The sequence below is a fragment of the Aquiflexum gelatinilyticum genome (assembly GCF_024741135.1).
Taxonomy (GTDB): domain Bacteria; phylum Bacteroidota; class Bacteroidia; order Cytophagales; family Cyclobacteriaceae; genus Cognataquiflexum; species Cognataquiflexum gelatinilyticum.
Genome location: NZ_JANSUY010000013.1, coordinates 173,014 through 230,684 on the forward strand (window position 1 = coordinate 173,014; position 57,671 = coordinate 230,684).

General features: G+C 40.0%; 52 protein-coding genes (2 of these 52 only partly in view). 25 read left to right on the top strand and 27 right to left on the bottom strand.

Going from position 1 to position 57,671, the window contains the following annotated elements; genetic code table 11:
- Positions 1–1,576 carry the 5' portion of an asparagine synthase (glutamine-hydrolyzing) gene (gene asnB / locus NU887_RS14515; RefSeq protein ID WP_258424105.1) on the bottom strand. It extends 212 nt beyond the left edge of the window, so 1,576 of the gene's 1,788 nt are visible here — the first part of the coding sequence; its start codon is at positions 1,574–1,576; its stop codon lies beyond the left edge, outside the window.
- On the bottom strand, positions 1,577–2,263 hold the full coding sequence (nth, locus tag NU887_RS14520; RefSeq protein WP_258424106.1) for an endonuclease III: 687 nt from the start codon (positions 2,261–2,263) through the stop codon (positions 1,577–1,579).
- Positions 2,264–2,541: 278 nt separating this feature from the next.
- Here nth and NU887_RS14525 point away from each other — a divergent pair, with 278 nt between their 5' ends.
- Positions 2,542–3,420: an alpha/beta hydrolase gene (locus tag NU887_RS14525; protein ID WP_258424107.1), complete on the top strand. Its 879-nt coding sequence runs from the start codon at positions 2,542–2,544 to the stop codon at positions 3,418–3,420.
- A 51-nt stretch (positions 3,421–3,471) separates the two neighbouring features.
- A complete protein-coding gene (locus tag NU887_RS14530) occupies positions 3,472–3,789 on the top strand; it encodes a TfoX/Sxy family protein (protein ID WP_258424108.1) in 318 nt (105 codons plus the stop codon).
- A gap of 89 nt (positions 3,790–3,878) precedes the next feature.
- Here NU887_RS14530 and NU887_RS14535 read toward each other — a convergent pair whose 3' ends face one another.
- Both NU887_RS14535 and NU887_RS14540 read right to left on the bottom strand, forming a co-directional pair.
- Positions 3,879–4,112 (bottom strand): hypothetical protein, encoded by a 234-nt coding sequence (locus NU887_RS14535; protein ID WP_113926050.1) that lies wholly within the window; start codon positions 4,110–4,112, stop codon positions 3,879–3,881.
- Complete coding sequence (locus NU887_RS14540) at positions 4,087–4,689, bottom strand: RNA polymerase sigma factor (RefSeq protein WP_113926049.1); 603 nt, start codon at positions 4,687–4,689, stop codon at positions 4,087–4,089. Before NU887_RS14540 ends, NU887_RS14535 begins: the two co-directional genes overlap by 26 nt.
- Before the next feature lie 410 nt (positions 4,690–5,099).
- On the opposite strand from NU887_RS14540, the gene NU887_RS14545 reads away from it, so the two are divergent.
- Both NU887_RS14545 and NU887_RS14550 read left to right on the top strand, forming a co-directional pair.
- Positions 5,100–5,456 (top strand): DUF3127 domain-containing protein, encoded by a 357-nt coding sequence (locus NU887_RS14545; RefSeq protein WP_258424109.1) that lies wholly within the window; start codon positions 5,100–5,102, stop codon positions 5,454–5,456.
- 87 nt (positions 5,457–5,543) lie between these two features.
- Entirely contained in the window at positions 5,544–6,014 is a 471-nt protein-coding gene (locus tag NU887_RS14550) for a hypothetical protein (RefSeq protein ID WP_338081008.1), read from the top strand.
- Here the strand turns inward: NU887_RS14550 and NU887_RS14555 are convergent.
- The 5 genes from NU887_RS14555 to NU887_RS14575 all read right to left on the bottom strand — a co-directional run bounded on the left by NU887_RS14555 (position 6,011) and on the right by NU887_RS14575 (position 10,026).
- The gene (locus tag NU887_RS14555; protein WP_258424110.1) at positions 6,011–6,160 is read right to left on the bottom strand and encodes a hypothetical protein; all 150 of its coding nucleotides are present in this window, start codon (positions 6,158–6,160) and stop codon (positions 6,011–6,013) included. The two genes, NU887_RS14550 and NU887_RS14555, sit on opposite strands and share 4 nt — an antisense overlap.
- A gap of 117 nt (positions 6,161–6,277) precedes the next feature.
- Complete coding sequence (gene purE, locus NU887_RS14560; protein ID WP_258424111.1) at positions 6,278–6,784, bottom strand: 5-(carboxyamino)imidazole ribonucleotide mutase; 507 nt, start codon at positions 6,782–6,784, stop codon at positions 6,278–6,280.
- Between the two features lie 3 nt (positions 6,785–6,787).
- Positions 6,788–7,927 carry a 5-(carboxyamino)imidazole ribonucleotide synthase gene (locus NU887_RS14565; RefSeq protein WP_258424112.1) on the bottom strand — a complete coding sequence of 380 codons (1,140 nt, stop codon included), beginning with the start codon at positions 7,925–7,927 and terminating at the stop codon, positions 6,788–6,790.
- Positions 7,928–8,044: 117 nt separating this feature from the next.
- Complete coding sequence (locus tag NU887_RS14570; RefSeq protein WP_258424113.1) at positions 8,045–8,197, bottom strand: lmo0937 family membrane protein; 153 nt, start codon at positions 8,195–8,197, stop codon at positions 8,045–8,047.
- 71 nt (positions 8,198–8,268) lie between these two features.
- Positions 8,269–10,026, bottom strand: coding sequence for a MutS-related protein (locus NU887_RS14575; protein WP_258424114.1), 1,758 nt, complete (start codon positions 10,024–10,026; stop codon positions 8,269–8,271).
- Positions 10,027–10,214: 188 nt separating this feature from the next.
- Between NU887_RS14575 and NU887_RS14580 the strand changes: the two genes are divergently transcribed.
- From NU887_RS14580 to NU887_RS14590, 3 genes are read left to right on the top strand one after another with little or no spacing between them, the layout of a single operon-like run.
- On the top strand, positions 10,215–10,661 hold the full coding sequence (locus NU887_RS14580; RefSeq protein WP_258424115.1) for a hypothetical protein: 447 nt from the start codon (positions 10,215–10,217) through the stop codon (positions 10,659–10,661).
- 13 nt (positions 10,662–10,674) lie between these two features.
- Complete coding sequence (locus tag NU887_RS14585) at positions 10,675–10,860, top strand: hypothetical protein (RefSeq protein ID WP_258424116.1); 186 nt, start codon at positions 10,675–10,677, stop codon at positions 10,858–10,860.
- Positions 10,861–10,906: 46 nt separating this feature from the next.
- Positions 10,907–11,746: a hypothetical protein gene (locus NU887_RS14590; protein ID WP_258424117.1), complete on the top strand. Its 840-nt coding sequence runs from the start codon at positions 10,907–10,909 to the stop codon at positions 11,744–11,746.
- A 70-nt stretch (positions 11,747–11,816) separates the two neighbouring features.
- On the opposite strand, the gene NU887_RS14595 is transcribed toward NU887_RS14590, so the two are convergent.
- From NU887_RS14595 to NU887_RS14605, 3 genes are read right to left on the bottom strand one after another with little or no spacing between them, the layout of a single operon-like run.
- The gene (locus NU887_RS14595) at positions 11,817–12,665 is read right to left on the bottom strand and encodes a mechanosensitive ion channel family protein (protein ID WP_258424118.1); all 849 of its coding nucleotides are present in this window, start codon (positions 12,663–12,665) and stop codon (positions 11,817–11,819) included.
- A gap of 42 nt (positions 12,666–12,707) precedes the next feature.
- Entirely contained in the window at positions 12,708–13,415 is a 708-nt protein-coding gene (locus NU887_RS14600; protein WP_258424119.1) for a methyltransferase domain-containing protein, read from the bottom strand.
- The gene (locus NU887_RS14605) at positions 13,415–14,491 is read right to left on the bottom strand and encodes a type III polyketide synthase (RefSeq protein WP_258424120.1); all 1,077 of its coding nucleotides are present in this window, start codon (positions 14,489–14,491) and stop codon (positions 13,415–13,417) included. The genes NU887_RS14600 and NU887_RS14605 overlap by 1 nt, the downstream gene beginning before the upstream one ends.
- A gap of 89 nt (positions 14,492–14,580) precedes the next feature.
- Here NU887_RS14605 and NU887_RS14610 point away from each other — a divergent pair, with 89 nt between their 5' ends.
- Complete coding sequence (locus NU887_RS14610) at positions 14,581–15,474, top strand: UbiA family prenyltransferase (protein WP_258424121.1); 894 nt, start codon at positions 14,581–14,583, stop codon at positions 15,472–15,474.
- A gap of 127 nt (positions 15,475–15,601) precedes the next feature.
- Here NU887_RS14610 and NU887_RS14615 read toward each other — a convergent pair whose 3' ends face one another.
- Positions 15,602–16,714, bottom strand: coding sequence for an NAD(P)/FAD-dependent oxidoreductase (locus tag NU887_RS14615; protein ID WP_258424122.1), 1,113 nt, complete (start codon positions 16,712–16,714; stop codon positions 15,602–15,604).
- A 124-nt stretch (positions 16,715–16,838) separates the two neighbouring features.
- On the opposite strand from NU887_RS14615, the gene NU887_RS14620 reads away from it, so the two are divergent.
- Together NU887_RS14620 and NU887_RS14625 are read left to right on the top strand one after the other, a co-directional pair.
- Positions 16,839–19,367, top strand: a complete 2,529-nt coding sequence (locus NU887_RS14620; protein WP_258424123.1) for a zinc-dependent metalloprotease — start codon at positions 16,839–16,841, stop codon at positions 19,365–19,367.
- Positions 19,368–19,562: 195 nt separating this feature from the next.
- The gene (locus tag NU887_RS14625) at positions 19,563–19,982 is read left to right on the top strand and encodes a Fur family transcriptional regulator (RefSeq protein WP_258424124.1); all 420 of its coding nucleotides are present in this window, start codon (positions 19,563–19,565) and stop codon (positions 19,980–19,982) included.
- Here the strand turns inward: NU887_RS14625 and NU887_RS14630 are convergent, their stop codons facing one another.
- Positions 19,983–20,213 (bottom strand): hypothetical protein, encoded by a 231-nt coding sequence (locus tag NU887_RS14630; RefSeq protein WP_258424125.1) that lies wholly within the window; start codon positions 20,211–20,213, stop codon positions 19,983–19,985.
- 168 nt (positions 20,214–20,381) lie between these two features.
- Here NU887_RS14630 and NU887_RS14635 point away from each other — a divergent pair, with 168 nt between their 5' ends.
- The gene (locus NU887_RS14635; protein ID WP_258424126.1) at positions 20,382–20,897 is read left to right on the top strand and encodes a YcxB family protein; all 516 of its coding nucleotides are present in this window, start codon (positions 20,382–20,384) and stop codon (positions 20,895–20,897) included.
- A 231-nt stretch (positions 20,898–21,128) separates the two neighbouring features.
- On the opposite strand, the gene NU887_RS14640 is transcribed toward NU887_RS14635, so the two are convergent.
- Complete coding sequence (locus NU887_RS14640) at positions 21,129–21,629, bottom strand: fasciclin domain-containing protein (protein ID WP_258424127.1); 501 nt, start codon at positions 21,627–21,629, stop codon at positions 21,129–21,131.
- Between the two features lie 373 nt (positions 21,630–22,002).
- On the opposite strand from NU887_RS14640, the gene rlmH reads away from it, so the two are divergent.
- Positions 22,003–22,476 (top strand): 23S rRNA (pseudouridine(1915)-N(3))-methyltransferase RlmH, encoded by a 474-nt coding sequence (gene rlmH, locus NU887_RS14645; protein ID WP_258424128.1) that lies wholly within the window; start codon positions 22,003–22,005, stop codon positions 22,474–22,476.
- 238 nt (positions 22,477–22,714) lie between these two features.
- Here rlmH and NU887_RS14650 read toward each other — a convergent pair whose 3' ends face one another.
- Genes NU887_RS14650 through NU887_RS14660 form a run of 3 tightly spaced genes read right to left on the bottom strand, consistent with a single transcriptional unit; the run spans position 22,715 to position 26,351 of the window.
- A complete protein-coding gene (locus tag NU887_RS14650; protein WP_258424129.1) occupies positions 22,715–23,950 on the bottom strand; it encodes an exo-alpha-sialidase in 1,236 nt (411 codons plus the stop codon).
- Between the two features lie 2 nt (positions 23,951–23,952).
- Complete coding sequence (locus NU887_RS14655; RefSeq protein WP_258424130.1) at positions 23,953–24,645, bottom strand: response regulator transcription factor; 693 nt, start codon at positions 24,643–24,645, stop codon at positions 23,953–23,955.
- On the bottom strand, positions 24,642–26,351 hold the full coding sequence (locus NU887_RS14660) for a sensor histidine kinase (RefSeq protein ID WP_258424131.1): 1,710 nt from the start codon (positions 26,349–26,351) through the stop codon (positions 24,642–24,644). The genes NU887_RS14655 and NU887_RS14660 overlap by 4 nt, the downstream gene beginning before the upstream one ends.
- A 160-nt stretch (positions 26,352–26,511) precedes the next feature.
- On the opposite strand from NU887_RS14660, the gene lysA reads away from it, so the two are divergent.
- From lysA to NU887_RS14680, 4 genes are all read left to right on the top strand, one after another.
- Positions 26,512–27,744 carry a diaminopimelate decarboxylase gene (gene lysA, locus NU887_RS14665; protein ID WP_258424132.1) on the top strand — a complete coding sequence of 411 codons (1,233 nt, stop codon included), beginning with the start codon at positions 26,512–26,514 and terminating at the stop codon, positions 27,742–27,744.
- A gap of 385 nt (positions 27,745–28,129) precedes the next feature.
- A complete protein-coding gene (locus NU887_RS14670; protein ID WP_258424133.1) occupies positions 28,130–30,040 on the top strand; it encodes a T9SS type B sorting domain-containing protein in 1,911 nt (636 codons plus the stop codon).
- An 18-nt stretch (positions 30,041–30,058) separates the two neighbouring features.
- The gene (locus tag NU887_RS14675; protein WP_258424134.1) at positions 30,059–31,588 is read left to right on the top strand and encodes a cryptochrome/photolyase family protein; all 1,530 of its coding nucleotides are present in this window, start codon (positions 30,059–30,061) and stop codon (positions 31,586–31,588) included.
- Between the two features lie 89 nt (positions 31,589–31,677).
- Positions 31,678–32,190, top strand: a complete 513-nt coding sequence (locus tag NU887_RS14680) for a hypothetical protein (RefSeq protein ID WP_258424135.1) — start codon at positions 31,678–31,680, stop codon at positions 32,188–32,190.
- A gap of 29 nt (positions 32,191–32,219) precedes the next feature.
- On the opposite strand, the gene NU887_RS14685 is transcribed toward NU887_RS14680, so the two are convergent.
- On the bottom strand, positions 32,220–33,317 hold the full coding sequence (locus NU887_RS14685; protein ID WP_258424161.1) for a P1 family peptidase: 1,098 nt from the start codon (positions 33,315–33,317) through the stop codon (positions 32,220–32,222).
- Positions 33,318–33,387: 70 nt separating this feature from the next.
- Complete coding sequence (locus tag NU887_RS14690; protein ID WP_258424136.1) at positions 33,388–34,824, bottom strand: aldehyde dehydrogenase family protein; 1,437 nt, start codon at positions 34,822–34,824, stop codon at positions 33,388–33,390.
- 465 nt (positions 34,825–35,289) lie between these two features.
- On the opposite strand from NU887_RS14690, the gene NU887_RS14695 reads away from it, so the two are divergent.
- The 4 genes from NU887_RS14695 to NU887_RS14710 are packed head-to-tail and all read left to right on the top strand — an operon-like array spanning position 35,290 to position 43,466.
- Positions 35,290–35,799 carry a hypothetical protein gene (locus NU887_RS14695; protein WP_258424137.1) on the top strand — a complete coding sequence of 170 codons (510 nt, stop codon included), beginning with the start codon at positions 35,290–35,292 and terminating at the stop codon, positions 35,797–35,799.
- 18 nt (positions 35,800–35,817) lie between these two features.
- A complete protein-coding gene (locus NU887_RS14700; protein WP_258424138.1) occupies positions 35,818–40,116 on the top strand; it encodes a DUF7507 domain-containing protein in 4,299 nt (1,432 codons plus the stop codon).
- 12 nt (positions 40,117–40,128) lie between these two features.
- Positions 40,129–41,103 (top strand): PorP/SprF family type IX secretion system membrane protein, encoded by a 975-nt coding sequence (locus NU887_RS14705; RefSeq protein WP_258424139.1) that lies wholly within the window; start codon positions 40,129–40,131, stop codon positions 41,101–41,103.
- A 2-nt stretch (positions 41,104–41,105) separates the two neighbouring features.
- Positions 41,106–43,466: an OmpA family protein gene (locus NU887_RS14710; RefSeq protein ID WP_258424140.1), complete on the top strand. Its 2,361-nt coding sequence runs from the start codon at positions 41,106–41,108 to the stop codon at positions 43,464–43,466.
- Positions 43,467–43,837: 371 nt separating this feature from the next.
- Here the strand turns inward: NU887_RS14710 and NU887_RS14715 are convergent, their stop codons facing one another.
- Entirely contained in the window at positions 43,838–45,112 is a 1,275-nt protein-coding gene (locus tag NU887_RS14715) for a peptidoglycan DD-metalloendopeptidase family protein (RefSeq protein ID WP_258424141.1), read from the bottom strand.
- 301 nt (positions 45,113–45,413) lie between these two features.
- On the opposite strand from NU887_RS14715, the gene aspS reads away from it, so the two are divergent.
- On the top strand, positions 45,414–47,174 hold the full coding sequence (aspS, locus tag NU887_RS14720) for an aspartate--tRNA ligase (protein WP_258424142.1): 1,761 nt from the start codon (positions 45,414–45,416) through the stop codon (positions 47,172–47,174).
- A gap of 215 nt (positions 47,175–47,389) precedes the next feature.
- Here the strand turns inward: aspS and NU887_RS14725 are convergent, their stop codons facing one another.
- A complete protein-coding gene (locus NU887_RS14725) occupies positions 47,390–48,328 on the bottom strand; it encodes a hypothetical protein (RefSeq protein ID WP_258424143.1) in 939 nt (312 codons plus the stop codon).
- Positions 48,329–49,002: 674 nt separating this feature from the next.
- On the opposite strand from NU887_RS14725, the gene NU887_RS14730 reads away from it, so the two are divergent.
- Together NU887_RS14730 and NU887_RS14735 are read left to right on the top strand one after the other, a co-directional pair.
- The gene (locus tag NU887_RS14730) at positions 49,003–50,016 is read left to right on the top strand and encodes a Kelch repeat-containing protein (protein WP_258424144.1); all 1,014 of its coding nucleotides are present in this window, start codon (positions 49,003–49,005) and stop codon (positions 50,014–50,016) included.
- A gap of 256 nt (positions 50,017–50,272) precedes the next feature.
- A complete protein-coding gene (locus NU887_RS14735; protein WP_258424145.1) occupies positions 50,273–53,146 on the top strand; it encodes an outer membrane beta-barrel protein in 2,874 nt (957 codons plus the stop codon).
- 78 nt (positions 53,147–53,224) lie between these two features.
- Here the strand turns inward: NU887_RS14735 and NU887_RS14740 are convergent, their stop codons facing one another.
- Complete coding sequence (locus tag NU887_RS14740) at positions 53,225–53,791, bottom strand: fasciclin domain-containing protein (RefSeq protein ID WP_258424146.1); 567 nt, start codon at positions 53,789–53,791, stop codon at positions 53,225–53,227.
- A 130-nt stretch (positions 53,792–53,921) separates the two neighbouring features.
- Here NU887_RS14740 and NU887_RS14745 point away from each other — a divergent pair, with 130 nt between their 5' ends.
- The gene (locus NU887_RS14745; RefSeq protein WP_258424147.1) at positions 53,922–54,950 is read left to right on the top strand and encodes a phenylalanine--tRNA ligase subunit alpha; all 1,029 of its coding nucleotides are present in this window, start codon (positions 53,922–53,924) and stop codon (positions 54,948–54,950) included.
- Between the two features lie 34 nt (positions 54,951–54,984).
- Here NU887_RS14745 and NU887_RS14750 read toward each other — a convergent pair whose 3' ends face one another.
- The 4 genes from NU887_RS14750 to NU887_RS14765 form a co-directional block, all read right to left on the bottom strand.
- Positions 54,985–55,749 carry a geranylgeranylglyceryl/heptaprenylglyceryl phosphate synthase gene (locus tag NU887_RS14750; RefSeq protein ID WP_258424148.1) on the bottom strand — a complete coding sequence of 255 codons (765 nt, stop codon included), beginning with the start codon at positions 55,747–55,749 and terminating at the stop codon, positions 54,985–54,987.
- On the bottom strand, positions 55,739–56,113 hold the full coding sequence (locus NU887_RS14755; RefSeq protein WP_258424149.1) for a hypothetical protein: 375 nt from the start codon (positions 56,111–56,113) through the stop codon (positions 55,739–55,741). The genes NU887_RS14750 and NU887_RS14755 overlap by 11 nt, the downstream gene beginning before the upstream one ends.
- On the bottom strand, positions 56,103–56,462 hold the full coding sequence (locus tag NU887_RS14760) for a phage holin family protein (protein ID WP_258424150.1): 360 nt from the start codon (positions 56,460–56,462) through the stop codon (positions 56,103–56,105). The genes NU887_RS14755 and NU887_RS14760 overlap by 11 nt, the downstream gene beginning before the upstream one ends.
- 65 nt (positions 56,463–56,527) lie before the next feature.
- Complete coding sequence (locus NU887_RS14765) at positions 56,528–57,139, bottom strand: YkgJ family cysteine cluster protein (protein ID WP_258424151.1); 612 nt, start codon at positions 57,137–57,139, stop codon at positions 56,528–56,530.
- Between the two features lie 189 nt (positions 57,140–57,328).
- On the opposite strand from NU887_RS14765, the gene NU887_RS14770 reads away from it, so the two are divergent.
- Positions 57,329–57,671 carry the 5' end (the start) of an LOG family protein gene (locus NU887_RS14770; RefSeq protein WP_258424152.1) on the top strand. 392 nt of this gene lie beyond the right edge of the window, so the window shows 343 of its 735 coding nt (coding positions 1–343); it begins with the start codon at positions 57,329–57,331; its stop codon lies beyond the right edge, outside the window.

The following is a 57,671-nucleotide window of genomic DNA, read 5'->3' on the forward strand; positions in this document are numbered from 1 at the left end:
ATCCAAGTTTCTTCCGGTCTGCAATCTGCCCCAGGCCACGTTTCCTCAAGGCTTCCTTGATGAAGACTTTTCCTTTGCTTTGCAATAATTCTTCCACTGTTTGAGAAAGAGCAAATTCCAGTAACTCAGAATTTAAATAAGGTGCACGTCCTTCAATGCCATGTGCCATGCAGGCGTTGTCGTGGATTTTTAGAATGTCATTGACGAGATAGAAAGTCCTGTCCCAATCCAAAGCATTCTTGAAATCAAATTCGCTTTTGGGATACCAAGGTCTGAAAATGCCTAGATATGCCTCAGGGATTTTCTCCACTGCGGCCATTTGGATAAATGTGTCCTCAGGATTTTTGGAAATGCTTTGTAGCAATTTTTTCAGATACCCGGGAAATGGGAGATCTGAAAAGGTGGCAATCTGCCTCAACAATGCGGGATGATTCAGGTAATGCCGAAAAGCCCGATGCCTGTTGTATCCGGCAAAAAGTTCATCCGCACCCGCACCTGAGATCAGAACTTTGACTTCTTCTTTGGCCTCCTTGGCTACCAACCAGGTCAAAAACCCTGCGCTGTCTCCGATAGGTTGGTCGATGGATTGGATGTAGGCATCCCAATTTTCCATTACCGTTGCTTTATTCACCCGGATTTCTCTGTTTTCGGAAGAATATTGTTGGTTGAAAATCCTGACAAAATGAGGGTCATTGTATTTGGTTTGCAACTTACTTTCCAAAGCCACTGTGTAGGTTGGGGATTTTTGCCCGGTGAGTTCATATGCAACTGCATACAGAAGACTGCTGTCTGCACCTCCGCTGAGTACCATTCCGACAGGCCTTTTGGCAGCTAAACTTTTGGAAACAGCTTCTTTGAGTATTTCTTCAAATTTATTTTGGGAGGTTTCATATTTTTGGTTTGGTTCCAAAACCATTTTCTCTCTTTGGATAATTTGCCCATCCAAATCCATTCTGATTATCTCCCCCGGCAAAACCTGATTCACTTCATCAAAAAATGACCTGTCCGGCATACTGTGCCTGTAATAGAAATAGGGTAGAAATTGGGTTTTGTCGATTTTGGATGGATGTTGCAACCCTGCCAAAATCCCTTTGGTCTCTGAGGAAAATATCCAGAAATTTCCATGTTGGTGAAAATAAAGAGGTTTCTCTCCCGAAATATCCCGGCTGACCAAAATCTCCTTTTTGCCCAGATCGGCGAAGACAAATGCAAACATGCCTTTGAGTTGTTGGATTCCTTCTTTTCCAAAAGCCATCAGCCAACGTAACAAGACGATAGAATCTGAACCTGTATCCAAATGGTATCCCCGTTTGACAAGGATTTCTTTCAATTCGGGATAATTATAGATTTCACCGTTCCATACCAAGACCGACGATTTGTCTTTATTCCAAATCGGTTGATTGGAAGACTCACTAAGGTCTTGGATTTTTAACCTGTTGGCCGCAAAAAATATATTCGCTTCTACTTTACAGAAACCAGAAAAATCCGGTCCACGGTGTTCGGTCGCATGCATCATCTTTTGGATGGCGGCTAGGCCATCGGATTCAGGTTGGATGAGAACATGGATTCCACACATTTATTTTTTCCTTTTAAGGGGTAAAGCGTCTTTGTTCAGGATGTCCTCTTTATTTTTTTCAAAATACCTGCAAAGATGGGTGATATTGCACTCCAAACATTTGGGACTTCTCGCCAGGCAAACATACCGGCCATGCAAAATCAACCAATGATGGGCAATGTGGACGTATTTCTTTGGGATATTTTTGATCAACTGCTTTTCCACTTCCAGCGGCGTCTTTGCATTTTGATTGACCAAACCCAAGCGCTTGGAAACTCTGAAAACATGCGTGTCAACGGCCATATTGGGTTGGTTCCAGACTACGGAGGTGATGACATTGGCAGTTTTGCGTCCTACACCGGGAAGCTTGACAAGTTCCTCCACGGTGGAAGGAACCTCTCCTCCAAATTCTTCCGTCAGCATTTTCCCCAATCCTATGAGGTGTTTGGTCTTATTGTTAGGATAAGAAATGCTGCGGATATAGGGGAAAAGCGTGTCAAAATCAGTGGTTGCCAAATGCGCCGGAGTAGGAAAATCCCTGAATATTGAGGGTGTGGTCATGTTGACTCGCTTGTCGGTGCACTGCGCACTCAGGACCACGGAAACCAAAAGCTGATAGGGGTTCTCGAAAACAAGTTCTGTCTCCGCGATCGGCATGTGCGTAGCAAAGTGGTCTATAACTGCGGCGTAACGTTCTTTTCTTAACATTCTATTTTAAAAGTAAATCTCATTGAATGGTATTTTTGGATGCCAGGGTATTGATATAATTGATCTCTTTGGAAATTGATAATGATCATCATTGGAATTTGGAGTTATCTAATTGGCTAGATACAATGGATATCAAATGGAATCAATTGTCCCGTTTTCCTATATAAATCCTATTTGAAGTCATCAATAATCGGCTTATAACTTAATTACCATATTACCATTCCTAAAACAAGAATTGTTAACTTTCGTTGTATCAGAGATCAAATAAAGAAAAAATTATGGTTAAGGCATTTGTTTTCAGGTTTTCATCTGTGCTTTTTTTGAGCTTTTTTTTAATCCTTTCCTGTACCGAAAAGGAAGAGCCCGGAATGGCTCCTTTAGACCCAATGGTGGCTGCAGAGTTGATCGATACTCCTTATGGTTCGGATGTAAGACAGGCGATGGATATATTTTTGCCGGCAAACAGAAGCCAAAACAGCACCAAAGTTTTTGTATGGATCCATGGTGGCGGATGGGTAGACGGCGACAAAGATGAGTTTGTTCAGTTCAAACCCTGGCTTGAAGCCGTACAGGATGACTATGCTTACATCGCGATCAATTACAGGCTTTTCAACATTTCAAACGGATCTAACAAATTCCCTTCACAGGAAGACGACATCAAAAATGCTATTGCTTATATCCAGTCCCAATTGTCGACATGGGATGTCAGCGATGAAGTCATCCTTTCCGGTGGAAGTGCCGGAGGACATTTGGCATTGTTGCACAGCTACAAAAACAACCAAAATGGTCTGGTCAAAGCTGTTGTGGCCTTTTTTCCGCCTACGGAACTTGTAAGTTTCTATGGCTTCAACCTATTTACCCAACTGCTCTTTGACAACCTACTTGGAGGAAATCCTACCGCCAAACCGGTAATCTATGCCGATTCAAGCCCTTTGGGATTCGTCACTCCCAATTCCGTCCCGACAGTATTTTTTCATGGAAATATAGACACCGTCGTCCCCATTTCGCAAAGTGAAATTCTAGAAGACGCCCTGGTTGCCACGAATGTCCCACACTTGGTGGAATATATCCAAGGCCAAGGTCATGGCTTCACTACCGAAACTTACCAAGACCTAATCGCTAAGGCCCAGGTATTTTTGGATGGGGTTTTGGAGTGAGTATCTTAAAAAGCGGGCTAAAATTCTACCTTTAATTTCTTTTCAAAACATATGCCTTCGGATCAAAAATTTGTAGACTTCGTCATCCACCAGATCAAAAATGCAGGTGAAATATCTGCCAAAAAAATGTTTGGAGAATATGGGGTTTATTCCGACGGGAAATTATTCGGACTGATTTGCGACAATAGACTTTTCATAAAACCAACCGAATCCGGACGAGAATTCATTGGAAATATTGTTGAAGCTCCCCCCTATAAAGGAGCAAAACCAAGTTTTTTAATTGAAGACAAAATTGAAGATGGAGAATGGTTAAGTCAATTAGTCCGGATTTCCTTGAAGGAATTACCTGATCCAAAACCAAAAAAATAATAATCTTCATTTAGAATTTTGAATCAAATACAACAAAAAAAACCTGAAAGCTTTTCGCCTTCAGGTTACCTTTTTTCTGTTCGATAGGTTCAGACTTTTTCGAGACCGGTAGAATTGGCTTTCCGAAGAATGCTCTTTACTACTTTTTCCGAAGGTGTAAGAATGAGTTGATTCAATTGGTCAAGCGTGCTCAGCATGTCTAAATAGTCCTGCATCAAGTGATCATCACTGCGCAGGGCCTGCACAACCAACTCATTTTCACCCTCACTCATTTCCTGATAGATATATCTTAACAGGTCATTTGGGGTAAAAGATTTTGTCATAGGCAACGTTTAATTGTTTTAGTTTTTTCCTCATGTTTATCAATGCATACCGCATCCTTCCAAGCGCCGTATTGATACTGACACCTGTCTGTTCTGCGATTTCCTGAAAACTCAAATCCATATAGTGCCTCATGATCAGCACCTGTTTTTGTGATTCGGGAAGCTCATCTATCAGTCTCCGTACCAACTCCACGGTATCTTCCTTGACTTTGACATCTTCGATGGTTTCCTCAGCAAATCTCAGCGTATTGAAGACATCCATCCCATCTTCCATCACGATGGTGGGATAGCGCTTCCGTTTTCTGAAGAAATCAATGGCTAAATTATGCGCGATGCGCATCAACCATGGCTGAAATTTTCCCTCTTCGTTATAACCGTCAGCACTTAGGGTATGAACCACTTTTACAAATACATCCTGAAGCAAATCTTCGGCGACGCCTTGGTCTTTGACTATCAGGTAAATGGTGGTATAAACCCTCGATTTGTATTTATTTACTAACTTTTCAAATGCTGCCTCGCTTCCACTTCTGTACTGCGCGATCAACTCGGCATCTTTAGGACTTGTCCTTTCATTCATACAAATTGACTTTAAAATAACGTAGAGGTTTATGCCATAGTATATATTAGAGGGTGAAACAATTAAAATATTGTAATCAAATGTAAAGAATCACTTTGTGTGATGCAATAGATACAGGATTTTTTTTATTTAATAATTTCACAAAAATCAGTCAATATCAAACTATTTGCACTTTATCATCAAAAAACTGAAATTTAATTTGGAATTTGAGCAGGTGATCATCTAAAAATTCTCCTGTATGGATATTTCTTAAACGCATATACTCCGAGGTTTAGTATAATGTTGCAAAACTCAGGCCTGTTTTTGAAAGAAATCCAAAAAATGAAAGAATTTAAGGATATAGGTCAGGGCGAAAGCTATTTTTACCTATCGAAATTTATTAACTTCGGTTTTCAATACTAACAAAATTTATGGAAATAAGCGGAAAAGTAGTTCAAATCATGCCTGAGGCAAGCGGGTCCTCCACAAAAGGCACTTGGAGAAAAAGAGAATATATCGTAGAGCAACCGGGACAATACCCAAAAAAAGTATGTATGGTGATTTGGGGTGACAACATTGATCAGTTTGCCCTTAAGGTCGGTGACGAAGTCACAGCCTCGGTGGACCTCGAAAGCAGGGAATACAATGGCAGGTGGTATACGGATGTCAAAGTTTGGAAAGTGGAAAAGGGTGTTGCACAAAAAGCCAAAGAATCACCTGCCACAAAATCAATCCCTGATGTCACTACTTTTGCCGATGACAGCGGAGACGATGTATTGCCATTTTAAGGGTTTACTCTTTTATTGAATCACATATAATTTGTCTCAAAGCCGAAGTTTGGGACAAATTTTTTTTGGTTATATTTTAAAAAATTAATGCAAAATACCATGTGGGAAGACGATGATGAAAATAATTCTTGGGATGCAGGAGATGAGGAAGAATTCAAAAAAGAACATGACAGGATCAATAACCATCCTCTCAAAATCAAGGGAATGGAGATTTACAAACTGACAAGTGCTTTAGTGGGTTCTCTTGACGAGGCGAGGGCAGAATTATACGGCAGCTTGATGATGGAAAGTGCTATGTTGATTCCCGCCAAATTTACCGGTGCTGAAGGTGTCAATGATTTTATCCTAAAAATGGAAAATGCCACCATCATGAAAATCCACGCGCGAAGCCTTAATTCCATGACTTACCAATTGGCTTTGGAGGGAACACATGCGGAAGAACATCTACAACTTCTGCGCGACGCTATTGAAGAATTCAAAATAATGTTCAAAGATTGGGTAAAGGGTTTTGATTCTGCCGAAAAATATGATGATGGCTGGGGACTTTTTATTGACTAATGGAGACTTTGCCCAAATCTGAAACCTAAATAAGCCCCGCCAAGCATCAGGATCAAAGTGATTGCCCCAACCAAAAGCATGACCCCAAGGGGCATTTCCCATTGTTCTGAGCCGATTTTAAAGTGTATAATTCTCTTTAGATTCATGTTAAATTGACTGTCAGAGGAGGGATTTTTCAACAAGAAAAAAAACAAAAAAGCGGGCTTACATAAACCCGCTCTTTCAATCAAACTAGTAAACTTTAATTTATAAGCCAATAGTTTTTACGTAAGCTTCCAACCATTGGTTTCAATTTCTTCAGCTGATTTTTCCACTTTTTCTTTTAATGACTCTTTGAAAGCCAAAAGGTTCTTGGAAATTTCTTCAGAAAAGGCCCCGATCATGGAAGCTGCCAATATTCCGGCATTTCTACCACCATTTAATGCAACCGTGGCTACAGGAATTCCAGCCGGCATTTGAAGTATAGAAAGGATGCTGTCCCATCCATCTATGGAATTGGAGGATTTGACAGGAACACCTATCACCGGCAAAGTGGTCAGTGAGGCTACCATGCCCGGCAAGTGGGCGGCACCTCCTGCACCTGCGATGATGACTTTGAGCCCTCTATCTTTTGCACTTTTGGCATAATCTACCATTCTGTCAGGAGTTCTATGGGCTGACACCACGGTTAGTTCATACCCAACTCCAAGCTCTTCCAATACCAATGCCGCTTCCGACATGATGGGCAAGTCGGACTTGCTTCCCATAATTATCCCTACCTGAATTTTCATATGTTAGGCTTTTACTTTGATCATTTCTTTTATATGCAAAGCTCTTTTTTTCAATTTTTCAACCTCATTGTCAAGGATGGTGACGTGGCCCATTTTTCTAAAAGGCTTGGTCGTTTTTTTGCCATAAAGATGTACATAGACGCCTTTTTGGGACAAGGCCTCGTCCATTCCTTCCACATAAGCATCGCCTGTATATCCTTCTTCCCCAAGCAGATTGACCATGGCGGCAGGGCATCGGGTATCTGTATTGCCCAAGGGCATACCCATGACAGCACGGAAATGTTGCTCAAACTGTGAAGTAAAATTTGCTTCAATCGTATGGTGCCCGCTGTTATGAGGGCGAGGCGCTATTTCATTGACAAGGATTTCTCCGGATTTGGTGACAAACATCTCCACTGCCAATATCCCGATCATTCCCAATTCTTCGATAACCTGAATGGCTATCTGTTGTGCTTTTTGTTCAATATCATCACTGACCTGCGCAGGAGAAAAGAGAAACTCAACAAGATTAGCCGTCGGGTGAAAAGCACATTCCACTACCGGAAATGCTTTGATTTCACCATTTGGGTTTTTGGCGACTATCACTGCTATTTCCTTTTCAAAGTCAATCAACTTTTCCAATAATCCCGGAGCTTCAAAAGCCCTTTCGAGATCACTTTCTTCCCTGAGGATCTGCACGCCTCGACCATCATAGCCTTCTCTCCCAAGCTTGTTGACCGCAGGAAGAAAAAAAGCATTTCTGATCACATCCGCCTTGTCCTCAGTCAAGATAAAATCAGCTGTTGGTATTCCTTTTTCTTTGTAAAACTGTTTTTGCAACCTTTTATCTTGAATCATTTTGATGATATGGGGTTGCGGAAAAACGTCTTTGCCCTCATCCGCCAATTTTTGAAGGGCTTCGGTATTGACATTTTCGATCTCTATTGTGATGGTGTCACATTCTTGACCAAAAGAATACACCGTATCAAAATCATTAAGGCTACCATTTACAAATTTCTGACAAATAGATTTGCAAGGGGCATTTGGATCTGGATCCAAAATATGGATATCGATATTATAACTGATGGCGGATTGGATGACCATACGGCCAAGTTGTCCTCCACCTAAAATCCCCAAAGTTTTTTGCTGATAATTCTGTTGCACGTATGGACTGTTGAAAGCCCAAAAATAAGTTAAAAATGCGGGTATCCGAAATCAGAATATTCAAAATAGCAAAAGCCCCAGTAAAGGGGCTTCATATGGTTTGAATAAAATATAAGGTTAAACTGACCTTCCTCCAATTAATCTCAGAAGAATCGCAACAACGGCCAAAACAAGCAGAACGTGGATCAATCCTCCAGCACTGTACACAAAGAATCCGAAGATCCATCCAATGATCAAAATCACAGCAATTAAATACAATAGAGAACTCATGGCTTTCTTGGTTTAGTTAAATAATTGATTTATAGGCCAATAAATCAACTATCGTGCCACAACCTTATTGTTTAGAACTTAATACCCATCAACTCCATCAATTTGTGGGCATTGAAACTAGGGCAGGGACCGGGTTTGAGTTTGTAATCAAAATGGATTTTGTCATCCATTATTTCACTGTGAAAACTCTTGTTGACAAGGAATGAAAAACTGCTATCAAGTTGGCTGAGCTCTATGTCATGGGTTGAAATGATTCCCTTACAATTGCTTGCGGCTAGTTGCCTGATCAAGGCTTCGCTTCCCATAATTCTATCTGCAGTATTGGTTCCTTTAAGAATTTCATCCAAGAGAAAAAAAACAGTTCCCCCAGCTTCAGCTTTGGACAAAAGTTGTTTAATCCTTGCAAGCTCAGCATAAAATGAACTGACACTCTCTCCTAGGTTATCAGCATTTCGCATGCTGGTAAACAACTGAAATGGCCCGAGGATAAAGGCCTCAGCCATTGGACTCAACCCAACATTTACCATGACCATATTGATCCCCAAGGTGCGCATAAATGTTGTTTTCCCGGACATGTTTGATCCTGTGAGGAGTATGGTTTTGGTATTTTCAGCCAATGAAAAATCATTACCCACAGCCTTGTCTTTGGGGATAAGAGGGTGCCTTAGGTTTTTTGCTTCAATGATTTTTTCCCTTGACCAGGTAGGAGAAGAAAGATTTTGTTCTTCATAGGTAAATGAAGCCAAGGAAACCAAGGCTTGCCAAGTATCAAATACTTCTTCCCAATCAGCGATATGTTTTCCGAATTTCTTCCGCCAGATTTCCGCTCTCCAAATGAGGAAAAAGTCTATCCAAAAAACCAGGTTGAAAATCACAAACATCAAGTTAGCCCTGTTTTGTATCATAAAAGCCTTTTGTTCCAAGGATTTCAAAACTTCAGAAGCAACAAAACTATCATTTTTGATAGGTTCTTTAAGTGAATTCAAATACGGATCGGTAAAGTCAGATTTCTCAATCATCAAAGCCCATTTTCCAAAAGACTTGATATCTCCTTGATTTGGAAAAACTTTGGATGCTTCCTGAAGTGGTTTGAAAACCAATGTCAGGGAAAAGATACCCAAAACGATCCATGCCCCAATCCACACAGGAGGAATCATTCCCACTGCTGCCAAAAAAAGCAGGATACTTCCACCTATCGGCCCAAGTACCAGGGGTAAATAGTAAAAAGACCGCCAGCTTCCAGGTTGCCTGAGCCATGTATAAAAACCTGCTTTGGACTTTTCTTCTTTGATAAATGCCCTGCCGGTTGCTTCAAAATCAGAAACAAACTTAGGCTGCCGGCTCAGTTCCCGGACTGCACCGGACCTTTGGGTGGCGAGTTCAGGATTCATTTGGGACTGAAGCCAAGAAGCCAACTTTGCTTTTCCTCCCATATTGACGGTGTGGTTGAACAATTGGAACAAAGAATGGCTTCCAAAAATATCAAGGTCACTGGTAAAAGGATGGGCTTTGTCTATGAATTCGGCTCCGGCATCAAATCCCTGAAGGCTTCGAGAGGATCTTTTCACTTTCTCCTCTTCCATTTTGGCCAATTCGGTCAAAAAAGCAGTTTCATCCCGGTTTTGGTTGAACAATAAAATCAGGTAGATGAACCCTGCCAGTGACAGCAAAAACAGCATTAGAAATAACGGCTTGTCCGTAACGCCAACAATAAAAGCTGCAGCCATCACAAAAAAAACTGACAACCTGACCAAAGAAAGTACGATCCCTTTTCTTTTTGCTTTGGCAAGCAAATCCAAAATATCCTGCGAAACGTATGCAATATCCATGGCCTAAAGATACCAAAAGAATCTCCGTGGGCTAAAAATTTATATTTGCAATATTGTTGCATTTAAGATGAAAATCTCTACCTTTGAACCATATTATTCTTGTATTGTTCTCTTCATTAGAATAATGGTGGTTGACAGACGACTCCGGTAACCCCGGAGTCTTCTTACATTTAGAGCACAAAAACAGGATGATGAAAAAATTGATGATTGTGGCCTTGGTCATTTTGGTGGTCGGAGCAAGTGCGCAGCAGAAGCCTTTGGATATGTGGGGCATGTTTACCAAAACAAGGTTTGTGGAAAAGCTGAACAGGGAATTTGGGATGTATTTCCTATATCCGATTTTTCCGGATGAGTTGAAAGCAATGGAGGGGAAAGAAGTCTCGGTGACTGGTTTTTACATTCCATTGGATATGGTCACTTCCAATTATGCTGTTTTATCAAAATTCCCCAATGCAGAATGTTTCTTTTGCGGTGGAGCAGGACCTGAAAGCATCGTGGTAGCATACCTCAAGAAAAAACCTACCAAAAGAATCAATGTGGACGAAATCATAACCATCAAAGGAAAACTTAAACTCAACGATTCGGATATCGACGAATTGAATTTCATCCTTTTGGATGCGGAAATTTCAAATTAAAGCCAGATAAATTATGGCAAAGGAAAAAAAGGTTAAAAGACCAAAAAACCAAAAAGAGACTTTGGCTGACGAATGGGATTTTTCAGACGGTTTTGGTGGTATACCGGAAAATGTATCTCTTACCAAGAATATTGGATGTGCCTCAAATTCAGGTGATAAGAATAAAATTTCTTCAAAAAATTTCCCTAAAACTGATTAACCTATTAATTTTTTTTGCGTTACTTTCAGGATAAAACTTAATCCACATGAAAGTAAATCACCCACAAATCCCTACTTTCCTGTTTGCCCTAGGAATTATCTTTTTGATGTTTTCTTGTGAAAAAACAGAAGAACTTTTGCCTCAGCAGGACACCGCTGTCCTCAATGAAGAGGCTCAAGTTAATGCCGCTTTTGATGAAGCAGACTTTTTTACCTTGTCTGCGATGCAAAGCAACGGTCTAGGTTTGAGAACTCAACTCGGCCTGGAAAGCGATTACTGTTCGACTACCAAAGTCGATTTTTATCCAAACAACAAGTCAATTGTTATCAACTTTGGAGAAGGATGTACGAGCCCCAAAGGAATCAAACGAAAAGGAAAGATCATGGTGTATTTTTCTGCGTTGTCCTTTGAGTCAGGAACAGAAATCACCTTGGCATTTGATGGCTATGAAGTCAATGGTCTCAAAATTCAAGGTCGCCGAAAACTTATCCATCGTGGTTTTAACGCTGATGACAAATACTTTCTTTTTGAAACGGTAATCTCTGATGGCAAGGTCACATGGCCTGATGGCACATTCGCAACAATGGAAGGTGAATACCTCAAAAAACTTTTCTTGCCAAATGCTGATCGCGGATTTAAATTAGAAGTGACGGGAGGTGCCGGTGGAGTTACGAGACTTGGTATACCGTTTATGTCTCTGATAGATCAAAAATTGGTATTCAACCAGGAATGTACCGATAAGGGAAATTGGATTCCATCTTCCGGTATAGTTGACCTGACATTAAACTCGGAATCTAAATTCCGCATCGATTATGGGGATGGTGAATGTGACCGAATTGCTTCAGTTACACACAATGAAAAAACAGTAACAGTGAAATTCGACTGAGAAGCCGATAGAATACAGTCAATTATCATTTTTAAATCAAATAAAGAAAGGCCGGAAATCCGGCCTTTCTTTATTTCTTTCCTTCAGGATAAAAATGATGGACATCTCTTTGGGGAAAAGGGATACTTATCTCATTAAACTCCAATGCCTCTTTGATTGCTTCCATGTTTTCCCAAAAAACCGGCCAAAGGTTTTCAGTATCTGTCCAACATCTGATGGTAAGGTCAAGAGAATTGTCCCCGAAATTACCAAAGTATACCACCGATTCTGGTTCTTTGTGTATCCTTTCGTCTTTGTTCAATACTTCAAGAATAATTTTTCTCGCTTTTTTGATGTCCGTCCCATAGGCAATTCCCACTTTCATATCTACCCTTCGGGTGGATTTTTGGGAGTAATTTATGATCAGGTTATTCGCCAAAATCCCATTTGGAACTGTCACCAATTTATTGTCAAAATTTTTGATTTTGGTGTAAAGGATGTCAATACTCTCCACTTCCCCGGTAGTCCCCTGTGCTTCCACGGTGTCTCCAACTTTAAATGGCTTAAACATTAGGATCAAAACCCCACCTGCAAAATTGGCCAAGGAACCCTGTAATGCCAAACCTACTGCCAAACCTGCCGCACCCAGTATCGCAACAAAAGAAGTCATCTCCACTCCCATAGTGGTCGCAATGCTGATCAGTAACAAAACCCAAAGAATGGCTTTTGCAAAACTTTTCAGAAAAGTAGCAAGTGAAGGATCCACCTCTGACTTTTCAAATGCTTTACTCATTATTTTCTGAACCAAATTGATCAGATACTTACCTACTAGGTAAATGATAAGACCGAGAATCAGTTTCGGTCCAACAGAAAAAGCAAGGTCAACTGCCTGCTGTTTGATAAGGTCCAAAGTTTTTAAGTCAATTCCGTACTCTTCCATTCGTATTTAATTAGGGTTTGTAAAATGAATTTAAGGCCAAATTTAAGTGAATCTGCAAATTACCCTCCATCTGAATGCCCAATTCCATTGGATCTGAAAAGGTCCAACCCCGGCTTTTTGTAAAATATGCTTGATATCTTTTCTTGAAAAACCCCTTAGAACTGAAAGCGGTCCATCATTTTGGACCATGGGGGATTTGGAAAATAAAGCAGTCAAAAACCGGATGCTGTAATAAGCCAAAGGATGGCGATGGAGGTCGTTGATGACCAAACCCAAAGATGCGCCCTTATTTAAAACCCTTGTAAGCACAATTAGTTCCTCATCGGTAAAATGATGTGTAAAAAGTGTACAGGTAAAAACGTCCACTTGGATGTTTTCAAACTCCCTGTCAAACACATTCTGAGTCAAAAAACTGACATTAGGATAATTTTTTAAATTCTCTTTTGCCATAGCGACCGTATGGTCATTGGCATCGATTCCTACAAACTGGCAGTCATATCCATTCTTTGAAGCCCAATCTGCCATAACACGCAGCATGTCGCCGCCGCCACAACCGATATCGGCGATGGTATATTTGCGGTTTTTGTCACGGTCCAAAAGAATCTCCAGTCCTGAAGTAGTCACATAGTTGCCGCCCAAAAATCTGTTGATGGTGCGGAGCTCGCGCAAAGTCTGCCTAAGGATTTCTCCTCCGACTTCTAAGTCATCCATGATCTCTTTGTCATAGCAGCGCTGATCAAATTTTCCCATTACTTTTCCAATAAAAGGGTCTCCAAGGTAAGCCCCGGTCCAAATCCCATTGCCAAAATATCTCCATTGGATTCCGGGTCTAGGAGCCATTTTTTCAAAACAAATAAAATGGTCGCTGAGGACATGTTTCCAAAAGCTTTCAAAATTTCATGGGAGTGTAAATTCTGTTCAGGTGTGATTTGGAAGGCATTTTCCACTTTTTGTAAAATCTGTTTTCCGCCCGGATGAATTGCAAAATTTTTGATTTTTGACAGTTGAAAGACTTCCTCTAAGTAGCCAAGGATCTCATTCAAGCCTTTGTACAACAGATCAGGAACATATTTGCTCAGCCTCATTTCGAAACCAAAATCCCCGATAGACCAAGCCATGTCGCTTTCGCCTTCTTTGAAAACCCGGCTATGGTATTTTTTGATCTTCAATCCGACCGGTTGGCGTCTCACCAATGCCGCCGCAGCGCCATCACCGAAAATGGCATTTGCCAAAAGATTGTCCTCCGTGTAGTCCTTCTGAAAATGAATGGTACAAAGCTCGATTGCGAGTACAAGCACCTTGGCACCGGGATCGCTGTCACAGATGCGGTCTGCCAACTTGATTGCATTGAAAGCCGCATAGCAACCCATAAAATGGATGGCATACCGCTCAACGTCATTTCGGAAACCGAGGGCGTGGATGATCTCCAGGTCCAGGCCAGGCGCAAACATGCCTGTGCAGGAGACCAAAATCAAATGTGTGATTTCCTTGGCTTGGATATGGGTTTTGGAAAGGCAATCATCAACGGCTCTTGTTGCAAGAGTTAAAGCTGATTTTTCAAAAAGTCCCATCCTCATTTTGGTGGAGGGAAAGGGTTCCAATTCCTTGTTTTTCGGAAAAAAGCTGAATTTTTCGGGATTGACAAAATTGAAGTCTTCAATCACGCTGAATCTATTTTCTATTCCCGTTTGCCGGTATACAAAATTTAATTTCCTTGATTCCTGAGTATCCAAGCCATGGGCCATTTTCATAAATTCCCCGATCTGAAATTGGGGAACAGGATTTCCAGGATTGGCTGTGCCAATGCTTACGATGTGGTTGTTCATTAAATTTAAGTTACACTTATTTTTTCTAACTTGGGATACCTGAAAGATAACCATCCCTTACCCTAAAAGTTAAAAATCTAAATTTATTTATGTTTAAACTATCAAGTTGGAAACACCTCAGAATTCCATTTTCCTTCTATCTCCTTCCGATATTCATTTTTGCTCTGGCTTTTACCCCCAACCACAATCCCGAAAGGATGCTGATTGTACTGGTAGCTTTGCACTTGTTTCTTTACCCTTCGAGCAATGGTTACAATTCTTATTTTGACAAGGACGAAAAAAGTATCGGCGGTCTGCGCAACCCGCCCAAAGTCACCAAAGGGCTTTATTTTCTTTCTTTGGTGTTTTTTTTGGTTTCCCTGGCGCTTGGTTTGATGATCAATTGGCAATTCAGCAGCATGCTGCTTGTCTATAGCCTTGTGTCCATGGCTTACAGCCATCCCTCCATCAGACTCAAAAAGTATGCCTATGTAAGTTGGGTGGTAGCAGGGTTCTTTCAGGGATGCTTCACTTTCTGCATGGCTTATGCGGGATTGAGTGATTTTGGTTGGGAGGTTTTTACCAAAAGCCACGTCTTGATTCCGGGCTTGCTGTCCAGTCTGATGCTGTGGGGTTCTTATCCTCTGACGCAAGTCTACCAACACGAAGAAGATGCCAAAAGAGGGGATATCACGCTGAGTCTGAAACTGGGCAAAAAAGGAACGTTTGTTTTTTCAAGCGTCTGGTTTTTGGTGACGGGTATCTGCTTCAGCTGGTTTTTCCTAAGCAGGAATCAGGAAAGCGCCTTTTATGGATTCCTAGGCGCCATGCTTCCGGTGATTTTGTTTTTTCTGGTCTGGTTTTCTTTTGTGCAGAAGGATGAACAAAAATACACCAATTATACCTGGACCATGTGGATGAACAGGATATCTGCCATTGCATTGAATATCTTCTTTGCCTGGTATTTCTTAGAGAATACGCAGATTTTGCAGGCTATAGGTTAGTTTCTCTAATTTTAAATCAAAACGATACATTGGTTTTAAAATCAATATCTTCAATATCTCAAAATCAATTTGGATGAAGAAAGACAGTTGGTTAACTAATGTCATTTCTAACACCCAAAGCTTTGATTTAAAATCCTTCCCCATGTGTCCTTTTCATAATCTCTTTAGCCAAAAAAGAAGAGTTTTTGATCAGTCCTACTGAAAATTCTGAAACTGCTTTTGACCCAAAAAGCCACTGCACTTTTCTGCCGATCCACAATCTGGTTTTGAAAATACGGTCCCATTGGCTGCGGTATTGGCTTTCTATCTGAATTCTCTCCTTGTTAAGAAGAATGGCTTCAGCAGCCAATTTGCCTGTGTGGATCGCGATCGCCATGCCATTGCCGCAGAGCGGAGTAATCAAACCTGCCGCATCACCGACCATCAGGATGTGGTCTTCCACCGGCTGTTTTGGTGAAAAATTGATCTCGTTGATGACTTCCGGTTTGTCAAAAAGGAATTCACTGTATTTAAAAATTTGCCTGAGATGTGGATTTTTGTGGAGTACCTCTTTTTCCATTTCAGGAATACTTCCATAATGTCGGAGTTGCTCTTTTGAACCCAAATAACAAAGATTAAAAATCCCTTTTTCCACTTGGTTGAGGCCACAATATCCCCCCTCAAAATTATGCAGGGCGACAGTATCCGGATCAAAGTCCGTTTTGATGTGGTATTTGACACCGATAAACGGGCTGCGCTGATGCATAAAAGGCCTGTCCATGGCTTTGTCCACTTTGGACCTTTTGCCAAAAGCCCCGATGACATGGTTGGCAGACAGGGAATTGCCTTTATTGAGTTTGAGAAAAAACCTGTTTTCTTTTGACTCAAATCCAACTTCCTCCACCTGGGTCTGAAGCATGAATTTTACCCCTGCTGCTGATGCTTTTTGGTATAAAAACAAATCAAACGCATACCTGCTGATACCAAATCCTCCAAGGTCCAAGGGCATATTGGCCACGTTTCCCTTGATTGAACTCAGCTGAAACTTATTGATGTCAGAAGGTCCTATTTCCTCGGGAAAAAGGTTTTCACCGACCAAAAAATCCCTGACTTCATTGGAAATATATTCTCCGCAGACACGGTGAAAGGGGTAAGATTTTTTTTCAATGAGCAAAACCTCCCTTCCGTTTTTCGCCAATTGGTGTGCAGCAATCAATCCCCCCAAGCCTCCACCAATTATGATAATTTCTGAATGCTGCATAAAACCGTCGCGCCTTTTAAATGGAATGAATTGCCGTTTATCAAATTTCGGCTTTTGAATTTAAGAAAAGCCCTGAATTACGGGTTAATTTCAAAAGTTAATTATCAAGTCAACTACATAACACATGAAGAAGTTTACCCAAATGTATTTACGAAAGGGATTGACGTTTCTTCTTTTGATCGGAATGATCTTCGTCGGTGACGAAGCATTTGGCCAAAAGAAAAAGAAAAAAAATTCCAAAAATGCCCCTCCTGCGGCTGCAACCGCTCCTGCAAGACCGGCATCTCCAAAGTCAGGACCAAAGCCATACGAAGAGGTCATAACTGATAAAGCCAAATCCAAAGATGGATTATTTAAAGTCCATGAATTGGATGGCAAGTATTTTTACGAAATCCCTGATTCGCTCATCGGAAGAGAAATGCTCATCGTCACGACCATTGCCAAGACTGCAGACGGAATCGGCTATGGAGGTGAAAGAACCAACACTTTGCTCGTCAGATGGGATCAAAACGGCGATAATGTGCTACTGAAAGTGGTTTCTTACAGCAATACTGCTGCTGACTCTTTACCAATTTTTACTGCAGTAAAAAGCTCTAACTTAGAGCCTATTCTTCAGAAATTTGACGTCAAAGCAAAAGCAACTGACAAAAATGGTGTGGTCATCGAGGTGACAGATCTTTTTTCAAAAGACGTTCAAGCAATCGGTTTGCCTAGAAACAGGAGAACCGAATACAAAGTAACCCGGTTGGACAACGAGCGCTCCTACATCGAGCGCATCAGCACCTATCCGATCAATATCGAAGCAAGGTATGTCATGACCTATGCCGCTACCGAACCACCTTCCAATGCAAGCACAGGATTGATTACTGTGGAAATGAATTCCTCTATGGTATTGTTGCCGGAAGAACCGATGATGCAGCGTCTGTCTGATCGACGTGTGGGTTGGTTTAGCCGCTCGGTGGTAGATTATGGACTCGACCAACAAAAGGCTGCTAGAAGGACTTTCCTTGACCGTTGGAGATTGGAAGTGAAAGAGGAAGATTATGAGAAGTTCAAGAGAGGTGAATTGGTAGAACCAAAGAAACCGATCGTGTTTTATATAGATCCTGCTACACCTGAAAGATGGAGACCTTATCTAAAACAAGGAATTGAAGATTGGCAGAAGGCTTTTGAGGAAGCCGGATTCAAAAACGCCATTCTAGCCAAAGACGCACCTACCAAAGAAGAAGATCCTGATTGGAGTCCTGAGGATGCAAGGTATTCTGTCATCAGGTATTTTGCCTCGGATATTCAAAATGCATATGGTCCCCACGTGTCCGATCCCCGATCGGGAGAGATCATTGAATCAGATATCGGTTGGTATCACAATGTGATGAACCTACTCAGAAACTGGTTCTTTATCCAAACCGCAGCAGTCAATCCTGAGGCAAGAGGAGTCAATTTCAGAGAAGAAACTATGGGCAGATTGATTCGCTTTGTGTCCTCGCACGAAGTGGGACATACTTTGGGTCTACCACACAACTTTGCCTCTTCACATGCCTATCCTGTGGATTCTTTGCGTTCAGCTACTTTCACCAAAGAATTTGGAACCGCCCCTTCTATCATGGATTATGCGAGATTCAACTACATCGCTCAACCGGGAGATGCAAATGTCAGCTTGATGCCTGATGTGGGACCCTATGACAAGTATTCCATTGCATGGGGTTATAGGCCGATTTTGGAAGCCAAGACTCCAGAAGAAGAGCAACCGACTTTGGACAAATGGATTTTGGCAAAGCAAGGAGACCCGGTTTACCGATTTGGCCGTCAGGGAAACAGTTATGATCCAAGCAGTCAAAGTGAGGACTTGGGTGATGACGCGATGAAAGCTTCTGATTATGGTATCAAAAATCTGAAAATCATCTTGCCTAACCTGGCTAAATGGACTGCTGAGGAAGACAAGCCATTCAAAGATTACAGTGACCTCAATGAAATGTATGGTCAGGTCATCGGCCAATACAACAGATACATGGGGCATATCAGAACCAATGTAGGTGGTGTATATGAATTCTATAAATCAGCAGGACAGGATGAACCTGTCTATGTCCACACTGACAAAAACAAGCAAAAACGAGCCGTCCAATTTATCAACAAGGAGCTTTTTGCAACTCCGACTTGGCTGATGGATGAAAAAATCATTGAAAGAACAGGTGATTTTGGGGCATTGGAAAGAATCCGTGGCGTGCAAGTCACCACTTTGAACGGAATCCTGGAATGGGGTAGACTTGGAAGAATGATCGAAAATGAAGCCCTAAACGGTAAAAACGCCTACACCATGGTGGAGCTGTTTGATGACCTCCGTGGAGGAATATGGACAGAATTACCTAGCGGAAAAACCATTGATGTGCACAGAAGAAGTCTTCAAAGGGCGCATATAGAGCGCTTGGAATTGTTGCTCACCGGTAACGAACCGAACCTTCCTGCACAGTTCAGGGCTTTTCTTGGTCCGCAGATCAACGCTTCCCAATCTGACATCAGGCCGATGGCGAGAGGTGAACTGAAAACGCTACAAAGACAGATTACCGCTGCGATTCCAAGAACCTCAGACAGACTTTCCAAACTCCATTTGGAAGATGCTTTGGAACGAATCAATAAAATCCTGGATCCAAAGTAAGAGGTCTGAATTGATATTAATTGATATTTGATATTGATGGATATTGGTTCAAAACCATCATTTCTAAAAATAGGTAGGTTATTTGCTTAAAGTGGATAATAAATAATCTTGAGAAAGGGCCAAGCTGAACAAGTTTGGCCTTTTTTTGTGTTATGGTCCTAAGTCCCTATTTTTACCCAAACATATTTTAAAGCGATGTCCCACAGCCCACTTCAGATTCTTCAGGAACACAACCTGCGGATTACAAATTGTAGACAGGAAGTATTAAAAACTTTCTTGGAAAGGCAAATGGCTCTTTCCCATTCAGATTTGGAGGAAGTGTTGCAAAAGGATTTCGACAGGGTGACAATATACAGGACTTTGAAGACCTTTTTGGACAATGACCTCGTCCATAAAGTCCTTGATGACAGCGGCGCCACCAAATATGCTTTGTGTTCACATTCACATGCCGGTGAACAAAGTCATGACCACGAACACGTTCATTTCAAATGCGAAAAATGCGGGAGGACCATTTGTATAGAAGAAGTGAGTTTGCCAAAAATCACTCTTCCCAAAGGATATATCAATAAAGAAGTAAGTCTTTTGATCCAGGGAGTCTGCGACAAATGCAACTGATCAAACTTCTAGAGGTTCCCGGGGGGATTTTTTTGTGGGTGAATCAGTTGGCCAAATTACGCCGGGAGGCAAGTCAATTTTAGGAGGGGTAAAATCCTCAACACCACCATCTCCATCATCACTGCTGTCTGAATTTCGCCCCAAATTTGACTTGGTCATGGTCGCTACAAAATAAATCAGTACCACATAGGCAACTCCACATAAGACCAAATCAACTATCAAGCTACTCATATGCAATGAAATTTGAATCAATTTACTACAAAACCATGTAGAAGTCAATCAATTAACTCATCAAAGACAATATTGATTTAAGAATTTTTAAAAAAATGAATTGGTTTCTTGTTTAGCTTGTGAAATAAGGGATATCATTAGATATTTGCGCACGAAAAAAATGAAGTAATGATAGTCAAAACAAAAAAATATCAATTAGAAACAGGAACCTATATCAAGTTGGGATTGACCAATATCCTCAAAGAACAATGGTGGGTGGTGCTGATCGCCATTGCTATAGGTTGCGGTTATTTTTGGATTGCCTCTTGGTGGTGGATCAGCATGGCCATTTTGGCTTATGCCTTATATTGGCTTTTTTGGGTTATCCAATTTGCAGGCGTCACCCAAATGGAACAGAACAAGGTCATCTTTGAAAAAATGTCCTACGAGATTGACAGTAGGCAGATATTGATGAAGCTCAATGTCCAACAGGGAATGCCCATCAAATGGGATCTGATCAAAAAAGTGGACCTGACCAAAGAAGCCTATATCCTGACCATGTCCAAAGCCCAATTCATATACCTTCCTTTCAAAATTTTCAACACGGAGAATGAAAGGAAATTTATGGAGGCAATTCTTAGAAGAAAAGGATATCTGCCTGAACAATCTTCAGGAAAAATAGCAACAGCGGAAGGGAAAAAGTAAATAGACCACAGACCACAGTCCACTGTCCATGGCCCCTTCATCTGCACTCAGAACTTGGATTCATATGATTTGAATCAAGAAAAAAAGATAAATAAATAGTAAAACGAAAAGGCCTGATTAGGTTTGAATCAGGCCTTTTTTGTCTTGATTTTTAAAATCTGCCACTTTGGATTTGAAGAATTGATTTCAATTAAAGTGGCTGTCGTCTGTCGACCGTGGTCAGTTGACTTGTTACATTTTCGGAAGGATCACCGTGTCAATCACGTGAACCACACCATTGGAAGCTTCGATGTCAGCTGTCGTTACAGTGGCATTGTTAACCATGGCCTTTCCGTCTTTCAAAGTGATGGTTACTTCAGAACCTTGGGCAGTTTTAGCCTTCATTCCGTTTTTGAGGTCTTTGGAATAGACTTTTCCCGGAACTACGTGGTAAGTCAATACCGCAACCAATTGGGCTTTGTTTTCAGGCTTCAAAAGATTTTCCACTGTTCCCGCAGGAAGTTTAGCGAAAGCCTCATTTGTAGGAGCAAAAACTGTAAAAGGGCCATCACCCTTCAGGACACCGACCAAGTCACCGGCTTTGACAGCGGCTACCAAGGTGGAAAGGAATTCGGTCTGAACCGCAAGATCAACGATATCTGCTTCCGGGTTCAAAGTGGCATTTTTGTTCAATGTGAAGGATGAAGTTAAAAAGAATGTGAACAACATCGCAATGGCAAATAATTTTTTCATGGTAACAATAGTTTTGGTTAGGCAATATAAAGTCCAAAGCCTATCCTATTGTTTTTCAAATACTTGTGAAATTATGTTAAGAGATTTTGACGTACGGCATACGACCGTTTGTTTACAAAAAATGGCTGTTTATAGAAATGATTTATTTGGACGGTATCAAATCGTAGCTCCCGCAGATTGCGCTGACTGGCGCAGAAAAATTCTGAAGTGGGGTTTGGGAAAGTATTGTTCTAATGGAAAAGCAGGAGATGAGAATCTGATTTTTCATTAGCTTTCCAATTATCCAACCTGCCCTTCCACCTTAACACAAATCCTTCATCACAATTATTTCCAAAATTCAGATTATTCGGTTAAGCTTTAATTATTTTGCAGGATGCAGATCAGACTTATCGCCGTCGGCAAAACAGACCATGCAGCCATTCAGTCCCTTGTGGAGGAATATAGCAAGCGCTTGGGTTTTTATATCAAGTTCGAGTTGGAAATCATACCCGATCTAAAAAACTCCAAAAATCTCAGTGAAGCTTCCCAAAAGGAAAAAGAAGGAGAACTGATCCTGAAAAAAGTCCAGACTTCAGATGAGTTGGTGCTGCTCGATGAACAGGGAAAGCAATATTCGTCAGTGGATTTTTCGGAATACCTCCAAAAGAAAATGAATACAGGTTTGAAGCAATTGATCTTCGTCATCGGCGGCCCTTATGGATTTTCAGCTGAAGTGTACCAAAGGGCAAACGGCAAAATCTCCCTTTCCAAAATGACCTTTTCCCACCAAATGGTCAGGGTATTTTTTGTGGAACAACTGTATCGGGCTTTTACGATCCTGAAGAATGAACCTTATCACCATCAATAAGACGTGAGACAAGAGATATGAGACGTGAGATTGGCAGGGGGATAAGAAGCAAGAGACGAGAATCGAGACATAAGACGTAAGACGTAAGATTAAAGAAATTGGGGAATGACGATTGGTGTAGCGTCATCTTGTATCAGAGGTACGATCCCGACAGCTGTACGGGAGAAAGATCCCTAAATAAAAAAGACTCTTCGCTACACTCAGAGTGACGTCATAGATTGAATCGGACATCAAGCCATCAAATATCCTCCATTTTCGCAACCTTAACCCTCTTTAAATCCCCGGAATCATCCGTCCAAGCAAACCAAAGGGAATTTCCGTTATTGGTCATTTGGGGAAAACCACTGCTTCTTTTGTCGGATGAGGTAGCCACTTGGATAGGATTGCCCAATTTTCCGGAGGAATCTACTGACCTGACAAGAATCTTTCCCTCTTCCATCCAACATACCATCGCTTTGTCTTGGGCTATCATTTCAATGTCCACCCGTCCAAGGGTTTGCCCCAGGTCGATTTTGGTAGGCGTTTCAAAGGACTTTCCATTGTCCTCGGAAAAGGAAACTTTCACTTCAGGATTGTCCTTTGCACCTGTGTACCAAGCCACAGCAACCTGATTTCCCAAGGCAGAGACTCTAGGGCCGTTGACGGGACAGGCGGCTATTTCCCACAAATCCATATAAACCGGTGCCGTTTCCTTCCAATTTCCGTTTTCAAATTTTGCAATTCCCAAATCCCTGATTTCTGTTTCGGACCTGTCTCTGAAGATCACCACGGGACCTTCCTCGGTCATCGTCGCGGTCGTCTGACAGCAATCACAAACCCTGTTGTCCAATTCCCATTCGTCTATTTTATTCCCATCAGTATCCAATACTGCTGCCCTGACCGTCATCTGACCATGGTGACCGTGGTCATGGCTATGGTCGTGGCCTCCACCTCCGGTATTCCTCCCATCCAACCAACTGACGAGCATATTTTCTCCCCAAGGAACCATGGAAACAAAGCCATGTTCTGTTTGGGTCTTGTCATCGTGGAGGACAAAGGGTTCGGACCATTGCTTCCCATCTTTGGAAATAGTGATCCGGACATCATATGCAAAGGTTCCTTCTCCGCTTTTCTGCAAGAATGCAGCGACCAACGTCCCGTCTGCAAAAGCTGACATCTGTGGATAATCCGCCCAGTTTACAAACCAATCTGTTCCATGGGCAATGGTGGTTTCGAGGGAAAAGGTATCCCCTTCCAACTTGGAGAATTTAAAAATATTGATGGAATCAGATTTTTCTATCCAAGAAAGATAGGTTTCGCCTTTGAGAGAAGTGAAAAGATACGGTTCTTCGATATGGGCATTTACAGAGGAAAATTCTTCCACTATTTCAACAGAAGGCGCAATGGTTTCCTGCTTTTTTTCACCACAAGAAAAAAGGGCTGTCCCCAAGAGGAAGCCCATTGCAATAATTTGATTGTTGATTTTTTTGATCATTTTTAGTCTGTTACCACCATTTTAAAACCTTCTCCGTGGATCGTAATGATCTGTACTTTGGGATCGTCTTTGAGGATTTTCCTGATTTTGCTGAGGTATACATCCATGCTTCGCGCATTGAAATAAGAATCATCTCCCCAAATCTGCTTCAGGGCATGGCTTCTGTTTACCAGTTTGTTGATTTCTGAAGCTAAAAGCCTGATCAGTTCATTCTCTTTGGAGGTAAGTTTGTGGACACCTGATGGCCCCTTGATGTATTGCTCATCATAGTGAAGTTCAAATTCCCCAAAACGGTATTGCTTCAAAGTCGTCACTTCTTCCTGTTTTTGCGTTCTCCTTAGGATAGCCCCAATGCGGAGTAGCAATTCCTCCATGCTAAAAGGTTTGGTGATATAATCATCCGCACCGATTTTGAGACCTTCAATGATGTCTTCTTTGAGATTTTTTGCTGTCAGGTAGATTATAGGCAAGTCTTCCTGTACTTTCTTGATTTCTTTGCCTAGGGTAAAGCCGTCTTTCTTTGGCATCATGATATCCAGGATGGCCATGCTGTATTTGTCCTTTTTGAACTTGGACCATCCTTCCTCTCCGTCACGGCAAAGGGTGGTTTCATAGCCCTTCATGGTAAGGTATTCCTGTAGGATATCCCCTAGATTCGGATCATCTTCTACTACTAATAGTTTTGGTTTGCTCATGGTGTCTTGGGGAGTTTGATGGTAAATATACTTCCTTTTCCTGGTTCACTGTTTACTGTGATTTCACCCTTGTGGGCTTCTATGATGGTTTTGACATAAGATAATCCTAATCCAAAGCCTTTTACATCGTGTACATTGCCTGTGGGAACCCTATAAAACTTGTCAAAAATTTTCTTTGTCACTTCTTTGGACATGCCTATACCATTGTCCTGAATGGAAACAAAGGCATATCCATTTTGATCCCAAACTTTGATATGGATGATAGGACTTTCTTTGGAGTACTTGTTGGCGTTATCGAGAAGGTTATTGAAGATGTGTGCCAAATGAAATGCATCAGACATCATATATGGGTCACCAATTTCATTTTCAAGCGTGATTTTACCTCCTTTATTTTCAACCTGCAATTCAAATTGGGATTTGGCATCTTCCAGTAAATCAATCAAGTTGACATATTCCAATTTCAGACTGAATTCCTTTTTTTCCAAAGTGGCTGCCTGCAAGACTTTTTCGACCTGTCCTCCCAATCTTTTGTTTTCATCCTTTATGATGCTCAGGTATCTCTTGCGGAAGGATTCCTGATTCAACAGATCCGGATCCTGCAAAGCTTCCACAGCAAGACTGACCGTCGCAATTGGGGTCTTGAATTCATGGGTCATGTTGTTGATGAAATCATTCTTGATTTCAGAAAGATTTTTTTGTCTGATGATCACCCTTATGGCATATACAAAACAGAAAATCACCACACCAATAAACAAGATTGAACTGAGTACCGGAAGCCAGATTTGTCGAAAGACATAAGCCCTTTTGTTAGGGAAATTGACTAAAAGGTAATTTTCTTGAGAGATGATGTCACTTGGAAACAATCTTGCCTGCATCCTTGAGCTCATCAGTGAGAATGAATCAGCTGAATTGGTAATAGGTAAAAATTTCCCATTGTTGTCAAGAATCCCCAATTCAAACGACTGTTCTATTCCTTTTTCTTTCAGGTTATTTTTGACTAACATCCTTACCTGTCCGGTATCCATCCTGGCAAGAATGTCCTTTTCACCGATCAATTCTTCCCAAGCCCTGTTCATAAAATCAATCTTCAGGTTTGCGCTTCGGATTTTTTCCAAAGCATCTACAGGAATGTTGTATTCTTCTTCAAATTCACCGTCACGGACAATCCCGTACCGGCTTCTGAAAATTTTCTCGTTTTGATTGAGGTATTGAAACTGTCGCTCCCTCTCCTGCAGGAGTATTTCCATCTCATCAGGTGTAAACATGGAAGAGGCAATCTCAGGAGTGAGGTTTGTAAAGAAATTATCCAAATCTGTCATGATGGAAATATCCAATCCCCTAGCCTCAATCAACCTTTTGAAGCTTTGGCTGATCTGTGGAATCGGCTGTTGCAGCAAAGTATCCATTACGGAAGGTCTTCTCCGGGAATTAGGCCTTTGCCTTACCTGCACCACAATAGGTTCGATCTTTTGGGTGAGGGATTGTTGCAGCAATGTGTCTTTGGCGAGGTAACTTAAAAATATATCGCTTGTCTCTCCTTTTTCCATTTGATTGACCGTAGCGGCCAATGATTGGTAGACTGCCTGCTCAAATCTTTCCTCATTGATACGGAGTGCATTCCTGATCCAATAGTATTGGAAGCCCACCAGACCAAGGCTAGAGATGGACATCAATATAATAATCAGTTTCATCTGAGAACTCGACATGCTGCAAATTTATGCCTTATTGGGTGGGAAGGGATGGGCTTAACATAATTTAACTCTGGAAATTACCAAACGGATTTCAATCAAAGAAGATTAAAGGAGCCAATTTTCAATCTTTTTTATTGTAGTTCTATCCTTATCTTTGGGGCTTAATATTAGTTAAATGGAAGTAAAAGACCAGCAATTTCAGATTCAGGGAGTTTCTTTGATCGATTTGGCACAAGAATATGGCACACCACTATATGTGTATGACGGAGAGAAAATCCTTGAAAAAGTCAAGCTTTTGCAAAAATCATTTTCAGGAGTCAACCTCAAAATCAAATATGCCACCAAAGCACTTTCCAATATCAATATCCTGAAATTGATGAAAAAAGCCGGAACGGGAGTGGATGCCGTCTCCATAGAGGAAGTCAAACTCTGTCAATATGCCGGTTTTGAACCGCATGAGATCATGTATACCCCTAACAGTGTCTCTTTTGAAGAAATACAAGAGGCAGTCGCCCTAGGCGTAATGATCAACATTGACAATATTCCGATGTTGGAGCATTTCGGCACATACTTTGGAAATAAAGTTCCGATTTGCATCCGACTCAATCCACATATTCTTGCAGGCGGAAATGCGAAAATATCGGTGGGTCATATAGACAGCAAATTTGGCATTTCCATTCTTCAGTTGAAGCATGTACTCAAAGTTGTGGAAGCACATAACCTCCATGTTATTGGTCTTCATATCCACACCGGATCAGATATTTTGGACGCTGAAGTTTTCCTTAGGGGAGCCAATATTGTTTTTGATGCTGCAAGAGAATTTAAAGGATTGAAATTCCTTGATTTTGGTGGCGGTTTCAAAGTAGCTTACAAACCGGATGATATTTCCACAGATATAGAGGAAGTCGGTGCCAAAGTTTCTCAGGCCTTCAAAGTATTCTGCAAAGAATATGGAACTGATTTGGAGATCTGGTTTGAACCCGGGAAATTTCTCGTATCCGAATCAGGCTATCTTTTGGCAAAAGTCAATGTGGTCAAGCCAACACCTGCCTCCACTTTTGTCGGAGTAGATACGGGGCTAAATCATCTGATCCGACCAATGATGTATGATGCCTATCATGGAGTAATCAATATTTCAAAACTCGACGGACCCGAAAGGATCTATACCATCGTCGGCTACATCTGTGAGACAGATACCATCGCAGCAGACAGAAAACTTAAAGAGGTACAAGAAGGGGATATTTTGGCAATCAAAAACGCCGGCGCATATGGATATAGCATGGCTTCCAATTATAATTCAAGACTCCGTCCTGCTGAGGTATTGATCCTAAATAGCAAAGCAAATCTTATCAGAGAAAGGGAAACCTTTGAAGATATCCTGAGACATCAGCTCGATATTGGATTGTAACAAAACCCGATTCAAAATAGAAGCCCGACTAAAAAAAGTCGGGTTTTTCAATTTTTAGGAGCTTGGGGTTTAATTTTTTCAGGTTTTTATAAACTTTTTTATTTCACTTCATATCGCAAAAAAAGCAGGTCTTCTTTAAGTTTTTGAAATTGATTGTAAAAAAGCCGATTGAAGGAACTTTTGATTACTAAAGTTGGGATTCGGTTTATTGGTTTTTTAGCATAAAATTTCTTTTATTAAATCCAATCACCCAAAGACAGAAATATCATTTTGTTTTATTCAAATAACATAAAATAATATTTCTATTTACCAAAGACAGATTTTTGCTTTTCAACCACAGAATCCCATGGTCAAAGAGCGCTGTAAAGGTCAAAAATAGTACGTCATGAACTGGCAAAGAAGACTCTTCAAAACCCTGATTTTCCTGATTTTTTTTCAGGGCTTGGGTCATTTTGCTCTTTCTCAAGGGATCTATCTCGAGCATTTGTACAGCAAGATCAGGAGACCAGTCACCTTGGATGGTAATGTGTTCAGAGTTATGGACCAGAGTGGGACTCCAGATCCCGGTGATATGTCTGTAACAGTGAGCGGTCAATTGGCACTCTGTTCTCATGCCGATAGAGGCCACATCCTACTTGATGTTTCCGGCGGTGTTCCCCCGTATACTTTTGTCTGGAATAATTTGCAGACTGTACAAAACAGGTACAGTTTACTTTCCGGGACATATACCGTTTGGATTAAAGACAATGCAGGTCATGAGATCAAAGAGAAAATAGTGGTTCAGCCTCCTTTTCCTTTGATCATCGAGATGGCTGAAACCAAACATGTAACCTGTAATAATTCCAATGGAGAAGCCAAGATTAACATCAAAATGGGAAGGGGTGAACCCTATAAAATCGAATGGAGTCACGGCCTGACAAATACACTTCATGCAGAAGACCTTCAATCAGGCACTTATTTTGTAAAAGTCTCTGACCAATTCAACTGTCATCAGACGATTTACTTTGAAATCAATTCCATTACTGAAGCTATTCAGCTAGAAGAAGAAATTGAAAACATATCCTGCTCCAATGAGCCTTTAGGCGCCATCAAAGTTACCGCTTCCGGAGGAAAAGCACCTTTTCAATACCTTTGGTCTAATGGAAATACCTCAGATAAAATCACCGACTTGGAAGCAGGAGAATATGCTTTGAAAGTTACTGATGCAAATGGATGTACCATTTCCAAAACCTATACTGTAAAAGCCTCCGAACCTATGACTGTCATTGCTGAAATTTCAGAGGTCTTGTTATGTGCTGATGCAGAAACAGGTAAAATATCGCTAGATATCCAAGGGGGAATCGCCCCTTATACATTTTTATGGAACAATGGTTCCAAAGAAAAAGACCTTGAAAATCTGACAACAGGTGAATACATTGTCAAAATCACAGATTCGATAGGCTGCGAGATTACAAAAATTTTTACTGTCTCGGGACCTGAAAAACTTTCTGCAAAAATAGAAACAACAGTAGATGTAAACTGTGAGACCAATGCTGCCAAAGGAGTGGCTTGGGTAAGCATTAAAGGCGGAAAAGCCCCTTATCAAATCAAATGGTTGAACCTTGATAAAAACACTCAGGAAATTGAATTTTTGACAGAGAGAGAACTTTCTGTGGAAGTGACTGACGCGAATGGATGCAAGATCACTGAGAGGATTTTTGTCGACTACAGCAATATCGCTGCTAAAGACAGGCTTGGTTTTGATGTCAAAAAAGTGAAATTGAACACAGAAGATGAAATATTGGTAGATGACCAATTGAAATTTGAAAGTAAAATTTCAGAGGAATTCATCGCATGGGAGTGGAGTTTTGGTGATGGTACTTTTTCATTGGAAAAAGACCCAATCCATGTGTTTAAGATGCCCGGAGAATTTGAGGTGGTTTTAAAAGCGTATGATATATATGGTTGCTCTTCTGTTCAGAAAGAGGAAGTAAAAGTAAATGAAGTCAGCGAATACCTGATGATGCCGAATGCTTTTACTCCGAATAGTGATGGATTAAATGATGTGTTCAAGCCTGAAACAAAAGGAATAAGCGGATACAGAATGTATATTTTTAATAAATGGGGAGAAATGATTTTTTCGAATGGTTCTAAAAGCAATGAAGGATGGAATGGAACTTTGAATGGTCAATTATTGCCAAGCGGCAATTACGTGTACAAAGTCAGCTTTCAGACTCCGAACGGTGAAATGATCGAAAAAGCTGGTACCGTTTCACTTATTAGAGAAAACAAAATGTTGGCAAACGGTGTATGGTAATCATTCCATGCATCATTTATGTCTAAAACGCTACGCCTGATCTTAGGCGATCAACTCAATATTCAGCATTCTTGGTTTGAAAAAACAAATCCTGACATGACCTATGTCATGATGGAAATCAAACAAGAAACAGGCTATGTCCGCCACCATATCCAAAAAGTGGTCGGATTCTTTTTAGCCATGAGAAATTTTGCAAATTCCCTTCAAAACCAAGGTCATCAAGTCGCATATTTAAATCTTGACCATCCTGATAATACTCAAAGTCTTACTGGAAATCTTTCATTTCTGATAGAAAAGGAAAATTTCAACAGATTTGAATATTTATTGCCGGATGAATATCGGCTTGATCGGCAGTTGGCAGATTTCTGCAAATCCCTTTCGATTCCCTCCCGGCATTTTGATTCGGAACATTTTTTAACCTCAAGAGAATTTTTGACAGAATTCTTCAAGGGGAAAAAGACATTTTTGATGGAGACTTTTTACCGGGAAATGAGGAAAAAGTATGATGTCCTTATGGATGGAAAAGAGCCTTTGACGGGAAAATGGAACTACGACCAAGACAACCGCAACAAATTCCGTGATCCCTTGCTTCTCATAGCGCCCAAGGTATTTCCAAAAAATGCAAGTGAAATTGTCGGAGTAATCCATACCATGGAGGTGGAGACGATCGGTTCTATAGATGAGAAAAACTTTGAATGGCCTGTTACTAGAGAGGAAAGCCTTCAAGTTCTCGATTATTTCTGTGAAAAACTCTTGGACAGTTTTGGCGAATACCAAGACTCAATATATACGGGAGATGCATTTTTATTTCATAGCAGGCTCAGTTTCAGTTTGAATACCAAAATGCTTTCCCCGCTTGAAGTGGTGGAAAAAGTAGAGCAGTATTGGTTTGCAAATCAGGACAGGATCAACATTGCCCAAGTCGAAGGATTTATCCGGCAAATTATCGGTTGGCGGGAATATATGCGCGGAGTCTATTGGGCCAAAATGCCTGAATATGCGACTTTGAATTTCTTTGGGCACGAAAGAAAACTGCCTGAATTCTATTGGACAGGTAAGACCAAAATGAATTGTATGAGACATAGCATCGGACAGTCTTTAGAAAAGTCTTATGCACACCATATCCAAAGATTGATGGTAACTGGAAACTTTGCCCTATTAGCAGGAATAGATCCTGATGAGGTGGATCGGTGGTATTTGGGGATCTATATTGATGCTATCGAATGGGTAGAAATCACCAATACGCGAGGCATGAGTCAGTTTGCAGATGGAGGTATCGTGGGTACCAAGCCTTATGTTTCCTCTGCCAATTACATAGACAAAATGAGTGACTACTGTAAGGGATGCCATTATGACAAAAATCTCAAAACAGGAGAAAACGCATGTCCATTCAACAGCCTCTATTGGCATTTCTACAATAGAAATGAAGACAAATTAGCCAAGAACCCAAGAATAGGAATGGCCTACAAGACCTGGGAAAAGATGAAAGACAAATCGAAAATCCTGGAGCAGGCAGAAAAGTACTTGGAAAACTTAGATAGATTGTAAGGGCGAATTATACTAAAAAAGGAATGGAATTCGATAGAGAAGATTTATTTATACCAAGATTGGTTAATCAAAATTAATTAAATTCGAAAATGAAATATTCAGACTGGTTATCCATTATTGCAATTGCAGTTTCATTAATTTCAGCTTTGATAGCAAAAAGAGCAAATAAGATTAGCAAAGATTCTTATGAAATCTCAAAAAGAGCAGAGGAAAGAGAATTGAAAAAGGAAGAAAGAAAAATTATTTTGAAAGTTTGGCCAAATAGTTTATTCAGAAAATTTAAACATGAAGAAATTTTAAATTTCCTTCTTTTTAATGTTCAAATCAAAAATCATTCTGCTAAACCAATCAAACTAAAATTTTATAAAATCAAATTATTAGAGAGTGATATTATAATTGATTCAACAACAAGGAAATATAATATATCTGATCCCTATATTCTGCCAGAAAAAATTATTGAAGAAAGTAAGGAACTAAGATTACTTAATAATATTCCCTATTCCCGATTAATTGGGTTAAAATTAAACTTACATGCTGAAGATACCATGGACAATTTTTATAAATCTGAAACTTGGATAATTAAACAATCTGATTTAAAATGAAAAAATTTAAACTGGGAAAACACTTTGGTTTATTCTATTTTTCTATATCCCTTCATAATCTCTAAAACCTCTTCTTTTGGCAAAGCCTTTACTTCTCTCCCCTCTTTTCCGATCATATCTTCCGCTGCAAAAAGTGAATTGATGATAGCTTCTTCTGTTGCTTCGATGGTGGCTAGAAAAAGTGCACTCATGTCATCATTTTGCAAGTAAGTGGGTTTTTGGAGTTCAAGGGATGGGGAATTATGAGAAATCAAGTTGCCGGGATAATTGGAAAAAGCAATCACATAATCTCCCGAACCATTGGAGGCGATTCCTCCTGTTTTGGCTAATCCCATCATGGCCCTTTGTGCGATTCTTTTCAGGTTCCTTTCATTGACAGGTGCATCGGTTGCCACGACGATCATGTAGGATCCGTCAACAGAAGACATATGGTCCATAAAACTGTATTTGCCTAATTCCACCCCTATCGGAACCCCGTCAATCTGCAAAACCCCACCGAAATTGGTTTGCACCAAAACCCCAACCGTGTATCCACCCAATGATTCGGGCAATTTCCGAGAGGAAGTTCCGATCCCGCCCTTGAATCCAAAACATACCGTACCTGTTCCTGCTCCGACATTTCCCTCCAAAACTTTATCTTCTTTGGCATTTGTAATGGCTGCAAGCACATCTTCCGTTTTCACATGTCGTCCTCGTATATCATTAAGGTATCCATCATTGGTCTCCCCGACGACTGCATTCACCGATTGTACATTTTCATTTCCGGGTTGCGACAAAGTATATGCTACCACTCCTTCGATCCCTGCTGCTACACCCAAGGTATTGGTCAGGATGATGGGGGATTCAATATTTCCCAATTCTTCGATTTGGGTAGTTCCTGCAAGTTTGCCAAATCCATTTCCCACAAATACAGCTGCAGGAACTTTTGATTGAAAGAGATTGCCTTGATGTGGAATAATTGCTGTCACGCCTGTTCTTACATTTTCTCCATTGATTAGTGTGGTTTCTCCGACTTTCACCCCTGCCACATCTGTGATGGCGTTTTGTGGACCGGATTGCATCACTCCAATACGTATCCCTAGGTCACGGGGTCTTGATTGTCCAAAGGCGAGTGATTGTGACATCATATATATAAGGATAATGGAGATCGAAATTCTATTTTTCAAAATACAGGATTTTAGGATTTGTCATATTCAATCAAAGCCATTTCAGGATTCCTTTGACCAGTTTCTTTTTGACCAAAGTAAAAGGAGGAAACAAGGGATTGACAGCAGCTGAACCTACTCGCTGCTTCAGGACGGCTTTTTCATTGCTGAATGCCAAGAACCCAAAATGTCCGTGAGATTTGCCAAGGCCGCTGTTATTGACACCGCCAAAAGGAAGTTCCCGGTGAAGAAAATGTACGGCACAGTCATTGGCTAATGCCGCCCCTGAGGAAGTCTCATTGAAAATGGCATTGATTTTTTTGTAATTCTTGGAGAACACATAAAAAGCCAAGGGCTTGGGTTGTTGGTTGACTATCATGATCGCGCCATCTAGATTGTCATAAGTCACCACGGGAAGAATCGGTCCAAAGATTTCCTCTTGGAGGACTTTCATTTCCCAAGTGACATGGGAAAGAATGGTGGGTTCAATGTAGTTTTCCTGACCGTTTGAGTTACCACCAAATTCGATTTTTGCTCCTTTCAAATTGGCATCGGAAAGAATATGCTGTATCCTTTTAAAATGGCTTTCATTCACAATTCTGGAATAGTCCTTTGAACCCTCAATTCCATTTTTATTGGAGCCATACATTTTTTCAATGCTTTTTTTCATTTCTTCGACAAAGGCATCTTTCAACCTCTCAGGGATCAAAATATAATCCGGGGCTATGCAGGTCTGCCCACAATTGAGGAATTTGGTAGCCGTGATTTTATCAGCAGTATCCTTAAGGTCGGCATCATCCAAAATCAAAACAGGTGATTTTCCCCCCAATTCTAATGTGACTGATGTCAGGTGTTCAGCGGCAGCTTTCATTACTATTTTGCCTACTGCCGGGCTTCCGGTAAAAAATATATGGTCGAATGGCTTAGACAAAAGCATCTGTGAGATTTCCACACCCCCTTCGATGACTTCCACTGTATGTGTATCAAAGATTTCGGCCATCATTCTTCTTAGCAAAGCAGATGTATGGGGCGTCATCTCAGAAGGTTTGATGATGACAGGGCATCCTGCCGCAACCGCTGATACCAAAGGACCTACAGCTAGGTTGAAAGCATAATTCCAAGGAGCAATGATCAAGCTTACTCCTTTTGGTTCATATTGAACGTATGCTTTTGTACCAAGGAAAATCAAGGGAGTTCCCACTTTTTTCGGTTTCATCCAATGTTCAAGATGCTTGATTGCATGGTTGATTTCAATCAATACAGGAAAAATCTCCGTCACATCAATTTCCGGATAAGGCTTTTGGTAATCGGCATGGACAGCTTTTCGGATATCTTCCTGATTTTTATTGATCCATTCAAGTAATCTTTTCAAAAGTGCAATCCGCTGTGAAGCAGTGCTATTCCGAAGCTTAATCGCCTGTTGCTTTTGAATCAAGAAAATATCCTCTAGCCGGGAATCTATTAATTCAAGTTCTTGGGTTTGTTGCATGGTCCTTGGCTTTAATATCTATCAATTTCAGAGAACGAATCCGAAAAAACAAATCTTTTTTGGCTACGTAAAATAAGCCAAAATAAACAATGATTATGCAATGGAGCTTGGAAAGGATTGTTCCTCAATTCAGTTTGGGAGACAATCAGAGGCTGGAGATTATAAAAAAATACCTTCAGCAATTGAAAGATGAAAAAAAGACAAAAAGGAAAAGGGGTTGATCACCCCTTTTTTATTTTTCAATTTTTAATGACTAACAGAAATTTAAGCGTTTAGTAAACATATAAATGCATAAAAATGCATTTTATAAAATATTTATTGAAAATCATTAGGAAATGAAAATCAAATAATTGTATTTTTACAGCAGTTAAATGGTAATAACAACACCCTTGTCACCCATTTCGCATAATTCAGGCTTTATCTATCTCAACTGCCTACCCATTTTGTTTACTTTAATATCTCGCTATGATTACATTATTTACAATCTCCAAGAAAGAAAACCGTAGCTGTTTGTTTTTGGTTTTTACACTAATCCTCTTGTCGTTTACTCAAGTTCATGCTCAAAAAGCACTTTTGCTTGAAGAATTCATGAAACAAGAAGGAGAGAATAACACAGATTTGTTAAAGAGTCTTGTGTATGATAATGTTGCTACAGTTATTCTAACTGATTCAAAGACACAACTTATCGGAGAGGGTTTTCCTCAAAAAGTTTCTTCAAACACAAATTCCCTTTCGTCTTTAAAGTCAGGAAACAATATTTTTCGAACTGTCAAGCTTTTGCAGATCAACTTGAACCATGAATCGGAAAAGTCCGCTTTAAGAATTAATATCAGTGAATTGGAAGGTTTTTCAAATCTCGTCTACATTCTTATCAACTCTGAAGTGCCATTGACATCTGAAGAGGTCGAAAAGATGGTAACCGGAAATGAAGAAGGCGATGTCATTCTTTTATTCCAAGTCAATTCTAATTTTTAATCTTAAAACAGAAAAACCATGAAAGCATTTTTCCAATATTCATTCAAAAAAGCGCTCTTGACCAACTTGTTTTTGATCTTGTTGACAGGCGTTTTCTCGGGAAAGATTTCAGCTCAGACTGACAATAGGGTTCCATTCAAACATAGAGTAGGAAATCCGGCACCTGAAAACAACATATTCAAACTCAGGGGTGATTTTACCATTATTGGTAATACCAATTTAACTCTTTTAGACCAAAATGAAGTCAACAATTCAAACAACCAAATGATCTATGTTGATGTTGACAACAATCAAAATACTGTAAATTCCTCATCTTCAACTTTGGTTTTTTCAAGAGAAAACAATGCTGACCCAAATTGTTCCGAAATAATTTATGCAGGGCTTTACTGGTCTGGAAGGGCAAATCCAGATTTGGGAATGAATTTCGATGTTGCCATAGGCACAGAAAACGGAGCTCCGGTAACTGTCAGCAACAAAGTTCAAATTGCTATGCACACCAATCCTATAGCTTTTTCCTTTTATACTTTGACAGTTGGAAGGAATGGAAGTGAAACCAACCGATACCCTCGTTTTTCTTTTACTTCGAAAAAAGGCGGGGATACCTATCAATTTGAATTTTCCAATAACAATAATAATCCTGCCAGATACAGGATCGGAACAAGTGGTCCAATGACGACCCTTTCCAATCAAACTGTAAGTACAGACGGAAATATCAGAACGGTAACCTTTGATCCAATCACTATCACTGATGGAGAAGTTACTTTGAAGATAGATAGATTGCAGAGAATTATCTCCAGAACTGAAGAAGTAGCCGCTTATCAAACAGAAGAGAATTTTGCTAGAATAACTGCTGATGGGGTATTTATTCCTGAAATCGTGAAAACCGTTAATCTTGACAAAAGAAAAATTAGAATCAAAGGTCCTTCATCTTCTGATTACCAGGAAATCACTGCTGCTGAAAATGACATCCTCTATCCTGCCGGTGAATTGGATGATATGTATGTTGGTTATGCCGATATAACACAATATATTAAAAATCAAGGTATTGGAGAATATACTGTTGCCAACGTGGCACTTACTGAAGGAAACGGTGGTAGAGTAGGATATTTCGGACATTGGGGAATAGTAGTTGTATATGAAAACTCCAAAATGAACTGGAGAGATGTAACTGTTTTTGATGGATACTCCTACCTAAAAGCTATAGGTGATCCTGCTCATGTGGATGGTACCCTAGCAATAGAAGGATTTAAAGCGGTCCCAAACGGACCAGTAAATCTGAAACTTGGAGTTATGGTCGGCGAGGGTGAAAGAGGTTTTACTGGTGATTACCTTGAAATTCGAAATGCAGCAGATACCGAGTGGGTGAGGTTGAATCATGCCCTTAATGAAACAAACAATTTCTTCAACTCTTCAATCTACACTCCAGTAAGCGACAATAATGGAAATTTAATTGCAAACCCAAGAAATCCTCAATTTGACAATAATACAGGTATTGATATAGCCATGTGGAATGTCCCAAACCCAGATAATTCTATCATTGCAAATGGACAGACCTCTACAGTTTTTAGATATGGGTCCAGAAATGATTCCTATAATATCTACTCCATTGCTTTCTCAGTGGATGCTTATGTTCCGGATATACAAGGTTTAAATCAGATTGCTACCATCAATGGTGAACCTGCAACGGAAAATCCTACTGTTCAACCGGGTCAGGAAATTGAATACACGTTAGATATCAGAAATCTAGGTACTGAAGAAATTGAAAATGGAAAAGTGATTATACCGATTCCATTTACCTCAACTTTTGTTGATGCCGATTTTGAAGTTTTCTTTACCTCAAACACTGTAAAGGCTCCATATTTTGATCCTAACCTAGGTGCCACAGGTTCAATTGTTTGGGAGTTGGGAGAATTGCCACTTTTGGAAGATATCAATTCTATATTAGCAAGAATTACCTTTAAGTTAAAAGCGACTGAAGATTGTCTAATTCTTTCAAATCCTAATTGTGACGCTTTCATTTCTGTTGGGGGTTCAATTTCCGGAAAAGGAAAAATATCACAAAGTGAGTTTAGTGGTATCCAACTTACCCAAGGTTTTTTGGACGGAGATTGTGAAGGTGAACCCATCCAGACTCCACTTATTATCCCTATTGTTGGTGCCACAGAATGGGCGAATTCAAATTGCGGAGAGGTAGATTTGTTTGACAGTTTCTCATTCTGCAATATCAATCCTGAAGAGGGTATTCCTTTCAACAGCATTGCTATTTCATTCCCTGTAGGAATCAGATTCTTTGATGGCATAGATCCAAACAAGTCTAATGAATTCACGGCTTCAAATCCTTTCCCGGCTACAAGTGGTACCTACTTTGGTATTCCTGTGAATTCAAGCAATTGTATTTTCGAATTTAAAATTGAAGTTTCAATCGTTACCACGAGCCCAACTGTGGCTGAGGGAGCTGTTTACAATTATTGCCAAGGACAAGAAATTCCTAATCTAAATACCTTGATCAATCCAAGTAATCTTGGTGGCGAAAGTGAATATGATGTGTTTTTCTTTACCCAAGCCGAAGGAGGAGAAGCATTGCAAGGATATCAGATTGATTCCAATGATACTGGAACAGTTCAAATTTGGGTTGCAGAAGGCTCATCCTCAGACTGTACAGGTCCAAGAGTTTTGGTAACTGTAAATGTCAATACTTGCTCTATAATATTCGAAAAGTCAGGCAAATTGGTCGATGAAGATGGTAATAATATCACAAATGCGGGAGACAAAATTGTATACACTTTCACTGTAACCAATACCGGAAATGTAGACTATACCAATATTACGCTTGTAGATCCTAAAGTAACGGTAGTGGGAGGCCCTATTGAGATTTTAGCCCCAGGAGCTACAGACAGTACTACATTCACAGCTGAATATATTTTGACCCAAGAGGACATCGACTTTGGTTCTTTTACAAACGTAGCTACAGTTAAAGGTGACTTTGCAGAAAATGAAATTGAAGTTTCTGACGATGATGTTCAAGTTTTTGAGAAGATAGAGTCCATTGCAGTAAGTAAATCCACAGAAACTGAAACATTCAATGAAGTTGGCCAGATAATTTCCTATACCATTACAGTTACCAATACCGGAAATACAACTTTAACCAATATTTCTGTGGTGGATCCACTAACAGGAATGGATGAAATTATCCCAAGCTTATCTCCAGGTCAGACCGTATCATTCCAAACTACATATACTGTAAAAGTGGAAGACCTTATATCAGGTACCATTCTAAATACTGTTTTGGTTTCAACTACAGGTTCTGATGGAGATGAGGTAGACTCAACTGATTCGGTAACTATCGTGGGATCCAAGAATGAGATTATTGCCAACGATGACGAATTTGGAACACATGCTTTGGATTTCGGCGGTGTATTGGGCAATATCCTTTCTAATGATTTGCTTAATGGACAACCCGTAACACCTGATAATGTCAACTTTGAGTTCGTTGAACTTGATGGCATCATCGGTCTATTGACTACAGGAGATGGTGAATTGAGCCTTATCCCCGGCGTAAATGAAGCTAGGGAATACAGACTGAAGTATATCCTGACAGAATCCCTGAATCCAACCAACAGCGATGAAGCTTTTGTGACTTTCAGATTGGTCAATTCAGAGGTAGACATGAGCATCACAAAAACTTCAAACAATGCCGAAATTTTTGAAGGCGATGAATTCGAATACCAAATTGATGTAACCAATTCAAGCAGCTTTGATGCAACAAATGTAGTGGTGGTGGATGATCTTCCAAACGGAATCACCTATGTAAGCTCTCGCTTTATTTCTACATCCACGGACATCAACGTGTCCACAGACTTGACCGGAACAAAGCTAACCTACACCATTCCTTATTTCCCTGCCAATTCAAAATTGACTATTCATGTCAAGGTAAAAGCCAACGCATTGATCAACGGAAGTCCATTGAGTATTGTAAACAGGGTAACGGTGGTTTCTGATGAAGATGATACCAATCCTGACAACAATGCCGCAGAAGATTCAAACGAAATCAATCTATTCTTTATCCCAAATGTAATCACGCCAAATAATGATGGGAAAAATGACAGATTTGTCATCAAAGGATCCCAAAAATTTGCAAAAAGGGAAATTGTAATCCTCAACAGATTTGGTGATCACCTTTATGAAAACAGCAATTATGACAATGATTGGAGTGCAGAAGGTATAGTTGGTGGTACTTACTTCTTTGTGTTCAGAGGAACAGATTCTGAAGGTAAAGTACACGAGTTCAAAGGTTGGATCCAGGTTATCAAAAAGTAAATCTCGCTGAAAATGAAAAGATACCATAAAATATTTGGACTCTCCCTACTGTTAGCCATCTTGGCTGTTCAGTCAGGAAATGGACAGCAGCTGCCACAGTTCAGCCAATATATTTTCAATGGATTGCATATCAATCCAGGATATGCGGGATATAAAAACCAAGGATACATACAAAGTACATACAGGAATCAGTGGGTAAATCTTGAGGGAGCTCCACGGACATTTACGATTACAGCGGATTTGAGTGCAAATGAAGGAATGATGGGATTTGGTGTATCAGTGCTGTCAGATCAGATCGGGCCTACAAGGACAACCACCGGATTACTAACTTATTCCTACAGAATCCAAACAGGCAAAGAATCTTTTCTTGCCCTTGGAGCAAGCGCTGGGGTGTCTGAATATCAACTAGACGGAAACATGCTCAATCCAATCGATCAGGATGACGTGGAAATACCTGCCGGAATCAACAACCTATATAGCCCAAACATGAACGTGGGTCTATTTTATCACAATACCAGATTCTATGCAGGATTAAGTGCTTTCAATATGATTGGAAAGAATTCCTTGGAAAGACAGGATATTTCTCTTTCTCTTCACGACTTACATTTCTTCCTGACTGCGGGTGCAATGGTCCCAATCACAGATGCAATTGAATTCAAACCTTCTTTTTTGATCAAAGAGGTTAAAGGTTCTCCGACCAACCTTGACCTAAATGGGATGTTCCTTTTCATGAACCGGCTATGGTTGGGGGCGTCTTACAGGACAAATATTCATATCTGGAATGACAACCTTGAAAGTGATATCAGTAGAAGAAACGCTGTGGCATTTATAGTTGAAGTTTTTGCCACAGATAAAGTAAGATTCGGGTATGCATATGATCAAACATTAAATGCTCTACAAAATTCCAGAAATAATTCTCATGAGTTTTCTGTTGGATTTTATTTATCCCCTAGGAAAGTCACAATGAAAAATCCAAGATGGTTCTGATCATGAGAAGAATATTTTGCCTCATTTCCCTGATTTTACTAGTCGGAATTCCTCCGATCCATTCCAATGCACAGAATAGACTTTTGCGCTATGCAGATAAACAAAAAGATTTGGAGAATTTCCAGCATGCAGCAGAAATATACGAACAGGCATATAACAGAAATCCAAAAATAACTACAGCAAGAAATGCTGCAGAAGCTTACAGCCAAATCCAAGAGTATGATAAATCTTTTGCTTGGTGGGAAAAAGTAATCACAAATCCAGAGGCTGAAAGGTCGGATTATTCCAAATACCTGAATGCTGCAATAAAAGTCGGAAAAGCAGACCAAATTGACGGAATGCTTAAAGGCTCTTCCTTTGATGAGAGTGACTTTCCTGAGTTGGACTTTGATCTGATCAGAAGCATGTCCTCAAAGAAGGTCAATGTCAAATTAGTCCAAGCAAATGGAATCAACAGCGACGGGTCCGATTTTGGACTGCAAGTAGATAAGAATGGCTCCAAGTTCTTCTCAAGCGATAGAGGTAGTGTTATCCCTACAAACAAAAAAGGTATCCGGTTGGATGCAAAAAGTAATCTTTACAATTCCGAAAAAAGCAGCTTTAATGACAGGTCTTTCTTTGGAATCTATAAATTTGATAAGGACAGCACACTTTCAAAATTGGTGTCGGATCTCCCTGAAGCCCTCCACATCAGTGATCCAAGCTTGATGGAAAGCCAAAATATCGTTTTCTATTCTGTAATAAGAGATGTCAATAAAATCAAAGGAAGCAGAGAATTTACCCTTCATTCGGAAATTTTCTACAGCATAATCGGATCGGATGGAACATTATCTTCTTCTAAACCCTTTCCTCTAAATAATTTCACTGAATATGGTGTTTTGAATCCTTTTGTAGACGAGGAGAATCAAAGAATTTACTTTGTATCTGACATGGAAGGAGGGGTAGGCGGCTTTGATATCTATTATGTCACTTATGATGGGGACCTTAACTTTAGTGAACCTGTTAACCTTGGCAAAGAAATCAATACTCCAAAAAACGAACGATACCCATCTGTTAATGGATCCACTTTTTATTTTGCATCTAATGGACATCCTGGTTTGGGAGGTATGGATATCTTCAAAGCAGACATTTCCTCCTCTGGATTCAGTAATATCCAAAACATGGGATTGCCTTACAATTCTCCCAGAGATGATTTTGGGTACATTGTTACCAAAGATGGTAAAAGATACCTGAGTTCTGATAGAGTTGGCGGAATGGGATTAGATGACATTTACCTGATAGAGGTTCTGTTCAAGAAATTGATTGCAAGGGTAATCGATTGTGATGACAAGATCATCAGCGAGTCATTCAATACGGCTTTAGTCAATAAAGAAGGTGGGGAAATGATGACCTCAATCAGAAATGAAAAGGGTGAAATTTTGGCCGATTTAGAACCTGAAAGTAATTTTAATCTTAAAATCAGTAAAAAAGGATATTTTAGCATCTATGACAGTACACTTTCTACCATTGGTTTGGAAGATGATGTTTTGGAAAGAGAATATAAACTTGTCAAGATACCTTATAATCTCCCTGTCATGGTGGATATCGTGTACTATGATCTTGACAAAGCTAAAATCAGGAAAGATGCAGAACCGGTTCTCAACAAAATCGCAGAACTGATGGCCAAATATGACTTCCTTGACTTAGCCGTGGCCTCTCATACGGACTCCAGGGCTTCTGACAAGTACAACATGTTATTGAGTGAAAAGCGTGCCGAAGCAGTTAAAAATTACCTTTCACAATTTGGAATACCTGAAAACAGGGTTAGAATTGATTGGTATGGTAAAGAAAAATTAACCAATGATTGTGGTGACGGTATACCTTGTCCTGAGTTGAAGCATCAATTGAATAGAAGAAGTGAATTGGTCTTGGAAGCATTCAGCGATTCAAACAAAGAATATGATTTACCAGCATCTTTGCTAGGGAAGGATCTTTGCGACGAAAACTCTCTGTTTGAGGAAATTCAAAATGAAATGAACTCGATTCCTGTGGTTTACTTTGACTTTGACAAATCTACCATCAGAGCCGTGCATGAGAAAGATTTGGAAAAGGTAGGACTGACGATGAAAAAACTGAAAAACCTTCAACTTTATATTGCCGGCCATACTGACCAAAGAGGAAATGAAGATTATAACCTGAAGCTGGCAGAAAGAAGAGCCAAAGCAGTTTTAGAATACCTGGTCCAACGTGGTGTAGAATCCAATAGAATAGAATTCAAGTGGTTTGGAAAATCGCAACCAATCAATGACTGCAATACAATACCCTGTACTGAAAATATGCATCAGTTAAACAGGCGTACAGAACTTCACCTTAAGGGTAATTAATAATTCAAGATTTTATTTTTTAAACTTGCGAGATAGATAAGTAAAAATGGCCTCCTTCTGGGAGGTCCTTTTTTTTGCCTCCTTTTGGAATGTTGATTCCATAATATGAGACTTAGGTCCTGTTTATACCTTTATTCTTTCTGTTTTCTGTCAAAATTTAAACCCAATGCGACCTGATTTTATATTTGGAAAATATTCTCAAATTCGATCATAAGAATACCACATTTCGTTTTTCAGAGGGAAAAGATGAATATGATTGATCCCCATTATCAAAAAGGAAGCCAAAAAAAATTAAACTTTCACTTCAAATCAAAAAAAAACCGGGAAGGCATAGCTTCCCGGATAGTGAAATCTTTATAATAGGGCGAAGGTCAAGGATTTACTTTGGCAACAAGTTTTTGATTTGAATCAATATAAGGTATAGCAGCTATCTGTCTCATTTTTTCCATTTTTACCTGTTCAAATGCCATCCTGTTTTCCTGTGAAATTGGGTCCGATGGTGGAATTTTTTCTTTCAACCAATCTTCCTGTTTGCCGTTTTTCCAAAATCTGAAACAAAGATGCGGTCCGGTCGCCAATCCGGTACTCCCTACATATCCGATTACTTCACCTTGTTTAACTCTTGACCCAGGCTTCATTCCTTTTGCAATTTTGGACATGTGAAGATACTGTGTGGTGTAAGTTCCGTTGTGTTTGATTTTTACAAAATTTCCATTTGCCCCTGTATACCTGGCTTCTAAAACTGTACCATCACCAACTGACCTGATTTCTGTACCGGTCGGGGCCGCATAATCAGTTCCTAAGTGTGCTTTATATCTTTTTTGGACGGGATGAAACCTATTGAGGTTATACCTGGAACTGATCCTTGAATACTTAAGCGGATCTCTCAAAAATGCTTTTTTGAAACTGTTGCCTTCCTGATCGAAAAATGTTCTTTCGCCATTTTGTTCAAATGGAATAGCATGATAAGGAACTCCCATATGCTCAAAATATGCCACTTCGATATCTCCTATTCCTATCACAGTGCCTTCTACTACTTTTTCAGAATATGATACCTTGAATTTGTCACCCTTTTGAAGCCTTTGAAAATCAACCGCCCAACCATACAAATCGGCAAATTGGTCAATCAAGTCAGGACCAATCCCTATTTCGGTCATGTTTACATATAGATTGCTACTGATGGTTCCTCCGATTTCTACTTTGCGGAATTCAACAGGTTTTTCTTCTTTGTACACTTCACCTTCATCCAATTTGAAAACCACAAACTCAGCGGGATTGGGTTCGTAGATAAAAAATTGAGCCAATGCGGTGTCTTTGGAAGAGAGCACGGTAAATTTTTTGTTAAAAGAAATCTTTCTAACGTCAAATATGTCCTTCGATTTTCTGGCGATTTCGTCAATGATTTGATAAGGGACATTGAATGGAGCCAAAATAGTTGACAATGTTTGGTTCTTACCGACTACGCCCTCTACCACATCCAATTCATTAACATTGATACCATAGAGAATCTGATCTTCTTTCTTCTGTTCTACCAATTCAATTTTTTCTTGGGTAATCTCAGGTTCATTTTTTTGCTTTTGACTAAAATAGTACACAGTGCCAAAAACCAGCAAAGTCGAGATAGTAAAAGTTAATTTTTTGTTCATGTTTAGAGGGGTGAAATATCGTACTCTCCCAAATAAATTTAAATTTGGTTCAAAATCCAAATTATTTACAACTTTTCAAGTCATAATTAATATTTTGACTATACTAATCAACGTGAAGTACAATTTGGTATTTCATATAAATGCCATTTTTTTGTTTTTCATCTCGCTGATATTGTAGAAAATCCAACCAAACATCTGTTTTTTTGCCAAATAAAAAGTTTTTTCAAACTTCTTGATCATTTTAGAATTGTCCCCAAGCTTTGTTTATCTTTGTCCACTTCAAAAAATACCATTCATTATCATGCTTAGAACACATACTTGCGGAGAATTAAGGATACAAGATGTACATCAAAAAGTAACCCTTTCGGGTTGGGTGCAGCGGGTCAGGAATAAAGGCGGATTGATTTGGGTAGACTTAAGAGACCGATATGGCGTTACCCAACTGATTTTTGAAGAGGGATCCTCTGACAAATCGCTACTTGAAAAAGCCGCCTCTTTAGGAAGGGAATTTGTAGTCCAAGCCAAAGGAACTGTTCTGGAAAGAACTTCCAAAAATGACAAAATGAGTACCGGGGATATTGAAATCAAAGTTGATTCACTTGAAATTTTGAACCCATCCAAAGTTCCTCCCTTCATCATCGAGGACGAAACAGACGGCGGCGATGAATTGAGAATGAAATACCGATATCTTGACCTGAGAAGAAATGTGGTCAGGGAAAAACTCCAACTCAGGCACCGCATGATGCAGGAGACAAGAAAATATATGGATGGACAGGACTTTATCGAAGTGGAAACGCCTGTTTTGATCAAATCCACTCCTGAAGGGGCAAGGGATTTTGTTGTTCCAAGCCGTGTCAACCCTGGAGAATTTTATGCTTTGCCTCAATCTCCACAGACTTTCAAGCAATTGCTGATGGTGAGTGGTTTTGACAGGTATTTTCAGATCGTCAAATGTTTCAGAGATGAAGATTTGAGGGCGGACAGACAGCCTGAGTTTACCCAGATAGACTGCGAAATGTCTTTCGTAAGTCAGGAAGATATCCTTAATACTTTTGAAGGTTTGACTAAGCACCTTTTCGCAAATGTGAAAGGTGTACAATTGGAAGAAGTCAAAAGAATGACCTACGCCGAAGCAATGAGTGGTTATGGCAATGACAAACCGGATTTGAGGTTTGACATGAAATTTGTAGAACTCAATGACGTCGCTCAAGGAAAAGGTTTTTCCATTTTTGATCAGGCAGAGCTTGTCGTAGGAATCTGTGCTAAAGGCGCAGGTGAATACACTAGAAAGCAACTTGATGAATTGACCAATTGGGTGAAGAGACCACAGATCGGAGCCAAAGGATTGGTATATGTCAAATGCAACGAAGACGGAACTTTCAAGTCAACTGTAGATAAATTCTATTCCAATGAGGATCTGATAGCTTGGGCCGAAAAGATGGGTGCTGAGGCTGGAGATCTGATTTTGGTTTTGAGTGGCGATGCAAAATCGACAAGAAAACAACTATCAGAACTCAGGCTGAAAATGGGTGAAGAACTCGGATTGAGGGATAGAAATGTGTTCAAGCCACTTTGGGTGGTTGACTTTCCATTGCTCGAATGGGACGAGGAGACCAACAGATTTCATGCCATGCACCATCCATTTACTTCTCCAAAGAAAGAAGATATTCCGCTTTTGGAAACTGATCCGGGTTCCGTTCGGGCAAATGCCTATGACCTTGTCATCAATGGTGTTGAAATCGGAGGTGGGTCGATCAGGATCCATGATAGGACGACACAGCAATTGATGTTCAAGCACCTTGGGTTTTCTGAAGCTGAAGCGCAAAAGCAATTTGGATTTTTGATGGAAGCGTTTGAATTTGGAGCACCGCCACACGGAGGCATTGCCTTTGGATTTGACAGGCTTTGTGCCATTTTTGGTGGATCAGATTCCATCAGGGATTATATCGCCTTCCCAAAAAACAACTCCGGCAGGGATGTCATGATCGATTCACCAAGTACGATTTCTGATGAACAGCTGACAGAACTCTCCATCAAGGTCTCATTGTCAGAGAAAAAATAAAACTCAAAAATCCCGGTTGAAAAATCGGGATTTTTTATTTCTTGATTAAGAGCTATTAGATATGGATGTTTGAAGCGACTAGAATCAATTTTAAATTTTTGAACATAGCCTCAATCGAAATATTTCAAATCTAAACAATAAGAAATGCTTGATCAAACCCAAAAATTACATAATTGATCTTGATTGACTATGACATTCAACTTAAGGGTTAATTCTTAAGGGACCAGATAAGAATACACATTTTCCAAATCATATTTCTTTCGTCTTACATTTATTGAAATGGATTCATACAAATTTGGTTTAGAACGTTTGGCTTTGAACACTATTTTCGTTTTTTCCCAAGCAACTACTTCCACATCAAAATAAGGTTCATCCGCAAACCTTACCATTTTGATATCTGAATCCAAATAATCCCCTAAAATTGTAACTTCTCCTTCTATACTTACCTTTTGGTTTTCAATCAAATTGAAAATAGGTTCTCTGAATTTGGCAGGCCATTCGGTCTGAATGTTCTTTCCGCTGATATCAAAACTGAACCGGATGAATCCATTCTCTTTGATATAATAAGTTGAAAACATAGAAGGCAAGATTGCCCGGAAATAGTCCTCTTTAATATCTAATATTGTCAATTTACTTTCAGTAGATCCATCTGCAGAAATAAAAAAATTAGCGGGATTCTTACTAATATTTCGTCCAAAAAAAGTTAGGGTATCCCCAAAATAAATCTCAGAAGGTCCTACAATCCTATCTAAGATAAAACCAACTGTTCCGCGAGAAACAAAGGCAACAAAAGGTGAAAACACCACAGTATCAGCAGTCATAGCAAAAGCAACAACATTATACTGTTTTCCGTAAAGCATCGAGTGCGTTGCTTTCAATTTAAATTCTTTCCCCGGCTTTCCTTTTTTACTCACCCAATCGGCATTTTCAAAGTCCAAATCATCAGAATCCGAATAAAAAAAGCCATATTCTAAAATCGGCTGAATCCCGAAATCAATAAATTGCGCAGAAAATTCAACAAAGAGGTTGGAACTAGCATCTACATTTGTTATTAAAATTTTAGGTCCGATACTAACTCGGGGCTCTTCCTTTTCACAAGCTATGAATAAACAAGAAAGTGGAAAAAGAAAAAATAGAAAATAACGATTCTTCATAATTAAGTTTTAGGTAAAGGTATAGAATAAAACAATAAGTTCACTGTCATTAATTTTTTAAAATAATCACTTGAGAATTTTCGTGAAGGCACTTCAATTATTCCAAATCAAGAAAAAATGCACTTAAAATCCGATATCAATTAGCTTTAAATTAATGCAGGTTTTTTTCTAAAAAAATTGCCTAATTATATATTTCCTAAAGTAGAAAAAAGTAGTTTTCTTTGGTAAAAAACAATTTCATGGTCTTACTTCGTTTTCCTACTATTCTAATCATATTATTGTTTTGGATAGGATTGGCCTGTACCACCGAAGAACCTGCTGATTTATTACCTCAGGAAGCATTTAGCATTTTTCCTGAAACTGGGACTTTTGGTGATACAATTAGAATGCGGTTAACCAATTTAGATCCGGAGCAGATTGACTTCTACACGATACTTTTTGGTGAAGAATATACAAATATCATCAAAATTGAGCCAAATGAAATCTCGTTCATCGTCCCAGAAGCCTTAAAATCAGGAAATTCTAGCATTCAAGTAATAGGATTTAATTTCAGATATACATCCCGAAAGTCTTTCAAATTGACTCCACCTGAGATCATTTCCTATAACATGTGTACTTTTACTGAGGATACGGTTAAAATTGAGGGGAAGCACTTCAATCCAAATTGGTCGAGAATGGAAGTCTTTTTCAATGGAGAACCGGCAAAACTTGTTGGAGGTAATAGGACAATGCTGCAGGTAATAATACCTGTTGTTCCTTTTCCAGAAGCAAAAGCTTCGATAAAATTGGGAATGGCCGACTATCAAGTCATTGGCAAAGAAGAAATTTGCATTAAAGATAAATGGCTAATGGTCTCAAATGATGCACCTGATAATTTCGTGAATTACACAGGTAGCTTTGTGATCGGATCAAAGGCCTATTTCCTCCTTCTAAAGGATGCACCAGAACAAAATGAACTTATGGTTTTCGAAACAAAAACCTTAAACTGGGAAAGTAAACAGTTAGAGGTTCCATTGTTAGCAACCAGTAATGTAACAGGAAGTTCGGAAAAAGGATATTTATATACCCAATCAGAGAATAATAACTTTTGGGAATATGACCCAAATATTGACTTATGGACCAAACGAAAAAAATTCCCTGGAAAGAATCGTGATTTTTCCGTAATGTTTTCTGTGGGTAAATACATTTTTTTAGGTTTGGGTAATGATCAAAATACACCTTGGGAGCCTAATTTTTCCGATTTTTATAGGTATGACCCAATCCAAGATGATTGGGAAGAAATGGAGGATCTTGATTTTGGCCCATCTTCACCCAAGTTAAAAATGGCCTGCACAGTTGTAGGAGATAAAATAATCCTAAGTGGAGGAGGTAGTTTTGGGGTTTGGATGTACGATAGCACTAAAAATTCATGGGATAGAAAAAATGATTTCCCTATGGCCTTAAGTTTTACTTCAGGGTTTTCATTCAATGACCAGGGATTTGTAACGTTAGGTAGGCAAGTTTGGAAATATAATTTTCAGGATGACTCTTGGACCGAAGTAGACGAAGTGGGATTTTCATATAGATATCGGTCTTTTGCCTTTACAATAGAAGGTAAAGCATATATTGGTGGCGGCGACGCTATTCCTCCGACCATTTGGGGAAACCCGACAAGAAATGTTTATCGATATGATCGCCCTAGTTTCTAACTAGATCAAGAGAAAATCCAGATATATTTATGTGTAGTTAAGCAAATAAATTTTGAATTATTTTTGTTTTCTACTTTAAACCTCAGTTATGAGCCGATGTATGTAACTTCTCCCTTTTATCAAAATTCCTAATTATAATTAAAGGAATCTAATCCCCATTCAACCTAAATTTTATCCGATCAAAATTTTGCTTGATTTATACTTAAACTTTTTGACTTGGGACAATGTCTAAGCTGGGATATTTAAACTATTTCCCATGAAGATTTCTACTTTCAAAGCATTTTTCCTTTGCTTGCTTTTTATTTATTCTTTTGATTCCCAAGCCCAAAGACCCGAAGGAAGAACACAGAATCTCATCCTCAAAGGCCGAGTCATCGAAGGAGCTACAAAAGGACCAATGGTCGGTGCCAATGTGGTCATCAAGACGGTTACAGACTCGGTTTTGGTGAATACAGTAACAGGAGCAGACGGGACTTTTGAAATCAGCAGGCCAAGAATCCCATCTGTCCTGATTGAAGTTACTTTTTTGGGATTTGTAAAAATCAGCAAAACCCACAACAGAGGTGATGGTCTAGACCTCGGAACCTTGGTCTTATTGGAAGACAGCAAGCTCCTAGGCGAGGTTTTGATAGAAGGTCAGGTGGTAGTAGGAGAAGTTAAGGGCGATACGACATCATTCAATGCCAATGCTTTCAAAACAAGGGAAAACGGAGATGCCGAAGATTTGGTCAGAAAGCTTCCCGGAGTCACCATCCAAAATGGTGAAATCCAGGCTAAAGGCGAGCAGGTACAAAAAGTTTTGGTGGATGGCCGGGAATTTTTTGGAAGTGATCCGTTCCTTGCTTTGCGAAATCTACCTGCGGATGTCATCGACCGCGTCGAGATATTGGATCAAAGGTCCGATCAATCCAGACTTACAGGATTTGATGACGGGAATTATTCAAGGACTATCAATATCGTTACCAGACCGGATAAAAACACGGGCCAGTTTGGAAGGTTATACGCCGGTGCGGGCACACAGGACAGATATGCTGCAGGGGGCAATTTCAATTATTTCAAAGGCAACAAAAGAATCTCCATCATTGGTTTGTTCAATAACATCAACCAACAGAATTTCTCCTCTCAGGATTTAGTCGGGGTCAATGCCTCAAGTCAGGGTGGCGGAAATAGGGGCGGCGGCGGCGGACGCCCCGGGGGTCAGGGCTGGGGAGGTGGAAACAATAATTTTCTAGTCGGGCAAGACCAAGGTATCATCACAACAAACAGTGTAGGCTTGAATTACAGTGATAAATTCGGTAAAAAAATCAACTTCACAGGAAGCTATTTTTTCAATTCAACCAAGAATAATCTATTTAAACTTACCAATAGGGAAACAATTTTGTCTGAGACCACGAGGCAATTTTATGAGGAAAATTTACTCAACACCATCACAAACAACAACCACCGCATCAATGGGAGGATAGAATATGACCTCAATCCAAAAAACGCCATCATCATTACCCCTTCCCTAAATTTCCAGAGCAACAATACTTACAACGACCGTGATGGGCTCAACCTTTCAGGCACATTGGATCCCTTGAGTAGCTCAAGAACAAAATCCAATGCCACCACGGACGGCTATAACCTGGCAAACAATTTTGTCTATCGGTACAAATTTGACAAACAGGGAAGGACAATTTCCACTACTGTCTACACTGCTTGGACCAAAAGAGACCAATATTCTGACCTAGTTGCCGCCAACCGGGATTTCATCAGAGATATCCGCGATACTATCAACCAAGAGACATTCGGACTTTCGGATGGCTTCAACTACCGGGCAACTTTACAATTCACGGAACCGGTCACAGAAAAATCGCTATTGACCATGTCTTACCAAGTGGGCAACAACAAAACTACTTCTGACCAAAAGACATTCAGCTTGATACCGGAAGCTGGCATTATGGTACTTGATACTGCATTGAGCAACCAATTCAACAACAAATTTATCGTCCAAAGACCAAGTGTAGGGTACAGCTATAGGTTTGAAAAATGGAATGTCAATGCCAACCTTGATTACCAATATGCGGTGCAGGACAATGAAAGCTTTTTTCCTAGAGAAGAACTTTTCAACCGCTCCTTCACCAATTTTCTTCCTGGTCTGAATGCCAATTATAGAAACCAAGAAAAAGGTACCTCTTTCAGGTTGCGGTATAGGACAAACACACAGGAACCAAGTGTAAATCAGCTTCAAAATGTAATCAACAACCAAAACCCTTTGCAGCTTTTAGTGGGAAATCCTAACCTTGGACAGTCATTCAGCCACAATGCCTTTATCAATTACTCCAAAATCAACTTAGCCAGATCAAAAACCTTCTTCACATTCATCTCCCTAAACCTGACTGAAGATTTTATTGGTACCAATACTTTTATTGCGCAATCCGATACCTTGATCAATGATCAAGTATTATTAAAACCCGGTGGGCAAATCAGTCGTCCGGAGAATTTTTCGGGTAATTTCAGGTCACGCTTATTTGTCACCTATGGCACCCCGATCAAAAGCTGGAAATCCCAGTTCAATCTGAATTCATCGGTTTCCTACAACAGGACGCCGGGGATGATCAATGGACAAAAAAATGCCAATGACAACATTGATTTGAGCCAAGGCTTGACCCTGACAAGTAACATCAGTAAAGACCTAGATTTTTCCGTTTCTACTACAGGGATTTATACCATTGTCAACAGTAGTTTACAATCCAATTTGGACCAGAATTACTATATCCAATCTTCCAATTTCAGATTCTACTATTCTCCAAACAAAGGGAAATTATTCATTTCCAATGTGGTCAACAATTCTTTATATAGAGGTCTTTCTCCCACTTTGGACCAATCAGTTTGGCTCTGGAATATTGAAGCCGGATATAGGTTTACCAAAGACAACAAAGCAGAACTGAAGCTTACAGTTTTTGATCTGCTCAACCAGAACAATGCCATCGGTAGGACCGTGTCAGATGTTTCCATTGAGGATACATTCACAAGGGTCCTAACCAGATATGGCCTGATTACCTTTTCCTATAATATTGGCAACTTCAAACCCCAAGCCGAAAGCCCTCAGCAGGGAAGACCCGGCGGTGGCGGTGGCAGGACTTGGTAACATAAAAAAAGAGACCTTTGACAAGGTCTCTTTTTCGTTTTGGGGATTTTGTTGCGAGATAGAAAGAAAAATTTGTTTTCAACCTTTTGGAAGAACAACTGAATCCACCACGTGGATTACACCATTTGACTGAAACACATCCTTGATAGTCACCATAGATTGGCCTCCATTCTCATCTGTGATATACAGGTCATTGCCTTTCATCCAAGCAGTCAACTTGCCTCCTTGTACGGTTGTCAAGACCGCTTTTCCGTTTCCTTTCTTGATTGCAGCAGCAATTTCTTTGGATCCCATTTTTCCTGCCACGACATGATAAGTCAAAATACCTGTTAGGGTTGCTTTGTTTTCAGGTTTCACCAAAGTCTCCACAGTTCCCTTAGGAAGTTTTGAAAACGCCGCATTTGTAGGAGCAAAAACTGTAAAAGGTCCCTCGGATTGCAATGTCTCTACCAAGCCTGCCGCCTGTACAGCTGCTACCAAAGTGGTGTGGTCTTTGGAATTGACCGCATTGGCGACAATATTCTTGGAAGGATACATCGGTGAACCCCCTACTTCTACTGTTTTTTCTTTTTGGCCAAATGCTCCTGAAGCATTTAACAGAAACAGAGCCAAAATGGCTGATTGAAATAATCTCATGGTTTTCATAATAAAATTGGTTTTGTTGTTTTGAAGAGAAATACGGAGAAGTCAAGCAAACTGGATTTTGGTATTTAAAAAAAAAGTGCTTTTCACATCATTTGTTTTAGATTTGTGATTCTGAAAAATTGAATGAAATATGCATCAGGAAAAAATAGAAGCCATCAAATCCGCCATCTCCGCTGCTGAAGCCGGCAATGAGGAGGAATTGGAGGCTTACAGGATGAAATTCATCAGCAAAAAAAGTGTGGTTGGGGAGCTTTTTGCAGAAATGAGAAATATTCCAAATGAACAAAAGAAGGAATATGGCCAATTGGTCAATGAAGTCAAGCAAATGGCCGATGCTAAATTTCAGGAGCTGATCGATCAGGTCAACCTTGCAAAAAAACATACCAAATCCTTTGATCAGGACCTTACCTTACCGCCTACAAATATCGCGGCAGGTGGCATACATCCATTGACTGCAACGAGACAGCGCATCATCGAAATATTTGAAAGAATCGGCTTTAACCTTTCTGAGGGTCCTGAGATAGAAGACGATTGGCATAACTTCACAGCACTGAATTTTCCCGAAAACCATCCCGCAAGGGAAATGCAGGACACGTTTTTCTTGGAAAAAAATCCAGATGTGGCTTTGAGAACTCACACCTCCTCAGTACAGGTGCGCGTAATGGAAAACCAAAAGCCTCCGATTAGGACACTTTCTCCGGGCAGGGTTTACAGAAATGAGGCCATTTCAGCCAGAGCACATTGCATTTTTCATCAGGTGGAAGGTTTGTATGTGGATGAAAATGTGGGCTTCGCAGATTTAAAGAATACACTTTATCATTTTGCCAAAGAGATGTTTGGCAAAGAAACCAAAGTAAGGTTCCGACCTTCTTTCTTCCCTTTTACCGAACCAAGTGCCGAGATAGATATCAGCTGTCTGATCTGCGGAGGCAAAGGCTGTAATGTCTGCAAAGGCTCAGGTTGGGTAGAAATTGGTGGATCTGGAATGGTGGATCCCAATGTCTTGGAAAATTGTGGCATTGATTCCAAAAAATATACTGGCTTTGCCTTCGGGATGGGTATAGAAAGAATCGCGATGCTCAAATATCAGATCAAAGACCTTCGCTTATTTACAGAAAATGATGTGAGGTTTCTCCGGCAATTCAAACCAATGCTTTGAACCAAGCGCTTTTCGGGAAACCGGAAAGCGCTTTTTAATTGGAAAATACCCTAAAAGTCTCCAGAATTGATGCTGCTTCACGGACTAGCTGAAGGTTTTTTCCTGCTCCATTTCCCAGAACGACAAGGTCAGCTCCAGAAGCAAAAGCTGTTTGTATTTTTTCTTTGGAATTCAGTCCTCCGCCAACCATCAAAGGCGATTTGATTTTTTTCTTGACAGCCTTGATAAGTTCAGGAGACACTGGATTAGGAGCCCCACTCCCTGCATCAAGATAAAAATACTGTAACCCTAGAAAATACCCTGCCAATGCCGTAGCAACTGCCAATTCTGGATGGTGGTTTGGAAGAGGAATCGTCTGACTGATATAATGGACACTTGTGGTCTGACCTCCATCTACCAGCATGTAGCCTGTCGGAAGTACCTCTACTTTACTTTTGTCCAAAATCGGGGCGATACTAACATGTTGGCCAATGAGCAAATCCGGATTCCTTCCTGAAATCAGGGATAGAAATAAAATTGCATCTGCCAAAGGTGAAAACTGAAGTGAATTACCAGGAAAAATAACAGTGGGAATGTCCTCGGTAATGCTTCGGATAAATTTGATGATATCTCCTATTGTGTTTTGTTGAATCAGACTGCCCCCCAAAAAGAAAAAATCTATTTTAAGCTCAACCGCTTCTCTCACCTGCTCTTCAAATTGAATGGGAGAATGTATATCATCCGGGTCTATAAGCCAGGCAATTCCTTTTCGGCCGGAATCGGCCAATTCACGAAACTTGAGGCTTACTTTATTTTGCATCCTCCCCGGGTTTGATTTTAGGTTCGTTCAGCTTGTTTGCAAATTGTTCTCTTCCATAATTGACCGCTATCGGAAGCAGCACAGCACTTAATCTTCCCAAAAATCCGGGTTCAAGTTTTCTGGTAAGTTTTTCTCTTATCTCTTCATCCAAAAGACCTTCCCTTTCCAAAGTTTGAAGGACTCGTTTTGTCTTATTGTTTTTTTTTCTTCCAAAAATCCGGTAGGCAGCAAAAGCCACAAGACCTCCTGCGAGAACTGCGCCTCCTATTTTGATATAATCCCCGGATTCTTTCTTGACCATATCAAGTTGTACTTTAAGAGTCTGCTCAAGTTCTTCCGCTTTTTTGTTCAGCTCATTCTTCATTATCGGATCTTTTTTTTGGCCTGAAAATAAATGCTTTGATCACTTCCTGAAAACTACGGACAAGTGTCCTTGAATCTTTTAAGAAATAAAGCAAAACCAATAGCAGCAAATAAATCAAGGCAACGTACATAAAGCCCTTAAAAGGCGAACGCATCAAATCACTTAGGTAAAATGCAAATGAAAAACTTGCAAAAAACAATACCATCACAGAGACTGTACCCATAACCATAAGGAGAAACATCCTTGCCATGACTGTGGAAACCTGCTCATTGATTTCATCTTTTACAAGTTGAACCCTCACCTCGATGAGCTGCTTGATCGTTTGTATGATTTCAGATACATTCAGCATAATTGGTAATTTAGGAAGCTCCGATAGATTTTTAATTCTTTACAATATACGCTAAAAAGACCATTTCAGAAACTTTCTGCCGTATCCGATGCCTCACTTCCTTCATAATATTTGAATCTCAAAACCGCTTCCAGTGCCTTTTCAATGGCTTGATTGATTGGCATCTGATCGGAAGTCAATTGAAAGTCAATGTTGTACAGTTTCGAATATGCATCGCTGCTCAAAGAAACAGACATCCCTTCATTTACAGCATGGGAGGCAGCTTGGTATTGTCCCTTTTTGGCTTCTTTAATTTTCTTACAGGTAATGATCTCTTTTTTGTCTTCTTTATTTTTTCGTGCGGAGGAGCCAAAAAGTCTGCATATCATTCCTCTGTTTTGATAATCAGAACAAAATCCCATCGCAGCATCTAGTGATGTGGCTTTATAAATGATACAATAATCGGCTTCGCTTTTTGCTTCCAAAATCTCAAGTGCTTTTTCGGCCTTCCCTTTTTCATAAAGATCAAAAGCCAATGGCAAAAACTCCAATATCGAAGCGCTTACTTTTGGATTGGAACAGCAATACCCACAACCTGCTATGCAGCCAATCTGACTCGCATCAATAAATAGCTTGATTTCGGCATCCAATTCTTCAAATACCCTTCTTACTTCCTGCGACTTCTGTTGAAGATTCATGTTCCCGATTTTTAAAAGCCTGCGAAAGTAAAAAGAGTTCTGTATCAAAACAATAGCTCTCAACGAATCATTTTTGGGTTTTTGGTTTCCACCATTTATCAGTACTTACTTTCCTTTGCAATTCATTAAATCCTATCTTTATCCGACCCAAATTTGTAGAGGAGAAAAAAACAATTTTAATGCATTACAATGAGCAGCAGGTTTGACAATTTTGAAGAAAAGAGAGAAGAAAAAATCAGAAAAGCCTTTAAAGAGCGCGATTGGAATGAAATCAAAAGCGCGGATTCTTGGGCAATTTTTAAAGTAATCGCTGAATTTGTAGAAGGATTTGAGAAACTTTCTAAAATCGGCCCCTGTGTTTCAGTCTTTGGTTCGGCAAGAACTCCTTCTGATAATCCCCATTACATCATGGCTGAAGAAATATCAGCTAAACTCGTCCGCCACGGTTATGGAGTCATCACCGGAGGTGGGCCCGGAATCATGGAAGCAGCCAATAAAGGAGCAAGCTCAGAAAACGGCAAGTCTGTCGGAC

What these genes read in the sequence shown, in the direction of transcription:
- NU887_RS14660 (WP_258424131.1), bottom strand. Translation starts at nt 26,351, where the DNA reads ATGTCGAGTTCTCAGATGAAACTGATTATTATATTGATGTCCATCTCT.
- NU887_RS14750 (WP_258424148.1), bottom strand. Translation starts at nt 55,749, where the DNA reads ATGCAAAATAAAGTAAGCCTCAAGTTTCGTGAATTGGCCGATTCCGGC.
- NU887_RS14570 (WP_258424113.1), bottom strand. Translation starts at nt 8,197, where the DNA reads ATGAGTTCTCTATTGTATTTAATTGCTGTGATTTTGATCATTGGATGG.
- NU887_RS14765 (WP_258424151.1), bottom strand. Translation starts at nt 57,139, where the DNA reads ATGAATCTTCAACAGAAGTCGCAGGAAGTAAGAAGGGTATTTGAAGAA.
- NU887_RS14705 (WP_258424139.1), top strand. Translation starts at nt 40,129, where the DNA reads ATGAAAAGATACCATAAAATATTTGGACTCTCCCTACTGTTAGCCATC.
- NU887_RS14550 (WP_338081008.1), top strand. Translation starts at nt 5,544, where the DNA reads ATGCAAAATACCATGTGGGAAGACGATGATGAAAATAATTCTTGGGAT.
- NU887_RS14525 (WP_258424107.1), top strand. Translation starts at nt 2,542, where the DNA reads ATGGTTAAGGCATTTGTTTTCAGGTTTTCATCTGTGCTTTTTTTGAGC.
- NU887_RS14575 (WP_258424114.1), bottom strand. Translation starts at nt 10,026, where the DNA reads ATGGATATTGCATACGTTTCGCAGGATATTTTGGATTTGCTTGCCAAA.
- NU887_RS14630 (WP_258424125.1), bottom strand. Translation starts at nt 20,213, where the DNA reads ATGAGTAGCTTGATAGTTGATTTGGTCTTATGTGGAGTTGCCTATGTG.
- aspS (WP_258424142.1), top strand. Translation starts at nt 45,414, where the DNA reads ATGCTTAGAACACATACTTGCGGAGAATTAAGGATACAAGATGTACAT.
- NU887_RS14610 (WP_258424121.1), top strand. Translation starts at nt 14,581, where the DNA reads ATGTTTAAACTATCAAGTTGGAAACACCTCAGAATTCCATTTTCCTTC.
- NU887_RS14755 (WP_258424149.1), bottom strand. Translation starts at nt 56,113, where the DNA reads ATGAAGAATGAGCTGAACAAAAAAGCGGAAGAACTTGAGCAGACTCTT.
- NU887_RS14695 (WP_258424137.1), top strand. Translation starts at nt 35,290, where the DNA reads ATGATTACATTATTTACAATCTCCAAGAAAGAAAACCGTAGCTGTTTG.
- NU887_RS14635 (WP_258424126.1), top strand. Translation starts at nt 20,382, where the DNA reads ATGATAGTCAAAACAAAAAAATATCAATTAGAAACAGGAACCTATATC.
- NU887_RS14730 (WP_258424144.1), top strand. Translation starts at nt 49,003, where the DNA reads ATGGAAGTCTTTTTCAATGGAGAACCGGCAAAACTTGTTGGAGGTAAT.
- rlmH (WP_258424128.1), top strand. Translation starts at nt 22,003, where the DNA reads ATGCAGATCAGACTTATCGCCGTCGGCAAAACAGACCATGCAGCCATT.
- NU887_RS14700 (WP_258424138.1), top strand. Translation starts at nt 35,818, where the DNA reads ATGAAAGCATTTTTCCAATATTCATTCAAAAAAGCGCTCTTGACCAAC.
- NU887_RS14715 (WP_258424141.1), bottom strand. Translation starts at nt 45,112, where the DNA reads ATGAACAAAAAATTAACTTTTACTATCTCGACTTTGCTGGTTTTTGGC.
- NU887_RS14735 (WP_258424145.1), top strand. Translation starts at nt 50,273, where the DNA reads ATGAAGATTTCTACTTTCAAAGCATTTTTCCTTTGCTTGCTTTTTATT.
- purE (WP_258424111.1), bottom strand. Translation starts at nt 6,784, where the DNA reads ATGAAAATTCAGGTAGGGATAATTATGGGAAGCAAGTCCGACTTGCCC.
- nth (WP_258424106.1), bottom strand. Translation starts at nt 2,263, where the DNA reads ATGTTAAGAAAAGAACGTTACGCCGCAGTTATAGACCACTTTGCTACG.
- NU887_RS14650 (WP_258424129.1), bottom strand. Translation starts at nt 23,950, where the DNA reads ATGATCAAAAAAATCAACAATCAAATTATTGCAATGGGCTTCCTCTTG.
- NU887_RS14685 (WP_258424161.1), bottom strand. Translation starts at nt 33,317, where the DNA reads ATGATGTCACAATCACTCGCCTTTGGACAATCAAGACCCCGTGACCTA.
- NU887_RS14615 (WP_258424122.1), bottom strand. Translation starts at nt 16,714, where the DNA reads ATGCAGCATTCAGAAATTATCATAATTGGTGGAGGCTTGGGGGGATTG.
- NU887_RS14580 (WP_258424115.1), top strand. Translation starts at nt 10,215, where the DNA reads ATGATGAAAAAATTGATGATTGTGGCCTTGGTCATTTTGGTGGTCGGA.
- NU887_RS14530 (WP_258424108.1), top strand. Translation starts at nt 3,472, where the DNA reads ATGCCTTCGGATCAAAAATTTGTAGACTTCGTCATCCACCAGATCAAA.
- NU887_RS14555 (WP_258424110.1), bottom strand. Translation starts at nt 6,160, where the DNA reads ATGAATCTAAAGAGAATTATACACTTTAAAATCGGCTCAGAACAATGG.
- lysA (WP_258424132.1), top strand. Translation starts at nt 26,512, where the DNA reads ATGGAAGTAAAAGACCAGCAATTTCAGATTCAGGGAGTTTCTTTGATC.
- NU887_RS14655 (WP_258424130.1), bottom strand. Translation starts at nt 24,645, where the DNA reads ATGAGCAAACCAAAACTATTAGTAGTAGAAGATGATCCGAATCTAGGG.
- NU887_RS14600 (WP_258424119.1), bottom strand. Translation starts at nt 13,415, where the DNA reads ATGGGAAAATTTGATCAGCGCTGCTATGACAAAGAGATCATGGATGAC.
- NU887_RS14545 (WP_258424109.1), top strand. Translation starts at nt 5,100, where the DNA reads ATGGAAATAAGCGGAAAAGTAGTTCAAATCATGCCTGAGGCAAGCGGG.
- NU887_RS14640 (WP_258424127.1), bottom strand. Translation starts at nt 21,629, where the DNA reads ATGAAAAAATTATTTGCCATTGCGATGTTGTTCACATTCTTTTTAACT.
- NU887_RS14670 (WP_258424133.1), top strand. Translation starts at nt 28,130, where the DNA reads ATGAACTGGCAAAGAAGACTCTTCAAAACCCTGATTTTCCTGATTTTT.
- NU887_RS14690 (WP_258424136.1), bottom strand. Translation starts at nt 34,824, where the DNA reads ATGCAACAAACCCAAGAACTTGAATTAATAGATTCCCGGCTAGAGGAT.
- NU887_RS14590 (WP_258424117.1), top strand. Translation starts at nt 10,907, where the DNA reads ATGAAAGTAAATCACCCACAAATCCCTACTTTCCTGTTTGCCCTAGGA.
- NU887_RS14675 (WP_258424134.1), top strand. Translation starts at nt 30,059, where the DNA reads ATGTCTAAAACGCTACGCCTGATCTTAGGCGATCAACTCAATATTCAG.
- NU887_RS14710 (WP_258424140.1), top strand. Translation starts at nt 41,106, where the DNA reads ATGAGAAGAATATTTTGCCTCATTTCCCTGATTTTACTAGTCGGAATT.
- NU887_RS14605 (WP_258424120.1), bottom strand. Translation starts at nt 14,491, where the DNA reads ATGAACAACCACATCGTAAGCATTGGCACAGCCAATCCTGGAAATCCT.
- NU887_RS14625 (WP_258424124.1), top strand. Translation starts at nt 19,563, where the DNA reads ATGTCCCACAGCCCACTTCAGATTCTTCAGGAACACAACCTGCGGATT.
- NU887_RS14680 (WP_258424135.1), top strand. Translation starts at nt 31,678, where the DNA reads ATGAAATATTCAGACTGGTTATCCATTATTGCAATTGCAGTTTCATTA.
- NU887_RS14740 (WP_258424146.1), bottom strand. Translation starts at nt 53,791, where the DNA reads ATGAAAACCATGAGATTATTTCAATCAGCCATTTTGGCTCTGTTTCTG.
- NU887_RS14725 (WP_258424143.1), bottom strand. Translation starts at nt 48,328, where the DNA reads ATGAAGAATCGTTATTTTCTATTTTTTCTTTTTCCACTTTCTTGTTTA.
- NU887_RS14745 (WP_258424147.1), top strand. Translation starts at nt 53,922, where the DNA reads ATGCATCAGGAAAAAATAGAAGCCATCAAATCCGCCATCTCCGCTGCT.
- NU887_RS14535 (WP_113926050.1), bottom strand. Translation starts at nt 4,112, where the DNA reads ATGACAAAATCTTTTACCCCAAATGACCTGTTAAGATATATCTATCAG.
- NU887_RS14760 (WP_258424150.1), bottom strand. Translation starts at nt 56,462, where the DNA reads ATGCTGAATGTATCTGAAATCATACAAACGATCAAGCAGCTCATCGAG.
- NU887_RS14540 (WP_113926049.1), bottom strand. Translation starts at nt 4,689, where the DNA reads ATGAATGAAAGGACAAGTCCTAAAGATGCCGAGTTGATCGCGCAGTAC.
- NU887_RS14595 (WP_258424118.1), bottom strand. Translation starts at nt 12,665, where the DNA reads ATGGAAGAGTACGGAATTGACTTAAAAACTTTGGACCTTATCAAACAG.
- NU887_RS14585 (WP_258424116.1), top strand. Translation starts at nt 10,675, where the DNA reads ATGGCAAAGGAAAAAAAGGTTAAAAGACCAAAAAACCAAAAAGAGACT.
- NU887_RS14620 (WP_258424123.1), top strand. Translation starts at nt 16,839, where the DNA reads ATGAAGAAGTTTACCCAAATGTATTTACGAAAGGGATTGACGTTTCTT.